This window comes from Proteus sp. fly-1089 (assembly GCF_040138965.1).
GTDB classification, from domain to species: Bacteria; Pseudomonadota; Gammaproteobacteria; order Enterobacterales; family Enterobacteriaceae; genus Proteus; species Proteus vulgaris_B.
Genome location: NZ_JBEETS010000009.1, coordinates 57,672 through 115,342, shown reverse-complemented (window position 1 = coordinate 115,342; position 57,671 = coordinate 57,672). Strand labels below are relative to the sequence as shown.

At 38.2% G+C, this 57,671-nt stretch carries 44 protein-coding genes, 3 pseudogenes and 2 riboswitches (2 of these 49 cut by a window edge); of the genes and pseudogenes, 18 read left to right on the top strand and 29 right to left on the bottom strand.

Annotation, left to right across the window (positions count from 1 at the left end):
- The 11 genes from recB to rppH form a co-directional block, all read right to left on the bottom strand.
- Positions 1 to 1,178, bottom strand: the 5' portion of a protein-coding gene (gene recB, locus ABN080_RS16800; RefSeq protein WP_349441575.1) for an exodeoxyribonuclease V subunit beta. It extends 2,443 nt beyond the left edge of the window; the window shows 1,178 of its 3,621 coding nt (coding positions 1-1,178); it begins with the start codon at positions 1,176 to 1,178; the stop codon falls past the left edge of the window.
- Positions 1,175 to 4,063, bottom strand: coding sequence for a pitrilysin (gene ptrA, locus ABN080_RS16795; protein WP_349441574.1), 2,889 nt, complete (start codon positions 4,061 to 4,063; stop codon positions 1,175 to 1,177). The genes recB and ptrA overlap by 4 nt, the downstream gene beginning before the upstream one ends.
- A 15-nt stretch (positions 4,064 to 4,078) precedes the next feature.
- A complete protein-coding gene (gene recC / locus ABN080_RS16790) occupies positions 4,079 to 7,462 on the bottom strand; it encodes an exodeoxyribonuclease V subunit gamma (RefSeq protein WP_349441573.1) in 3,384 nt (1,127 codons plus the stop codon).
- A 12-nt stretch (positions 7,463 to 7,474) separates the two neighbouring features.
- Complete coding sequence (locus tag ABN080_RS16785) at positions 7,475 to 7,819, bottom strand: hypothetical protein (protein WP_241253984.1); 345 nt, start codon at positions 7,817 to 7,819, stop codon at positions 7,475 to 7,477.
- Positions 7,807 to 8,268 (bottom strand): DUF2509 family protein, encoded by a 462-nt coding sequence (locus tag ABN080_RS16780; RefSeq protein WP_349441572.1) that lies wholly within the window; start codon positions 8,266 to 8,268, stop codon positions 7,807 to 7,809. The genes ABN080_RS16785 and ABN080_RS16780 overlap by 13 nt, the downstream gene beginning before the upstream one ends.
- Entirely contained in the window at positions 8,265 to 8,909 is a 645-nt protein-coding gene (locus ABN080_RS16775) for a prepilin peptidase-dependent protein (RefSeq protein ID WP_349441571.1), read from the bottom strand. The genes ABN080_RS16780 and ABN080_RS16775 overlap by 4 nt, the downstream gene beginning before the upstream one ends.
- A complete protein-coding gene (locus tag ABN080_RS16770) occupies positions 8,903 to 9,412 on the bottom strand; it encodes a prepilin-type N-terminal cleavage/methylation domain-containing protein (protein WP_349441570.1) in 510 nt (169 codons plus the stop codon). Before ABN080_RS16770 ends, ABN080_RS16775 begins: the two co-directional genes overlap by 7 nt.
- A 228-nt stretch (positions 9,413 to 9,640) precedes the next feature.
- Positions 9,641 to 10,492, bottom strand: a complete 852-nt coding sequence (locus ABN080_RS16765) for a thymidylate synthase (protein ID WP_196554712.1) — start codon at positions 10,490 to 10,492, stop codon at positions 9,641 to 9,643.
- A 45-nt stretch (positions 10,493 to 10,537) separates the two neighbouring features.
- Positions 10,538 to 11,428 carry a prolipoprotein diacylglyceryl transferase gene (gene lgt / locus ABN080_RS16760; RefSeq protein WP_197269912.1) on the bottom strand — a complete coding sequence of 297 codons (891 nt, stop codon included), beginning with the start codon at positions 11,426 to 11,428 and terminating at the stop codon, positions 10,538 to 10,540.
- Positions 11,429 to 11,507: 79 nt separating this feature from the next.
- Positions 11,508 to 13,754 (bottom strand): phosphoenolpyruvate--protein phosphotransferase, encoded by a 2,247-nt coding sequence (ptsP, locus tag ABN080_RS16755; RefSeq protein WP_349441569.1) that lies wholly within the window; start codon positions 13,752 to 13,754, stop codon positions 11,508 to 11,510.
- 8 nt (positions 13,755 to 13,762) lie between these two features.
- Positions 13,763 to 14,293, bottom strand: coding sequence for an RNA pyrophosphohydrolase (gene rppH / locus ABN080_RS16750; protein ID WP_036934096.1), 531 nt, complete (start codon positions 14,291 to 14,293; stop codon positions 13,763 to 13,765).
- A 112-nt stretch (positions 14,294 to 14,405) separates the two neighbouring features.
- A riboswitch (TPP riboswitch) is annotated at positions 14,406 to 14,497 on the top strand.
- 65 nt (positions 14,498 to 14,562) lie between these two features.
- Here rppH and thiB point away from each other — a divergent pair.
- The 6 genes from thiB to rluA all read left to right on the top strand — a co-directional run bounded on the left by thiB (position 14,563) and on the right by rluA (position 24,089).
- Positions 14,563 to 15,576, top strand: a complete 1,014-nt coding sequence (thiB, locus tag ABN080_RS16745; RefSeq protein WP_349441568.1) for a thiamine ABC transporter substrate binding subunit — start codon at positions 14,563 to 14,565, stop codon at positions 15,574 to 15,576.
- Positions 15,576 to 17,156, top strand: coding sequence for a thiamine/thiamine pyrophosphate ABC transporter permease ThiP (gene thiP, locus ABN080_RS16740; protein ID WP_349441567.1), 1,581 nt, complete (start codon positions 15,576 to 15,578; stop codon positions 17,154 to 17,156). The genes thiB and thiP overlap by 1 nt, the downstream gene beginning before the upstream one ends.
- Positions 17,149 to 17,850 carry a thiamine ABC transporter ATP-binding protein ThiQ gene (gene thiQ, locus ABN080_RS16735; RefSeq protein WP_349441566.1) on the top strand — a complete coding sequence of 234 codons (702 nt, stop codon included), beginning with the start codon at positions 17,149 to 17,151 and terminating at the stop codon, positions 17,848 to 17,850. The genes thiP and thiQ overlap by 8 nt, the downstream gene beginning before the upstream one ends.
- An 88-nt stretch (positions 17,851 to 17,938) precedes the next feature.
- Complete coding sequence (locus ABN080_RS16730) at positions 17,939 to 20,293, top strand: DNA polymerase II (RefSeq protein WP_349441565.1); 2,355 nt, start codon at positions 17,939 to 17,941, stop codon at positions 20,291 to 20,293.
- 183 nt (positions 20,294 to 20,476) lie between these two features.
- Positions 20,477 to 23,380, top strand: coding sequence for an RNA polymerase-associated protein RapA (gene rapA / locus ABN080_RS16725; protein ID WP_196554718.1), 2,904 nt, complete (start codon positions 20,477 to 20,479; stop codon positions 23,378 to 23,380).
- A gap of 55 nt (positions 23,381 to 23,435) precedes the next feature.
- Entirely contained in the window at positions 23,436 to 24,089 is a 654-nt protein-coding gene (gene rluA, locus ABN080_RS16720; RefSeq protein ID WP_164526714.1) for a bifunctional tRNA pseudouridine(32) synthase/23S rRNA pseudouridine(746) synthase RluA, read from the top strand.
- 243 nt (positions 24,090 to 24,332) lie between these two features.
- On the opposite strand, the gene djlA is transcribed toward rluA, so the two are convergent.
- Complete coding sequence (djlA, locus tag ABN080_RS16715; RefSeq protein WP_196554719.1) at positions 24,333 to 25,133, bottom strand: co-chaperone DjlA; 801 nt, start codon at positions 25,131 to 25,133, stop codon at positions 24,333 to 24,335.
- A gap of 272 nt (positions 25,134 to 25,405) precedes the next feature.
- Positions 25,406 to 25,555, bottom strand: coding sequence for a hypothetical protein (locus ABN080_RS16710; protein ID WP_176694725.1), 150 nt, complete (start codon positions 25,553 to 25,555; stop codon positions 25,406 to 25,408).
- Positions 25,556 to 25,563: 8 nt separating this feature from the next.
- Here ABN080_RS16710 and lptD point away from each other — a divergent pair, with 8 nt between their 5' ends.
- Genes lptD through apaH form a run of 6 tightly spaced genes read left to right on the top strand, consistent with a single transcriptional unit; the run spans position 25,564 to position 32,350 of the window.
- The gene (gene lptD, locus ABN080_RS16705) at positions 25,564 to 27,936 is read left to right on the top strand and encodes an LPS assembly protein LptD (RefSeq protein WP_349441564.1); all 2,373 of its coding nucleotides are present in this window, start codon (positions 25,564 to 25,566) and stop codon (positions 27,934 to 27,936) included.
- 50 nt (positions 27,937 to 27,986) lie between these two features.
- On the top strand, positions 27,987 to 29,324 hold the full coding sequence (surA, locus tag ABN080_RS16700) for a peptidylprolyl isomerase SurA (protein ID WP_072070045.1): 1,338 nt from the start codon (positions 27,987 to 27,989) through the stop codon (positions 29,322 to 29,324).
- On the top strand, positions 29,314 to 30,312 hold the full coding sequence (gene pdxA / locus ABN080_RS16695) for a 4-hydroxythreonine-4-phosphate dehydrogenase PdxA (protein ID WP_349441563.1): 999 nt from the start codon (positions 29,314 to 29,316) through the stop codon (positions 30,310 to 30,312). The genes surA and pdxA overlap by 11 nt, the downstream gene beginning before the upstream one ends.
- Positions 30,305 to 31,123 (top strand): 16S rRNA (adenine(1518)-N(6)/adenine(1519)-N(6))-dimethyltransferase RsmA, encoded by an 819-nt coding sequence (rsmA, locus tag ABN080_RS16690; RefSeq protein WP_115350151.1) that lies wholly within the window; start codon positions 30,305 to 30,307, stop codon positions 31,121 to 31,123. Before pdxA ends, rsmA begins: the two co-directional genes overlap by 8 nt.
- Before the next feature lie 25 nt (positions 31,124 to 31,148).
- Complete coding sequence (gene apaG / locus ABN080_RS16685; protein WP_109409103.1) at positions 31,149 to 31,526, top strand: Co2+/Mg2+ efflux facilitator ApaG/CorD; 378 nt, start codon at positions 31,149 to 31,151, stop codon at positions 31,524 to 31,526.
- A gap of 2 nt (positions 31,527 to 31,528) precedes the next feature.
- A complete protein-coding gene (apaH, locus tag ABN080_RS16680; protein WP_349441562.1) occupies positions 31,529 to 32,350 on the top strand; it encodes a bis(5'-nucleosyl)-tetraphosphatase (symmetrical) ApaH in 822 nt (273 codons plus the stop codon).
- A gap of 434 nt (positions 32,351 to 32,784) precedes the next feature.
- Here apaH and folA read toward each other — a convergent pair whose 3' ends face one another.
- The gene (gene folA, locus ABN080_RS16675) at positions 32,785 to 33,270 is read right to left on the bottom strand and encodes a type 3 dihydrofolate reductase (RefSeq protein ID WP_006535980.1); all 486 of its coding nucleotides are present in this window, start codon (positions 33,268 to 33,270) and stop codon (positions 32,785 to 32,787) included.
- A gap of 175 nt (positions 33,271 to 33,445) precedes the next feature.
- Here folA and ABN080_RS16670 point away from each other — a divergent pair, with 175 nt between their 5' ends.
- Positions 33,446 to 34,060 carry a LysE family translocator gene (locus ABN080_RS16670; protein ID WP_349441561.1) on the top strand — a complete coding sequence of 205 codons (615 nt, stop codon included), beginning with the start codon at positions 33,446 to 33,448 and terminating at the stop codon, positions 34,058 to 34,060.
- A gap of 40 nt (positions 34,061 to 34,100) precedes the next feature.
- Here the strand turns inward: ABN080_RS16670 and ABN080_RS16665 are convergent, their stop codons facing one another.
- Positions 34,101 to 35,219, bottom strand: coding sequence for a hypothetical protein (locus ABN080_RS16665; protein ID WP_349441560.1), 1,119 nt, complete (start codon positions 35,217 to 35,219; stop codon positions 34,101 to 34,103).
- A gap of 148 nt (positions 35,220 to 35,367) precedes the next feature.
- Here ABN080_RS16665 and ABN080_RS16660 point away from each other — a divergent pair.
- A pseudogene (locus ABN080_RS16660) lies at positions 35,368 to 35,838 on the top strand (IS3 family transposase); the annotation flags it as partial.
- Positions 35,839 to 35,925: 87 nt separating this feature from the next.
- Positions 35,926 to 36,180, top strand: a pseudogene (locus ABN080_RS16655) (LysE family transporter); the annotation flags it as partial.
- 62 nt (positions 36,181 to 36,242) lie between these two features.
- Here the strand turns inward: ABN080_RS16655 and ABN080_RS16650 are convergent.
- From ABN080_RS16650 to nudF, 10 genes and pseudogenes are all read right to left on the bottom strand, one after another.
- A complete protein-coding gene (locus ABN080_RS16650; protein ID WP_349441559.1) occupies positions 36,243 to 37,376 on the bottom strand; it encodes a hypothetical protein in 1,134 nt (377 codons plus the stop codon).
- A gap of 107 nt (positions 37,377 to 37,483) precedes the next feature.
- Positions 37,484 to 40,708, bottom strand: a complete 3,225-nt coding sequence (gene pta / locus ABN080_RS16645) for an autotransporter Pta (protein ID WP_349441558.1) — start codon at positions 40,706 to 40,708, stop codon at positions 37,484 to 37,486.
- A 456-nt stretch (positions 40,709 to 41,164) separates the two neighbouring features.
- Positions 41,165 to 42,586 carry a cell division protein FtsP gene (gene ftsP, locus ABN080_RS16640; protein WP_349441557.1) on the bottom strand — a complete coding sequence of 474 codons (1,422 nt, stop codon included), beginning with the start codon at positions 42,584 to 42,586 and terminating at the stop codon, positions 41,165 to 41,167.
- Positions 42,587 to 42,830: 244 nt separating this feature from the next.
- A complete protein-coding gene (locus ABN080_RS16635) occupies positions 42,831 to 43,580 on the bottom strand; it encodes a 1-acylglycerol-3-phosphate O-acyltransferase (protein ID WP_072070052.1) in 750 nt (249 codons plus the stop codon).
- A gap of 64 nt (positions 43,581 to 43,644) precedes the next feature.
- Entirely contained in the window at positions 43,645 to 44,094 is a 450-nt protein-coding gene (locus ABN080_RS18285; RefSeq protein ID WP_371032987.1) for a DNA gyrase C-terminal beta-propeller domain-containing protein, read from the bottom strand.
- A 381-nt stretch (positions 44,095 to 44,475) separates the two neighbouring features.
- Positions 44,476 to 46,602: pseudogene (parC, locus tag ABN080_RS16630) on the bottom strand (DNA topoisomerase IV subunit A); the annotation flags it as partial.
- A gap of 32 nt (positions 46,603 to 46,634) precedes the next feature.
- The gene (gene parE / locus ABN080_RS16625) at positions 46,635 to 48,530 is read right to left on the bottom strand and encodes a DNA topoisomerase IV subunit B (RefSeq protein WP_196554730.1); all 1,896 of its coding nucleotides are present in this window, start codon (positions 48,528 to 48,530) and stop codon (positions 46,635 to 46,637) included.
- A gap of 123 nt (positions 48,531 to 48,653) precedes the next feature.
- Positions 48,654 to 49,229 carry an esterase YqiA gene (yqiA, locus tag ABN080_RS16620; RefSeq protein ID WP_349441555.1) on the bottom strand — a complete coding sequence of 192 codons (576 nt, stop codon included), beginning with the start codon at positions 49,227 to 49,229 and terminating at the stop codon, positions 48,654 to 48,656.
- 3 nt (positions 49,230 to 49,232) lie between these two features.
- Entirely contained in the window at positions 49,233 to 50,072 is an 840-nt protein-coding gene (cpdA, locus tag ABN080_RS16615; protein ID WP_072070055.1) for a 3',5'-cyclic-AMP phosphodiesterase, read from the bottom strand.
- Positions 50,073 to 50,298: 226 nt separating this feature from the next.
- A complete protein-coding gene (gene nudF, locus ABN080_RS16610) occupies positions 50,299 to 50,934 on the bottom strand; it encodes an ADP-ribose diphosphatase (protein ID WP_349441554.1) in 636 nt (211 codons plus the stop codon).
- A gap of 213 nt (positions 50,935 to 51,147) precedes the next feature.
- Here nudF and tolC point away from each other — a divergent pair, with 213 nt between their 5' ends.
- The 3 genes from tolC to ABN080_RS16595 all read left to right on the top strand — a co-directional run bounded on the left by tolC (position 51,148) and on the right by ABN080_RS16595 (position 54,772).
- Entirely contained in the window at positions 51,148 to 52,542 is a 1,395-nt protein-coding gene (tolC, locus tag ABN080_RS16605; protein ID WP_349441553.1) for an outer membrane channel protein TolC, read from the top strand.
- Positions 52,543 to 52,871: 329 nt separating this feature from the next.
- A complete protein-coding gene (locus ABN080_RS16600) occupies positions 52,872 to 53,600 on the top strand; it encodes a DUF1190 family protein (protein WP_196554734.1) in 729 nt (242 codons plus the stop codon).
- An 8-nt stretch (positions 53,601 to 53,608) separates the two neighbouring features.
- Complete coding sequence (locus ABN080_RS16595; RefSeq protein ID WP_072070059.1) at positions 53,609 to 54,772, top strand: glutathionylspermidine synthase family protein; 1,164 nt, start codon at positions 53,609 to 53,611, stop codon at positions 54,770 to 54,772.
- Between the two features lie 99 nt (positions 54,773 to 54,871).
- Here ABN080_RS16595 and ABN080_RS16590 read toward each other — a convergent pair whose 3' ends face one another.
- The 4 genes from ABN080_RS16590 to ribB form a co-directional block, all read right to left on the bottom strand.
- Positions 54,872 to 55,177: a CcdB family protein gene (locus tag ABN080_RS16590; protein ID WP_349441592.1), complete on the bottom strand. Its 306-nt coding sequence runs from the start codon at positions 55,175 to 55,177 to the stop codon at positions 54,872 to 54,874.
- Positions 55,178 to 55,191: 14 nt separating this feature from the next.
- On the bottom strand, positions 55,192 to 55,443 hold the full coding sequence (locus tag ABN080_RS16585) for a type II toxin-antitoxin system CcdA family antitoxin (protein WP_349441552.1): 252 nt from the start codon (positions 55,441 to 55,443) through the stop codon (positions 55,192 to 55,194).
- A gap of 343 nt (positions 55,444 to 55,786) precedes the next feature.
- Positions 55,787 to 56,572: a 4,5-DOPA-extradiol-dioxygenase gene (gene ygiD, locus ABN080_RS16580; RefSeq protein WP_349441551.1), complete on the bottom strand. Its 786-nt coding sequence runs from the start codon at positions 56,570 to 56,572 to the stop codon at positions 55,787 to 55,789.
- A gap of 174 nt (positions 56,573 to 56,746) precedes the next feature.
- A complete protein-coding gene (ribB, locus tag ABN080_RS16575) occupies positions 56,747 to 57,400 on the bottom strand; it encodes a 3,4-dihydroxy-2-butanone-4-phosphate synthase (protein ID WP_072070063.1) in 654 nt (217 codons plus the stop codon).
- Positions 57,401 to 57,526: 126 nt separating this feature from the next.
- A riboswitch (FMN riboswitch) is annotated at positions 57,527 to 57,671 on the bottom strand; it runs 15 nt beyond the window's last position.

Below are 57,671 nucleotides of genomic sequence, written 5' to 3'. Positions count from 1 at the left end.
TGAAATTCATCAATCATTGCAACGGGATAACGCTCACGAATAGCTTGTGCTAATGCTTCTCCCCCTTCACGTTTTAATGCTCTGTCTAAACGTGTTAAGAGATCATCAAACCCCATTTCCCCTCGACGCATTTTTTCATTTTCAATACCTTGGCGTATTTCAGGAATAGCATTCACTAAGATAACATCACGCAGTGTTAAGCTTTGTTTTGTTAGACGCTCAATTTCAACAAAAAGAATATGCTCTGGAGCAGGGCCCTTGGTCGCTTTCTCATTTAAAGTTTCTTGAGAAAAACGAACCAAGCAATCAGGTAACTGATAACTTTTTGTTTCAAGCGTTGCGGCCCATAACGTGATTTCTTCAATCCATTTAGGTAAAAAACGGCTACTATAACTTCGTTTATCTACTCCTGAGGCCGTTATCCACGCTTCAACTTCATGATGATGTTCATTCCAACGCGCTTTCACCTTGTTAATAGCTTCAATAACAGCTTGATGACGCTCTTTTACTGATTCATTTTCATTGTCTAATGCCACGCCTTCAATTTCTGGCATTTCACCTTGTAAATAAGGCTGTATTTCATAAAGTAGTTGCTCAGGACCAGACCAAATTTGGCTAACCGCATTAGCAACATCATAAGAAAGGGGATAACAGTGGCGACGCCAAAAATCAGCACAAACACGTTTTTTCAACTCATATTCATCTTGGATCAAGACTTGTTCAAACAACACACCTGACTCAAATGCATTGTTTGCCAGCATACGCTGGCAAAATCCATGAATAGTGTAAATAGCCGCTTCATCCATTTGACGCTCAGCTTCTAATAACCACTGCGCAGCTAACTCTTTATTAGGAATTTGTTTGAGTAATTCTTGGTATGTTTTGTCAACATTATCAACACCATGACGGATACAGGCAAGCCTTAGTTCATGGATGTTTTTACGAATACGTGCACGTAATTCATCAGTTGCAGCATCTGTAAATGTCACAACCAAGATCTCTTCAACACTTAGAGGTCGATAAAACGCAGAATCCCCCCCTAAACCAAGAAGTAATCGCAAATACAGTAATCCAATGGTATAGGTTTTACCTGTACCCGCAGACGCCTCAATAAGGCGTCTTTGGTACAAAGGAAGTGTATAAGGATTTAATGGCTGCGCCTGTATCACTTCACTCACTCTTTAATTTCCTCAACTGGTAACGTTCTTTGTAATTCGCTAACTGTTGTATAACGTTTCCATTGTTTATTTTGCGCGTAATCAGCTTCTTTACCATCTTTGCCAATTATTTGAGAAACAAACACAAAACCGTTTGGTTTTATTACTGCTTTTTCATAAAACTCAATAGCTTGCTTTAACGTCACTTTATTAAGCTCAGCTAAGAATTTCTCTCGTCCATCATATTTTAAATTATTACGATGGAAATCATTTCGATAAAGAGAAACTTCTTCATAGAAAGTTTGAGGTGGTTGTTTAACTTCAGTAATAATTGCTTTCTTATACTGATTAAAATCAGCCTCATTCATTTTTTTCAAGCGTTCATAGGCTTGCTGATAAAATGCGTTATAACGCTCATTTAAGTAAACTGGCGGTTTAGCATTACTTTGTAATAAGAAACCTAGACCAGACTGTTCACCCATAGTGCCTTGATAAGCAAATACAGCATAACCAAGTTGCTCTTCTGTTCTTAATTGATCATAAAACCAAGGTTTAATAACCGAAGCTAACACAGAAGAAATAGCCTGACCTTCAAGGCGGCTATACCCAGTAGGAATATAAAGTTCGCCTAAGGCATTATCGGTACTGTTTGATTTATTTTGAAATTCAACAGCATCTAATTTATTGAATACTAATGTTTCACCAATCCAGTATTCTGTTCCTTGATTACCTAATAACTCATGTGCAGACTTCGCTATATCACGGCTTTGCTCTGGCGTTAAGTTACCAATAATCAGTGCTTGAAGAGCTGCGTTTTTAATCACTTCACGACGGTTATCAACAATATCTTGCAGTGTAATTGACTCTAATGCTTTGAGTTTGTCAGCTTCTTCATAATACGGAATAGTATTTAATCGGCGAGCTGGCAACATCGCTGCTTCAAACGCTTTTAGGTTATGAGTTACTTCAAGTTGTTCGCGATACCAAGATTTAGCCTGTTCAAGCTCTTCTTGTGTTGATTCAAAACTCATATAACTTTTTAGTGTGGCATTAACTAATTCTGGTAAATGTTGTGTGTAACCATTCATTGAAAAATCGATACCTTGTCCTGATGAGGATGAGATATTCATGCCTGCAACAGATGCTTGGTAAGATAATTCACTGAGTGCTAAACCAGCAAGATAATCAGTTAAAGTTTGCGTAACTTGCTGTTTAACAGTAATGTCTGATTTCTTGTTTACCAAACTTAATGTCACGCTGGCTTTTGGCTCATCAGAAAAATAGTGTGATGGCATATAGAACAAGCGAGCGCTTTTATCTTGCCACAATAATTGTGGCTTAGTGATTTTACTATCAGCATCAATCAACGACAGATTATTAGGAATGTATGGGTTAAGTGTCGGTAAGGATAATGAAATATCATCCGACAACATCTGCCATGTTTCTAATTGTTTAGTTGTAATTTTATCAACCTGATAAGGCGCATTAACAAAATAAGCTTGTTTGTTTGATGGCTCATTAGGGCTTATTACCCAAATTCGTGCTTTCTCTGGTGTGAGTGACTCAAGGCGAGCAAGAATTGCTGAAGGCTCATAATTATCGGCAATATAATCAGCATTCAGGATATTTTTGATTGGATAACGCAACATCATATCTGAAATGCCTTCTATGTAATTCATATCTCTTACAATAGAGCCATAACGAAATGAGAGATCTAAAACATTCGCAATTTCATTAAAATAGCGCTGGCTAATACCTTGTGACTCAATTAAGCGAAGATATGAAAAGATAGCTGAGATAACTTTATCTTTTTGCGCTAAACCTTTATCTGTTAATGCGACATAAATTGTAAAAGAGCCTTGGTTACGATCGATATACGGCTCTGAAAATGCACTAATACTTTCAGCTAAACCTTGATCTTGTAACCATGTTGCAAGTGTTCCAGAACTACGATTACCGATTAAATAACCGATATATGCATCAGATTTGCTACGAAAATCGGCAACATTATTATCAATACCAAATTCAATCTGTAAGGTTTTTTGCGGTAAAGCCGGTACTAGATGGATCATTAACCCTTTTTCTTTATCCGTCATCGCAGGCACTGTGGTTACTGGAATATCTGCTTTTTTATTTGGAATACGGGCAAAGGTTTCTGCGGCTAATTTAGATAATTCATCAAGTGATTTATTACTATAAATCACCCCATTCATTAAGTTGCCAGAATAGTGTGTTTGATAAAACTTAATGAGTTCATCTTGAAGTTTGCTATTTGGCTTATCACTTAGCGTTTCTAAATTTCCGCCCATAAAACGAGAGCTTGGATGTGCTGGGTTTAAGGTTTCTGCTCTAACCTGCCAAAAACGCATACCATCACGCGCACGCGCCATAGTTAATTCGGCATTAACGGCATTGCGCTCACGATCTGCATTTTTAGGATCAAGTAAAGGTTCAGCTAAAGCATCTGCAAGACGATCGACCGCTTCATTAATGGCGCTATTTTCTACTTCTAAGTAGAAAGCTGTACGATATGTAGTGGTGCTTGCATTATGAGATCCCCCGTTCTTTTGTAAGAACTCTGACATACTGCCAGATTGAGGATATTTAGCCGATCCCATTAGCACCATATGTTCTAAATAGTGTGCAAGCCCTTGCTGACTATCTGGATCTTCTAATGCGCCAACAGGTAACGCAACCGCCGTTAATGATTTAACCGCTTTTTCGTCAGAAACCAGTAATACAGTCATATCATTAGGCAATTTAATCGCTTGATATTGCCGTGGATCGCTTTCACTTTTTTCAATGCTATCTGGCAATACTCGCCAAAGTGGATCAGCAGCAAAGCTGTTGATACTCACTAGCATCAATAGCAACATGATCCATAGTTGCGATAAGTATTTTCTCATCTGATATGAGCTCCCTTATTTTTTTAAAAATGGAATTATTGGTTTAAATATCGTTAATGTCGTCTGTTTTACAGTTTGTAAAAAATGCTCGTCTAATTGAGAGAATGCACGCTGAACATACATATCACTCATTTCGCCATCTCGATTATAGCTATCCGTTAAATGTTGCAGCAGCACTAACTCTGCTTTTGCGAGTGTCTCTTCATCATCAAGTAAAAATTCTTGTGTTTTTTTATCATAGCAAGCTTGTAACCAAGCCCAGCCACTCTTCGAAAATAATGCTAATGGGCTATTTAACCCTTGTTTATAATCGTGAATTAAATTATCTAAAGTTGAATAAGCAAATTCAGGATCAACTGGCAATAAACACCATTGCGTTTCCTTTCTGCCGTAAAACCGACTTTCGCCAGTTCCCTCTTTCAAACAATAAACCAGATGTTCAATCCATAGTTGCAATAAGTCATTAGCCGTTAAACTTGCAGGTCGCCAACGTAATAAACCATCGGCTTGTACTTCATTTAAACGCCCAATTAATGGCATAGCACTAAAGCTTTGCTCTAATGTGACAGAATACGAAGCTAATCGTTCACTTCTCACTTTTTCAGCTAAAGGGAGTAACTCTTCTATTTGTTGTTCCCAATAAATTTGACCAAATGCACTTGCTGGAAGTTGCCCTGCTGCTTTAATACGTTCAAAGAGTGATCCTGTTGATGTTTCATCAATCAATGCTTTCAATAGCCATTGATTTAATAGATAGCGCTGAAGTGCATTTATCACAAAAGGCTCTTCTTCGGGCAATTCTGTCTCTTCAATAACAAAGTTTGTTTTTAATCTTTGTTGGAAAAATGCACGGACCGGATGACGATAAAAACGAGAAAGTGCATCAACGGAGACTTTATCTATTGATATATCATCATCTAATGACTCCGTAAAACCTTGATGAGCCTCCCCTTGCCCACTGGCAGCCGGTAACCATTCTGAGGCATAAGAACGAGTGAGTGCCTCAATGTGGAAGTTTTCTTGAGCAAAAGGAACACGACTATGCTGTGTTAATAAATGCTGATTAATGCGAGTCGCACTATCATCAACATTAAGTTTTCCGTCATCAGGTAAACGGAAGTTTTGACCAATATAGTCTTGTAACTCTTTGATTAATACTGATGGATTACATTCTCGATCATCACGTATCGATTTACCGATATAACTGATATAAAGGTATTTTTCGGCCGAACTCAGTGCCTCAAGGAATAAATAACGGTCATCATCTCGACGTTTTCTATCACCACGACGTCGCTTTTCAGCCATTAAATCAAAACCTAATGGCTGAATATTACGAGGATAAATGCCATCATTCATTCCTAATAAGCACACTGCTTTAAAAGGGATTGAGCGCATAGGCATCAGCGTACAAAAGTTCAGGCTTCCCGCCAAAAAGCGCTGACTGATTTTTTCATCATCAAATCGTACCGTTAATTCATCTCGAATAAGCACTAATGGGATTTCATTTTGATATTGTGCTTTCAATCCGTTTTCAATCACTTTTTGCCACTGTTGTGTGATCAACGCTAAAACTAACTCTGTCTCTTCATCAGCTTCAAAAAAGGCATCAACTAATTGCTGCCCAATCTCTAACCACGATTCTAAGGAGCGAGTTTCACTTAACCGTGTACGCCATTCACTTAATGTGTAAAGAAAATCAGCAAGATGCCCTGCAAGCTCTGCGACTAGCCCACTAGATTCATCATAAGGAAGTACTCCTTTCCAAGGGCCATTTTCGCTTTCCATCGCATAACCAAGTAGCATACGAAGTAAACCAAACTCCCATGTATTTTTACCGGTGATAGGGAGTAAAAATGAAGCTACGTTTTCATCATCCAATCCCCAACGTATGCCTGATTCATCCACCCATCGGCGTAGTAGTTTTAATTCACTTTCAAAAATAGAAAAATGCCCAGCTAACGCAGGCACTTCAAGTAAAGCTAAGACTTGTTCTGCTGTAAAACGACTTTGGGGAAGCTCTAATAGCGTAATAAAGGCTTGTAATACTGGGTGTGCTTGACGTGCTTTTCTATCAGAAATAGCAAAAGGGAGATAACGTTCAGCAGGTGCATTACCAAAAACAGCCTGAATATAAGGTGTATAATTATCAATATCAGCAACCATCACAATAATATCCCTTGGTAGCAATTCGGGATCTTGCTCAAGTAAATGCAGTAATTGATCTTGTAATACTTCTACTTCGCGTTGTGGGCTATGGCTTGCATGAAAGGTCAACGAGTGATCAGCTAGTGAGATAACACGTTTTTTTTCACTACATTCATAGGTTTTAAGTGTTGTGCCTAATTGTGAAAAATCTTCTAAATCAAGAATGTCTGCTTGTAATTGATGAAGTAAATTATCTCTTGGAATATCAACAAAAGCATCCAATACATCGGTATACTCAAGTTCAGAAAGAAAATAGAGATTATCTTTACCCAATTTTCCCCATGAAGCTAATAGCGGATTACCAATATTTTGCTCCCCCTCTTCATTAAATAACGATGAGGCATTTTTTTCATCTTTAAACCAAGGTGATTCATGCAATTGCTGATAATGGCGAGGTTTTCTACTATTAAGCCGAGCAAGAAATTTAGGATCTTGAATATCACCCCAATAGTAACGGCAAGGATTGGTAAAGAGTAAATAAATCTCTGTATGACGCCCAATAGCCTGTAACGCCTGCAAATAAACTTGCGGTAATGCCGAAATTCCACAAATAAAAATACGAGATGGAAAACAATGCTGAAGTTCTCCTTCTTTTGCACCATTTAATGTCGAAATAAATTGCTGGTAAAGATTAGAACGATGCCATTGAGGCTGATTGAGATCTTTTGTGTATTGCTGTAATGCTACCCACAATATTTTCTGCCAACGCTGATTCTCACTCAGCCCTTCTATCAATTCATCTTTTTCCCACGAAGCTAACCAATCTGAACGATACACCAAATATTGGTCAAATAAGTCAGCAACACGCCCCGCTAATTGGTGTAATTTACGTTTATCTTCATCATCATCAAGATAATGAAGTAGTGGTTTAAATTCTTCATGAGATAAATATTCAGGTAATAATGCCATTAATTTCCATGTCATAGCATCTTTAGAAAAAGCACTTTCTTTAGGTATACCTGATAGCACCCGCGTAAACATTTCCCAAATGAATGTTGCAGGCAATGGATAGCGAATATTTGCGGCAATTCCTAAACTTTCAGCAAGTTGAATTTGTAACCACTGAGACATTCCGGGGCTTTGTACTAAAATTACTTCTTGTTCAAAGGGAGAAGAGAGTGGTCTGGTCTGCATAAAGTGCACCATAAGTGACTTTAATAATGACAACTGATTTGAGTGATATATATGAAACATCAGATCCCCATCTTATGGATTGCATGACCAATAGTATAAATTTATCGTGGGTAAAATATTATTAGCAACATAACCTTCCATTTGCTGACAACCTTCAGAATGTGAAAGAGAATGCATCATTATTTTCTGGTTATAAGCAAAATAGTAAGGTGATTTATCAGGCAATTTTTCAAATAAAACAAAGATCCCCTGTCCTGTTTGCTGTATTTGAATTAACCGCTGAAAATCGACTTTTAATGATTGACTATACCCTATAATAGCGACAAAACTAATATTAAAAAATAGTAATACAAACATTGTATTAAGTAAGATAGAACCATTTTCTGATCTATTTTGAGCCTTTTTTATGATACACACTCCTTATGCACGAATGGGCAATAATCTAGCCATCCATTTGGATCAGGCACAATAGCTTTATCTTTCCCTTTTTTAAAACTAATCCATTGATAATGATATATTTTATAACCTAATAAGCTTTCTGCTTGTCCTTGAAGTAAGGCCTTATCTGCTGAGATTAAAAATAAGCAGCTCTTTATTTTGGGATCAGCATAAAAAGAACGGCATTGCCATTGATTTAATTGTATTGATGAAAGTTCCCAATCCTGTGTTATCCCCCATTGCAGAGCAGATTCAGCAAATAAAAAGGCCTGTCTTGCTTGTAACTCTTGCATCACTACTTGTTCAGATTGTCTGTAATAGTAAGAAAAATCTCCGAGCATAGATAAGCTAATGCCAATAAAACCTATCACTACAAATATACCCGCTAAGCCTTGTTCATTGCTCCTGTGAGTGAAATAAATATTCATAATGCAGTCACATTCCTTAAACGGATGATATTTTGATAATGTGATTTTATTTCAGGCTTTTGTTTTAAATGAAATTTTAAAGAAATAGAAAGATAAAAATACGGGTTTTCTTTCACAGAATACGTTTTAGCATAAGGCTGTAAAATAAACTCCGTTACCTCAATCTCGTTATTTTCGAAAAATTGTTGCCATCCTGAAGAGGCACAATCTTTTACACCTCTTAATTGCTCTAATTGTCCCTTTTTAAGGCGATATCCAAAATAATCACTCTCTTTTGACAAAGGAGGCTCCCATCGACCATTACTGTTTATGTCATAAGCAAAAATAACGCAGGAATTTTTTCCTTGGTTAGGATACTGCCCTATTTTTAAAGGTGACACTTGCAAGCCACCTACCTTCAACGCATTAACACAATCGCCATAACAATACCCTGTACGCCTTAATTGCGTTTCAAGTACCAATAATCGCTCTCTTAAAAAAATATCTAATTGATATTGTTGATAAGAATGGAGTAGCGTATTCATTATTTGGGGATAAGCTCTGCTGATACAAAGAAATAAAATCCCACTTATCGCAATAGCAAAAAGACATTCCATCAATACCATTCCTGATGAAAAAGAAAATACAGATCGTTTTAACATGATGAAAACACCTTTATTTTCTGACTACACGCTCTTATCCTACCTAAAGATGAAATAATAATTTTCACTTCATCCTCTTCATTTTGAAGCACAAAACTCATGGGTTTTAATGTTTGGCGAATTCTACCAAACGTAAAATTTGAGACTGTTGATTGCTTAAGTTGAATACCTTGGGCTAATTGATAAATCGTTTGTTTTTCAGGTAAGTATCGTAGAGAAAAAGGAATAGCGACTATTTTATTACTGGGCGATAAATGAAGTGATATTTTAATTTTGACATTAAACAACAACGCCTGCTGTTGCTGATAAGAAAGAAAAACAATGGTTTCTCGTACACTCTGTATTAAATGGCGTTGCTTAACAAAATGTTGATAAGAAGAAATTGATAGATAACTTAAAATAGAGACTATCAGCATCACGATAAGTATTTCGAGTAAACTGACACCTTGCTCACTTTTTTTCTGAAACTCCCTATTTAGGCTTAATTTTCTATTATTGTTCATTTGTTTCTCCTTTTTAGCCTGTGGTGAGCATGCAGACTACAGCCTTAAAGGTAAACAAAGATAAGCATTTTTCTCGAACAGTTACGCAATAACAATATTTTCAGAGCAAATACAAAATAAACGTATTTATGATTAATAAATACTGACAACGCTTTAAATTTTAAATAAAAAAATCAATAAAAAACCCCTGCTTATGACTAAACAGGGGCTTTAAAAGTAAAGGAGAAATTATACCGTAAATGGATATTTTATTGCTTCATGACATTGATAGCCTTCAACAGTAAAATCATCTGTTGTTACCCATGTTTCGATATCTTCCAATGTTTTGATTTTTGGATTGATATGCAACGTTGGTAACGGTAAAGGTTCTCTTTTTAACTGCACATCACGCATTAGAGGCAATTGATTTTCATAGATATGTGCATTGATTATCTTATGAAATGCTTTACCCGGTTTATGTCCTGTAATTTGAGCCACCAGCGCTAATAAGACAAAACACTGAATTTGGTTGAAATTTAAACCTAGTGGCACATCACAACTGCGCTGATAAGAGGTTAAATAAAGGGTATCACCAACAAGTGAAAAGGTATGCGTATGCATACAAGGGCGTAAGCAACCTAGTTCAGTTTCACCTGGATTGTAAAACGTGATGATTTCACCACGATCATCGATACCTTTAGTAAGGTTATCGACTACTTTACGCAGTTGATCAAAATGAGAACCATCAGGGCGTTGCCATTGGCGTCCTTGGACACCATAAACACGGCCCATATCGTCTTCACCTTTTCGATGAGGATTATTTAACCATGCATCATTTTCATTCGCATTGGCATTCCATGTATTACAACCAATTTCACGAAATTGTGCTGCATTATCATAGCCACGCAAATACCCTAATAGTTCTGCTATTGCGGCTTTATAAAAACTTTTTCGTGTCGTTATTAACGGAAATTGGTTATTCGCAACATCATATTCCAGATCAGCATTAATCACCGTTAAACAACGGGTTCCTGTCCGTTTATTATCAATCCATTGCCCTTCATCGATAATGCGTTGACACAATGCCAGATACTGCTTCATGTTGTCTCTCTTGTTAATTAGCTAATAATAAAAATTTATCTCACACTATTTGTGAGTTGGTGTTGGGTTTTGTGGTGTTTTTTTATCTTGGCGATAAGCCCATACCATAAAAATAATACCCAACAAAATCATTGGAATTGAGAGTAATTGTCCCATACTCACACCGCTAAATAGCCCTAATTGCGCATCAGGTTGACGGAAGAATTCAACAATAATACGGAATGCACCATAACCTATCAGGAATAGACCCGAAACACTGCCTACTGGACGATTTTTACGCACAAAAATATTAAGAATAATAAATAATACTATCCCTTCTAACAACATTTCATAGAGTTGTGAAGGGTGACGAGGTAAAACCCCATACTCTTGAATAATAGGTAGCAGCGTTGATGGATCTTGAGCAACAAGCTGAAGATCTTCAGAGCGTGAGTTTGGAAATAAGAAGGCCCAAGGCGTATCTAATGTGACGCGCCCCCATAATTCACCATTAATAAAGTTACCAATGCGACCTAAACCTAAGCCAAATGGGATTAAAGGTGCTACAAAATCAGCCACTTGGAAAAATCTACGTTTAGTGCGTTTTGCAAACCAGATCATGGCACAAATCACCCCAATTAAACCACCATGGAACGACATACCGCCATCCCAAACTTTAAAGAGGTAAAGAGGGTCATTTAAAAAGACTGGCAGATTATAGAATAAAACATAACCTAAGCGACCACCGATAAACACACCAACAAAACCGACATAAAGTAATGTTTCAACTTCATTTTTATTCCAACCACTATTCGGTTTTGCGGCTCGTCGATTTGCAAGCCATAAGGCAAAGACAAATCCAACTAAATACATCATACCGTACCAGTGTAATGACACAGGCCCGATAGAAAACATAACGGGATCAATCTCTGGAAATTTAAGGTAGTTTATACTCATTATTCCCTACTTCACTTAATTAATAATTTCTGTGTTTGCTCTTTATAGCCAACACAGAAAAGGCTTATACAAAGGCATGTCAAATACCTCCGCGAATTAATCCACCTAATCCTTGTTTTTCCATAAACTCAGAAGACAATTTTTTGATTTCTGTTGCTGTTTCAGCTTGCAACACTTGTTGCATAAAAGGCTGTAGCACCACAGGATCAAGATGGCGTAATAAGTATTTTACCCTAGGTAAACTACGTCCACTCATGCTTAACTGCCTAAAACCAAGCCCTATTAACAGCAATGCCCCGATAGGTGTTCCTGCCATTTCGCCACAAACACTGATTGGTAACTGGTAATATTGACATTGTGTCGCAATCAAATTCAGTGAACGCAATAATGCAGGATGCAAATTATCATAGAGTGATGCGACATGGGTATTATTACGATCGACTGCAAGCAAGTATTGAGTTAAATCGTTTGTTCCAACAGAAATAAAATCAACCCGATTAGCTAATTGTGACAACATAAATACCAACGAGGGAACTTCAAGCATAATACCTAACGGTGGTGGAGCACATTCACATTTTAACTCTCGACTCACTTCATCACATGCACGTAATAGCAATGTTCTCGCTTCGTCAATTTCATCAATACTTGTCACCATCGGCAACAATATTTTCAAATTTTTAAATTCGAGGTTTGCTTTTAGCATAGCACGAAGCTGAATAAGGAAAATTTCAGGTTGATCGAGTAATATTCTTACTCCTCGCCAACCCAAGCAAGGATTTTCCTCATTAATGGGCATATAAGGAAGTTGTTTATCGGCACCCACATCTAATGCACGTAACACAACGGGTTTATCGGGGAAAAAAGAGAGTATTTCACGGTAGCGGTTTTTTTGTTCATCTTCTGATGGGAAACCGCTTTGTAGCATAAAAGGAATTTCTGTCCGATATAAACCAACACCGTCTATTCCCATGCTAATACGTTGCTCGTATTTAATATTTAATCCTGCATTCAATTGAACGCTAACCGATTCACCATTTTTGAGAACAGCTTGCTGCTCTAGTTGTTCTTCTGCAATCTGACTTAATACGCTCTCTTCATCAATAATCTGTTTATATTCTTGGGCTATAAAAGGCTCTGGTTCAATAAATATCTCGCCACGATAACCATCAAGAATAAGCATGCGATTATGTAAAAGCTCAGGTTGAATATCCGCACCCATAATCGCAGGAATTCCCATTGCTCTAACAAGGATCGCAGAATGTGAGTGTGTTGCACCATCTCGCACAATCACACCTGCAAGTTGTTGTTCAGGTAATTCAGCCAATAAACTTGCGCTTAATTCATCTGCCACCAAAATAAAGCGCTCAGGCCAAATATTGGTTGAACTTACCTCATCATCTAAATGAAATAATAAACGCCGTCCTAATGCTTTTAGATCAGAGGCTCTTTCTCGCATGTAGCCATCTTTCAAGCTAGAAAATTGTGCCGAAACTTTCTCAACAACCACTTTTACAGCCCATTCTGCGACATATCCTTGAGTGATAATCGCTGTCATTTTGTGTTTAAGTTGGGGATCATTAAGTAAATGCGAGTAGAGATCAAAAATGGCAGCACTCTCTTTTTGTGCATTCGCCATAAAACGCTTACTAAAACGGCGACATTCTGCTGTAGCATCTTCTAAAGCCATGGTAAGTCGATTGAGTTCTGCTTTTATATCCAGAGCACTGGCTTTAAATACATTCTCAAGGATAGGTTGCGAGACTTCTTGCCAGCCATACGCCATAACCACGCCCGTAGAAATGGATAATGCTTTAATGCGACTTTGACGATATTGTCCAAAAAGTCCTTTCGTTTGTACTTGCGATAACGTTGCACCTAATTGTGTTGCTAGCGTCACCATAAAAGACTCCTCGCTCTCGTTAAATAAGCGACGCTCTTTTTGTTGAACAACTAAAACACCAAGAAGTTGACGACGATAAACAATAGGCACACCAAGGAAAGCGCGCAGATCGTCTTCTTTTACTTGAGGAAGGTATTTAAAACTAGGGTGCTCACGAATATCCGCAAGATTGATAAGCTCAGAAAGGCGTCCAACTTCACCAACAACGCCTTCATCAAAAGAGAGGCTAACAGCTCGTCCTCTGGGTTTTTTAAGCCCTTTTGTGGCCATTAGATAAAAACAACTACGTTGCTTATCAGCAAGATAAATAGAACACACATCCGTGTGCATTGCCTGACACGTTTCCTTGACTAAGAGTTCAAGCGCTTCTGGAAGTCCTGCTGCCATAGCCACTTTTTCTACAATTTCTCGCAAACGTGTCAGCATAGTGTTATCTAATACCTTTTACGCCGATATCCATACGATGGACGAGGTAAAGACACTTGTTCTTGCAATGGCATGACTACTGGTGCGAACTCTTTCATTACACGACGATAAACATCACGCTTAAAAGAGACGACTTGTCGAACAGGATACCAGTAACTCACCCAACGCCAGCCATCAAATTCTGGCGTTTTGCTTTGTTGAACGTTAATGTCCTTATCATTACTTGTTAACTGCAAAAGGAACCAACGCTGTTTTTGTCCAATACAAACAGGTTTTGTATCCCAACGCACCAAACGTTTCGGTAACTTGTAACGTAACCAGTTACGTGTGGAGGCAAGAATTTTAACATCCTTGCGACTTAACCCAACTTCTTCGAACAACTCTCGGTACATTGCCTGCTCTGGCGATTCTCCAGGATTAATTCCCCCTTGAGGAAACTGCCATGAATGTTGCCCATAGCGACGAGCCCAAAGCACTTGCCCTTGCCGATTACAAATTACAATCCCTACATTCGGGCGGTAGCCATCATCATCGATCACTAGACTACCTCAATAACCAAATTTGAAAGATAACTCATTGTTTCATACTACCCACAAACGGTAAACCTCTATCAACAGACTTTGCACAACGTGTGTATTTATCTACAATGGGAAAGTCTCAACGGGGTGCCTTGTTAGGCTGAGAAAAACCCGTGGAACCTGATCCAGCTAATACTGGCGTAGGGATTTGAGTCAGGATAATGCAATATTTCATGATTTGCGGTCCTCACTCCTCAGATCCTACCTGACTTTTTACTGAGGAACTAAACGTGTTAACTAAATCGCTTCGTTTTACTTTCCTACTGGGTGCACTGGGTGTAATAAGTGCTTTTTCAACACAAGCCCAAGCACAAAAACCGACACTAACTGTTTATACCTATGACTCATTTACCGCAGATTGGGGCCCAGGACCTGCCATTAAAAAAGCATTTGAGCAACAGTGTGATTGTGAATTAAAGCTTGTTGCCCTTTCTGATGGTGTTTCTTTGCTTAATCGATTACGTATGGAAGGTAGCAAAAGTAAAGCTGACATTATTTTAGGTTTAGATAACAATCTGATACACGCGGCTAAAGAAACCGGGCTTTTTGCGCCAAGTAATATCGATACATCAAAACTCGCCTTACCTGAAAAATGGACTGACGATACCTTTGTGCCTTATGATTACGGCTACTTTGCGTTTATTTATGATAAAAACCGTATTGCTAACCCGCCCAAAAGTATGGATGAGCTACTAAATAGCCAAGAAAAGTGGAAAATACTGTATCAAGACCCTCGTACCAGCACACCAGGCTTAGGCTTAATGCTATGGATGCAATCACTTTATCCTGAAAATACCGCCTCTCAATGGAAGAAGTTATCTGAGAAAACCCTTACTGTAACAAAAGGTTGGAGTGAGTCTTATGGCTTATTCTTAAAGGGTGAAGGTGATTTTGTGCTAAGTTATACTTCATCTCCGGGTTATCACATTTTAGCGGATAAAAAAGATAACTATGCGGCAGCTATTTTCTCTGACGGACACTATTTACAAGTCGAGGTTGCTGCAAAACTCAAATCGAGTAAACAACCTGAATTAGCTCAGCAATTTATGCAATTTATGCTAACCCCAGCTTTCCAAGAAACTATTCCCACCACCAATTGGATGTACCCCGTAATAGATATGCCGTTACCCGATGTCTATTCTGTGATGCCTAAACCAGAAAAATCATTGCAATTTGATGCAGATGTTGTCGCTAAAGAGCGTCAAACATGGACGCGTAATTGGCAATCTGCGGTTAGTCGCTAATGGGAAGATGGCTTATCCCGGGGCTATGTGCCTCGGGTTTACTGCTTATTGTGGCTTTATTGTCATTTGGTGCATTATGGTTTAATGCGCCAAGTGGTGAATTATCCTCTATTTTTGCTGATGACTATTTATGGCATGTCGTGCGCTTTGCTTTCTGGCAAGCCTTTTTATCTGCCTTATTTTCAATATTACCTGCCATTTGGCTCGCTAAAGCACTTTATCGACGCCAATTTAAAGGTAGAACACTTTTCTTACGTTTATGTGCCATGAGCCTTGTGTTACCCGTTTTAGTGGCACTTTTTGGTATTTTAACTGTTTATGGAAGAGTCGGTTGGATTGCTCAAATTTGTGAATGGCTGGGGATTAATTACCAATTTACCCCTTATGGTTTACAAGGCATTTTATTGGCACATGTTTTTTTCAATATGCCATTAGCAACCCGAATGCTATTACAAGCTCTCGAAAGTATCTCGCCAGAACAACGCCAATTAGCCTCACAATTAGGCATGAATGGCTGGCAACGTTTTCGCTTTCTAGAATTTCCCTATTTATGGCGACAAATACTTCCCACAGCGTCACTGATTTTTATGCTCTGCTTTGCAAGCTTCGCCACTGTACTAGCGTTAGGTGGAGGCCCAGCGGCAACAACCGTTGAGCTAGCAATTTATCAAGCATTAAGTTATGACTACGATTTGCATAGAGCGGCTCTTTTAGCCCTTATTCAGCTTTTTTGCTGTTTAGGTTTGGTGCTAATTAGTCAAAAACTTAAAGGAACACTCTTTGTCGGAGATAGTCAAAAACAGCATTGGCGTGATCCCAATGATCCCCTCTTTAGCAAAATAACTGATACTCTAATTATTACGCTCGCGATCCTTTTTTTAGTGCCCCCTATTTTAGCGGTGATAACAGATGGTCTTAACAGCGAATTAATACGAGTGATACAACAACCCATACTTTGGCAGGCTTTTACAACATCTCTCATTATAGCGGTTGGTGCGGGTATTGTTTGCGTTGTATTAACAATGATGTTGCTATGGAGTAGCCGAGAACTTCGCCTACGTCACTTTAAAAAAGCGGGGCAGGCTATGGAAATGAGTGGATTGATTATTCTGGCAATGCCGGGCATTGTATTGGCAACAGGCTTTTTCTTGTTATTAAACAATACAACTGGACTCCCTGAATCACCATATATATTAGTGATTTTAACCAACGCATTAATTGCCATTCCTTATGCTTTAAAAGTGCTCGAAAATCCAATGAATGATATTGCTTCACGTTATGGCCTTTTATGCCAATCGCTTAATATTCAGGGTATCAATAGACTTCGTTGGGTAGAGTTACAAGCATTAAGAAAGCCAATTTCACAAGCACTTGCTTTTGCTTGTGTTATTTCTATTGGTGATTTTGGTATTGTTGCTCTATTTGGTAATGAAACATTTAGAACACTTCCTTTCTATCTTTATCAGCAAATTGGGGCTTATCACACGCAAGATGGTGCTGTCACAGCCATGATCTTATTGCTACTTTGCTTCTCTCTTTTTAGCCTAATAGAACGATTGGCAGGAAAATCTCATGATTAAATTAGAGCACCTTGCTTATACCTATGAACACCAACACCTTGTGTTTAATTTAGCGGTAAACACCGGTGAGCGTATCGCCGTATTAGGCCCAAGTGGCGCGGGAAAAAGTACCTTACTCAGTTTAATTGCTGGATTTTTACCTTCAGAAAAAGGAACCCTTTTTCTTAATGGTTGTGATCACACTAAAACCGCACCCGCAAAACGTCCTATCTCTATGTTATTTCAAGATAATAATTTGTTTCCTCATTTAACAGTTAGGCAGAATATTGGCTTGGGATTAGATCCTGGTTTAAAACTCACAGATACACAAAAAGTACTGTTAGAAAACAGAGCCAAGCAAGTTTCTTTAAATGAATATCTTGATCGCTTACCTTCACAATTATCAGGGGGGCAACGCCAACGTGTTGCCATTGCTCGTTGCCTTGTGCGTGAACAACCTATCTTATTGCTCGACGAGCCTTTTTCTGCACTCGACCCCGCTTTACGCATTGAAATGTTGGCTTTGCTAGAACAACTTTGTGAAGAAAAAAAACTAACCTTACTGATGGTTTCACATAGCTTAGAAGATGCTATCAAGATTGCCTCAAGAGCAATTGTGATTGATAACGGAACAATTGTGTATGATGGTAATACACAATCGTTAATAAATGGTGAAGTGGATCAATCACTTATTTTAGGTATTCCCTCTAATTAAACACGACTTAAATTAACTGTATAAATAACCACTACTTTGGCTATAATAAACACATCTTTAGCGAATTTTTTGTGTGTTTTAGGTGCCTATGGTTGACCATACTGAACAAGGTTTTATTCTCACCCGCCACTGGAGCGACACCCCAAAAGGTATTGTCGTCTCCTATTGGTTAGCGACAGAAAATGGACCTCGTAAAGTCACGGTTCCTTTGCAACAAGCTATTGGCTTTGTTGCTCGTCAGCATGAAAATGTTTTACGTTCTCTTGTGAATAAAAACCCTGATATAGAAATTCGCCCTCTCGATTTAAAAGACTTTGAAAGGCAACCTGTTTTTGGCGTCTACTGCAAACAGTACCGACAACTCGTTCAACTAGAACTACAACTCAAAGAGCACCACATACGTCTTTATGAGGCCGATATACGCCCTCATGAACGTTATATGATGGAGCGTTTTATCACCGCACCAATTTGGTTTCGTTATCAACAAAATAATACCGTGACACTAAAACCTGCTCCTGATTATCGTCCTACATTGCGAACAGTATCTTTAGATATTGAAACCAGCGAATTCGGTGAACTTTACTCTATTGGACTTGCGGGTTGTGGCGATAATGTTGTGTTTATGCTGACAGATAATGCCCCAGCAGAAAGTGAACACCTACAGCCTGAAAGCTATCGTTTATGTTATGTCAGTAGCCGTTTACGTCTAATTGAAAAGCTCAATGAATGGATGCAGCATTACGATCCCGATGCCATTATTGGCTGGAATTTAATTCAATTCGATTTACGTATTTTACATACCCATGCTCAGCGTTATGGAGTGAGCTTGTTACTAGGTCGCCAAAACAATCCATTGGAGTGGCGAGAGCATAGCTTTAAAAAAGGACATTTCTTTGCCTCAGCACAAGGTCGCTTAATTATTGACGGTATTGAAGCTCTGAAAATGGCCACATGGAACTTCCCCTCATTTAGCCTAGAGTCAGTCGCGCAAAGTCTATTAGGGGAAGGTAAAGCCATTGATACACCTTATGCCAGAATGGATGAGATTAATCGGCGTTTTAACGAAGATAAGCCTGCGTTAGCCTACTATAACTGGCAAGACTGTGTTTTAGTAAACCGCATTTTTGATGCCACATCTCTTATGGCGTTTTTATTAGAAAGAGCATGTGTCACAGGACTTTCTGTTGATAGAAGTGGAGGCTCCGTAGCCGCGTTTACACACCTTTATCTCCCTTCTATGCATCGCATTGGATATGTTGCCCCTAATCAAGGCGAAAAGCCTGAAGAACATAGCCCCGGTGGCTTTGTTATGGACTCTACTCCCGGTTTATATGATTCAGTCGTTGTGCTTGATTACAAAAGCCTTTATCCCTCAATTATTCGTACTTTTTTAATCGACCCTGTTGGAATGATTGAAGGAACACATCAACCTAATGAAAAACTGTCTATTCCTGGTTTTCGCCAAGCGTGGTTTTCGCGGGAAAAGCACTGTTTACCCACTATTGTGTCGCAAATTTGGCACGAAAGAGATAATGCAAAATTACATAAAAATGCCCCGCTTTCTCAAGCCCTAAAAATTATTATGAATGCTTTTTATGGTGTTTTAGGCTCAGTGGGATGTCGTTTTTTTGATCCTCGTCTGGCGTCTTCAATTACCTTACGTGGCCATGAGATTATGAAAAGAACGCGAGCATTAATTGAAGCTAAAGGTTATCAAGTTATTTATGGTGATACTGACTCTACTTTTGTTTGGCTTAAATCGCCACATACTGAGCAACAAGCACAACAAATTGGGCATCATCTAGTACAAGAGGTTAACCAATGGTGGAAAACTCACCTTTTTGAAACCTATCAACTTGATTGCAAATTAGAGCTAGAGTATGAAACACACTATCGTCGTTTTTTAATGCCAACCGTTCGAGGTATGGAAACAGGCAGTAAAAAGCGTTATGCGGGATTAAGCAATGATAAGATGGTGTTTAAAGGATTAGAAACCGTCAGAACAGATTGGACACCTCTTGCTCAGAAATTTCAACAAGAGCTTTATACTCGTATTTTTCATCAACAACCTTACCAGCAGTTTATTCGTGATTATGTCGCAGATACGCTTGCGGGAAAATATGATGATAGATTAGTGTATCGTAAACGGTTACGTCGAAAATTATCAGAATATCAGCACCACGTTCCCCCTCATGTTAAAGCTGCACGTAAAGCTGACGAATATAATTTATCCCAAAATAGACCTCAACAATATCAGCAAGGCGGTTGGATTAGTTATATAATTACCCTCTTGGGACCTGAACCATTAGAGCACATTACCGCTGCACCTGATTACGAACACTATATCAATAAGCAGTTAATGCCGATTGCAGATGCTATCCTGCCTTTTATACAAGATGATTTTTCAACCTTGTTAAATGGACAATTGACGCTGACATTTTAAGATGTGTCATTTTGCAGGTGACGGTTTGCTTTGCATCTATTAACATAACGCCCCTTTGGTGATAATTAACTTTTCTTGTTTCAAGAACAGGCATTTTTATCCCACAAATTTTAATGACAACACCGCAATACTGCATTCATTAATAATTCCTAAATTATATATTTGAGAGCTGAGTTTATATATATGCCTTTTACTCTTGGTCAACGTTGGATTAGCGATACTGAAAGCGAGCTTGGACTGGGTACTGTTGTGGCAGTTGATGCCCGCATGGTGACCTTACTTTTTCCTGCCTGTGGCGAAAACCGCCTTTACTCCCGTCATGATGCTCCAATAACGCGGGTGATGTTTAATGCGGGAGATACTGTCACCAGTCACGAAGGCTGGAAACTCGCCATCGATAACGTTGTAGAAGATAATGGCCTTCTTATCTATCAAGGTGTACGTTTAGACACCGAAGAGCCTGCGCAATTACGTGAAGTGTTCTTAGATAACAAACTCACTTTTAATAAACCACAAGATCGCCTTTTTGCAGGCCAAATTGATCGTATGGATCGCTTTGCCTTACGCTATCGCGCACGTAAATTCTTAAGCGAACAATTTAAACAAGCACAAAGTGGCTTACGTGGCATTCGTGCAAGCCTGATCCCTCATCAGCTTTACATTGCCAATGAAGTGGGTAAACGTCATAACCCTCGCGTTTTATTAGCGGATGAAGTGGGTCTGGGTAAAACCATTGAAGCGGGTATGATTATCCACCAACAGTTAATGGATGGTCGGGCTGAGCGTGTGTTAATTATCGTGCCTGAAAGCTTACAACATCAGTGGTTAGTTGAAATGTTACGCCGTTTCAATCTGCGTTTTTCACTGTTTGATGATAGCCGTTATAGCGAATCCTTGTTAGATAGCGATAACCCATTTGAAACAGAACAAATGATCATCTGCTCTTTAGATTTTGTGCGTAAAAATAAGCAACGTTTTGAACATCTCGTTGAAGCAACATGGGATATGCTGGTTGTCGATGAAGCTCATCACCTTGTGTGGAGTGAAGACGCACCAAGCCGTGAATATCAAGTAATTGAAGAGTTGGCTGAATCTATTCCTTCAGTGTTGCTATTAACCGCAACACCTGAGCAATTAGGTCAAGAAAGCCACTTCGCTCGTTTACGTCTGCTTGATCCAAGTCGTTTCCATGACTATAACGAATTTATCAATGAGCAACAAAAATACCGTCCTGTTGCCGATGCTGTCACTATTTTGCTATCAGAAGATGATTTAAATACCGAACAACAAAATATCATCAGTGAAATGATTAGTGAGCAAGATGTTGAACCATTGCTGAAAGCGGCAAATACCAAAGGCGAAGAACGCACTAAGTCTCGCCAAGAACTTGTTCATATGTTAATGGACAGACACGGAACGGGGCGCCTGTTATTCCGTAATACACGCTCTGGTGTGAAAGGTTTCCCTAATCGCTTACTTCGTGCGATTAAAATGCCACTGCCAACACAATATCAAACAGCGATTAAAGTTGCCGAAATTATGGCAGCGAAAAAGAGCCTCGAAGTTCGTGCAAAAGAGATGCTCTACCCTGAACGAATTTACCAAGAATTCGAAGGTGAAAACGCAACATGGTGGAACTTTGATCCTCGTGTTGAATGGTTACTTGGTTTCTTAACTGCAAATCGCAATGAAAAAGTTCTGGTTATTTGTGCGCAAGCGGCAACTGCATTGCAACTAGAGCAAGTTTTACGCGAACGCGAAGCTATTCGTGCGGCAGTCTTCCATGAAGGAATGTCTTTACTTGAACGCGATCGCGCTGCAGCTTATTTTGCGTCTGAAGAAGAAGGCGCACAGGTTCTATTATGTTCTGAAATCGGCTCAGAAGGACGTAACTTCCAGTTTGCAAATCAACTGGTCATGTTTGATCTGCCATTTAATCCTGATTTATTAGAACAACGTATTGGTCGTCTTGATCGTATTGGCCAAAATCGTGATATTGATATCAGCATTCCTTATCTGGAAGGTACAGCTCAATCTGTATTGTTACGTTGGTACCATGAGGGATTAGATGCATTTGAACATACTTGCCCAACTGGCCGTACTATTTACGACAGTAAATATGATGCGTTAGTTAATTATCTTGCTCAACCCAATGAGTTAGCTGACTTTGATGAGTTTATTGCGGCTTGTCGTAAACAGCATGATGAAATGAAACTTAAACTTGAGCAAGGCCGTGACCGCCTATTAGAAATGCACTCTAATGGTGGTGAAGTGGGCGTTGAATTGGCGGGTGAAATTGCGGCTCAAGATAATGATCCTGAATTAGTTAACTTTGCGTTGAATTTATTTGATATCGTTGGTATTAACCAAGAAGATCGTAGTGACAGCTTAATTATTTTAACGCCGTCTGATCATATGCTAGTGCCTGATTTCCCGGGCTTACCACAAGATGGTTGCACTATCACATTTGATAGAGAGCAAGCGCTATCTCGTGAAGATACCCAATTTATCAGTTGGGAACACCCCATTATCCGTAATGGCTTAGATTTGATCCTATCAGGCGATACTGGTAGCTGTGCAGTGTCTTTATTAAAAAATAAAGCATTACCAGTAGGAACGCTATTAGTTGAACTGATTTATGTCGTAGAAGCACAAGCGCCTAAACATCTTCACTTAAGTCGTTTCTTACCTGCAACACCAGTTCGCTTATTACTTGATCTAAAAGGTAATAACCTAGCCTCTCAAGTTGAGTTTGAAAGTTTTAACCGCCAATTAAATGCGGTTAACCGTCATACTTCTAGCAAACTAGTCAATGCGGTACAAAGCGAAGTACACCATGTACTCAAAGCCTCTGAACCATTAATGGAAGTCGAAGCGAAAGGGCTTATTCAAAAAGCGAAAGAAGAAGCTGATCGCGTATTAACACATGAATTATCACGCCTAGAGGCTTTACGCGCTGTAAATCCAAATATTCGTGATGATGAAGTTGAAGCGATTGAAAATGAGCGTACTCATATTCTTAATCATTTAGATGAAGCAAATTGGCGCTTAGATTCAATACGTTTAATTGTTGTTACCCACCAATAATTACCATTAAAGCGGGGAGTCTTTTGCTCCCCGTTGTTTTGATGAGATATCCACCATGATGGAAGTTTATAACCCGCCGACTGATCCTTGGTTACATATTTTATATCAAGATGAGCATATTATTGCCGTCAATAAACCCAGTGGATTACTATCTGTGCCGGGCAAAGCGCCAGAGCATAACGACAGTATTATGTCGCGCATTAAAGCTGATTTTCCTAATGCCGAATGTGTGCATCGTTTAGATATGGCAACCAGTGGCGTCATTGTTGTTGCACTAAATAAAGATGCTGAGCGTGAGCTAAAACGTCAATTTCGTGAACGTGAACCGAAAAAAACCTATATTGCTCGCGTATGGGGGCATATCGAAAAAGAAGAAGGATTGGTTGATTTACCATTAATTTGTGATTGGCCAAATCGACCAAAACAAAAAGTCTGTCATGAAACGGGAAAAGCAGCGCAAACTTTTTATGAGGTGCTGGAGTATGAAGAGAATGCGACAAGAGTCAAACTCTCGCCAATTACGGGGCGTTCACATCAATTGCGGGTACACATGTTAGCGTTGGGGCATCCTATTTTAGGGGATCGCTTTTATGCACATCCGCAGGCAAGAGCGATGGCTCCTCGCCTGCAGTTACATGCTCAGGAATTATTTATTACGCATCCTGCTTTTCGATCCCCGATACATTTTGAATGCCTTGCCGATTTTTAATGTCTTATGACACTAAAACAGTCACTGAACTCAATGAAGCAAGGAGCAGGCAAAGCGCTAATCCCATAACCCCAACAAGAACACGGACGTTTGACATGGATATAGTTCCTTTTTTAAGAGAAGAGAGAATGAAATAATTAAATTTCACTTATATTTTACCGTGATAAATAATAAACTCAACTCAACCTAAGTTATCTCTATCACGGAATAATTCTCTCTTTTCTCATCTTCTTTTACAAGATGTTAACGAAATCCTTTTTCTTTTTTAATCAAATCGTAAGCAACTTGTATGGACTGTGCTTTTTGTTTTGCAATTTCCATCATTTCTGGTGGCAAACCTTTTGCTACCAGTTTATCTGGATGATGTTCTCCCATTAATTTTCTATAAGCTCTTTTTATGGTTTTAACATCATCGCTCTCCTTAACACCAAGTACCTTACATGCGTCAGAGAGTGTTGGCCCTTGAGGTTGAGGCTGATATCCTTGCCTATTTTGATAATGGAAATTTTGGCCAGCCTGCATCATTGCTAATATATGTTCAAAATGCGCACGCGAAAAACCCAGCTCATCAATAATAATAAACAGCATTTTTCTTTCATTCGGATGCAATTGGCCATCGGCAAAAGCCGCTTGTAACTGAATTTCCAGAAACATCTGAAGTAGGTCACGACGGCCAGCACAAATTTGTCGAACACGTTGCAAGGTAGCTCTTAAGGGAAAATCTGGTGATTTGCCTTCTCTAAATGCTTGCTGAGCAGCTTGACGCCCTACTCCGTGTAAATTCATCCTATCCATCAATTCACTTGCAAGTGAGATATCCGTTTGAGTGACTCGCCCTTTTGATTTTGTTAGGTGTCCTAAAACTTGAAAAGTCGCAGCAAAGAAAAAAGCTTGTCTATCACGAGTATAGCGCCCACCACTTCCTAATTTACCTCGTTGCATGTCATAGAGGTGTCCAAGAAAAACACCAATAACAATACCCCAGAAGCCTACCCCCGCAAAACTACCGATGATAAGGCCTAATAATTTTCCCCAATAGCGCATAGACTCCTCAAATCTTCAATGCTCTGCCTGCAATTTTGCATTATCATACTATTCATTTGCTTGCACACCTAACACCAAGCGACGTCTAAATAGACTTTTTCTTAAAATGAAGAGATTTACTGTTTCTCTTTGGACAGAGGTAATGCTGTTTTCGTTTAAATTGTGTTAAAGTAAAATGAGTGACCAAACGAATAACTTTAGCGTTATTAGACCGCACGAAATACCGCATCAGCGCGGTGTTTTTTTGTTTCTAATAAGGCTATAACCCTATTTCAACACAGAAACATCGAAAAAATGAGGTTTACGCCTATTTTTCGGTTACCGTTAGAACAATGTTCAGAACGTTGGGCTGGTGTCGCATAACTCCCTGCGTTAGTTTCTGGCTGTTTATCAGCATGAAGCCACTGATGACGGAAGCACATAAATACTTATGAAAAAAAGTTATCCCACACTGCTGGCCACCTTAGTTTGGGCCACAATATACGGTCAGCCTGCTTATGCTGATCTTGCCTCCCAATGTTTACTGGGAGTCCCCGTTTATAACAAACCATTAGTACAGGGCGATCCTAATAACTTGCCTGTCACTATCACTGCAAATGATATGCAAGGTGAATATCCTCGCATGATCAAATATAAAGGTGATGTTGATATTAAACAGGGAAACCAAACCTTAAGTGCAGACAGTGTTGAACTGACACAAACTGAGGGAGAGACGCCATTAAGAATGGTGACCGCGACAGGAAATGTCTCTTATGATGATCCTCAAATTATCTTAAAAGGCCCTCGTGCTTGGTCTAATCTTAATAATAAAGATACGGATATTGAGCAAGGTGATTACCAGATGGTTGGCCGCCAAGGCCGTGGTTATGCCGACAAGATGCAAATGCGTGGCGAGAACCGCTATACCATTATGGATAAAGGGATGTTCACTTCTTGTTTACCTGGCGATGATAGCTGGAGCGTTGTCGGCTCTGAGGTTATTTTAGACCGTGAAGAACAAGTTGCTGAAATTTGGAATGCACGTTTTCGTGTTGCTAATGTCCCTATTTTTTACAGCCCTTATCTTCAATTACCTATCGGTGATAAACGTCGTTCTGGTTTCTTAATTCCAAACGGAAGCTATTCTCGTAGTTCCGGATTTGATTTCCAACTCCCTTACTATTGGAATATCGCCCCTAATTATGATGCCACTATTACAACTAATTATATTAGCCGTCGTGGTTTAAAATTAGATAACGAATTTCGTTATTTAACAACGCCGGGACGCGGTACCATCGCTGTAGATTGGATTAATCACGATAGCCAATACAATAAAGACAAAGAAGAAAATAAAGCAGGCTATCTTCCTCGTGATACCGCCACACGTTGGTTATTCTACTGGGGCCATAGTGGTGTCATGAATAATGTGTGGCGATTCAATGCCGACTACACAAAAGTGAGTGATAATAAATATTTTACCGACTTTACCTCACAATATGGTAATACCACCGATGGTTATGCCACTCAAAAATTTAGTACGGGTTATGCACAACAAAACTGGAATGCCACATTAACCACTAAACAGTTCCAAATTTTCTCTGATAATAAAGATGCAAGAGCTTATCGTGCCGAGCCACAACTTGATCTGAATTATTATAAGAATGATGTCGGGCCATTTGATTTCCGAACTTATGCTCAGTTTGTACGTTTTACCAGCGTGGGTGAGAATACACCTGAAGCAAATCGTTTCCATATTGAGCCAACGATTTCACTCCCTGCATCTACGGGTTGGGCAAGCTTTAATAATGAACTGAAAGTAATGGCAACTCATTACGATCAGGACATTCCAGATGCTTATAAGAAAAGATATCCTAACCAATTAGATGACAGTGTTAATCGGGTATTACCACAGTTTAAATCTGATATGAAAGTGGTTTTCGAGCGTCAATATCAGACTAATGACATTACACAAACCCTTGAGCCACGAGTACAATATCTTTATGTCCCTTATAAAGATCAGTCTAATATCAATAACTTTGACTCCGCGTTATTACAGTCAAACTATGGCGGGCTTTTCCGCGATAGAATGTATGGTGGTTTAGACCGCATTGCTTCTGCAAACCAATTAACAACCGGTGTAACTTCGCGTTTTTATGATAGCGAATTGGTTGAACGTTTTAACGTTTCTGTAGGTCAAATCTACTTCTTTGAGCGCCCAAGAACAGGACCTTCTTCTACTGGTAACGAAATCATTAATAGTAAAGATGAAACAGGTTCAATGGTCTGGGCGGGTGATGCCTACTGGCGGGTCACTGATACTGTGGGTATGCGTGGTGGTTTACAATATGACCGTCGTTTAGGTAGCGTATCAATGGGTGATGCGATTATGGAATATCGCGCCGATAGCGATCATCTTCTACAGTTGAGTTATCGCTATGTTGATCGTGATTATATTCAAGCAACGCGTGTTCGCCCTTACGATGGTGGTATTAATAAACTTCCTGAATACCAAAAAGGTATTTCTCAAGTCGGTGTTGTAGGAAGTTGGCCATTAGCAGAACGCTGGGGTCTTGTGGGTGCTTATTACTTTGATACTAAAGAATCTGAACCTGTTAGCCAGATGGTTGGTGTGCAATATAATACCTGTTGCTGGGCTGTGAACGTCGGTTATGAACGAAAAATTGTTGGCTGGAAAGTTGACCACAGTGATATTGACAATAAATGGTCAATCAACGTGGAACTCAGAGGCCTAAGTAACAATCATAGTTTGGGTAGCCAGAAAATGCTTGAACGCGGTATCTTACCTTATCAAAGAGCATTCTGATTTAATCAGACTACGGAATTGGCTGAATAAATATGTCATCCCGCAACAAGATGCGGAAAACACATAATGGGAAACTTATGAAAAATTGGAAAACGCTGTTTATCGGCTTAATGATCACGGTCGGTGCAGCTACCAGCTCAACAACGTTTGCTGCACAAGAATTAAACCGTGTATCGGCTATCGTCAATAACGGTGTCGTTCTAGAAAGTGACGTCAATAGAATGCTACAGACTGTCAAAATGAACGCAAAAAGTGCGGGTCAGGAAATGCCTGATGAGCAAGTTCTTCGCCAACAAATCCTAGAGCGTTTGGTGATGGATAACATCATTTTGCAAATGGCACAGCAAATGCAAATTGATATTCCTGATGCAGCAGTAGAATCTACCATTCAAGGTATTGCCGCTGAAAATAAAATTTCACTTGATCAAATGAAAAAACGCCTCTTAGCTGATGGCATTTCTTACAACGAATATCGCCAAGATATTCGCAAAGAAATGATGCTGGCAGAAGTACGTAACAATGAAGTTCGTCGCCGTATTACAATTTTGCCTCAAGAAGTTGATTCTCTTGCTAAGCAAATTGAAAGCCAAGCAAGCCAAAGTGTTGATCTGAATTTAAGCCATATTTTAATTCCATTATCAGAAAACCCAGCTCCAGCAGAAATGGAAAAAGCAAAACAAGTCATTACTCGCATAATGAATCAACTTAAAAATGGTGCTGATTTTGGTAAATTAGCAGCAACTTATTCGGCTGATCCACAAGCTTTAAATGGCGGTAATATGGGTTGGGCATCTATTGATGAACTACCAACACTGTTTGCAAAAGAATTAGCTAATGCACAGAAAGGGCAAATTGTAGGGCCTCTTCACTCTGGTGTCGGCTTACACATCATTAAAGTAAACGATATTCGTGGTGGCTCAAATACACTCTCTGTCACCGAAGTTAAAAGTCGTCATATTCTGCTGAAAAGCTCTCCAATCATGAATGATGAGCAAGCCTATGCCAAATTACAGCAAATTTCTGCCGATATTCGCAGTGGCAAAATAAGCTTTGCTGATGCAGCAAAAGAATACTCTGAAGATCCAGGTTCAGCATTACGTGGTGGTGAGTTAGGATGGTCAATGCCTGACGTTTACGATCCAGCATTCCGCGATGCGTTAATGCGCTTAAATAAAAATGAATTAAGCCAACCTGTTCGTTCAAATTTTGGCTGGCATTTAATTGAATTAGAAGACACACGTAGTGTTGATAAAACAGATGCAGCTAATAAAGAACAAGCATACCGTTTACTCTTTAATCGTAAGTTTAATGAAGAAGTACAAAACTGGATGCAAGAGCTACGAGTAGGGGCTTATGTGAAAATAATGAACGAGAATAATGCAAACTAAGCAAATAAAACCACTTGTTATCACCCCCGGCGAACCAGCCGGGGTTGGTCCTGACCTGATTATCTCATTAGCACAAATGAATTGGGATTTACCTTGGGTTGTTTGTGCTGATCCTCAGTTACTTAAAACAAGAGCAGAATTACTAAACCTGCCTGTTTCATTAGTTGAATACGATCCTGCCACACCACCTCAAGCACACACTCCAAGCCAAATTTGTGTACTCCCTATTGCACTTCATACCAATGTTATTCCAAGTACATTAGATGCACGCAATGGGTTATACGTTGTAGAAACATTAGCTCGTGCTTGTGATGGCTGTCTTAATGGCGAATTCTCTGCATTAGTAACTGGCCCCGTTCATAAAGGAATTATTAATGATGCGGGTGTACATTTCACAGGACACACCGAGTTTTTTGCCGATCGTAGTCACTGTGAACGTGTGGTCATGATGTTAGCAACAGACACATTAAGAGTCGCGCTAGCAACCACACATTTGCCTCTACGAGATGTCGCCGATGCAATTACAGGTGAACTACTGCATGAAATTATCACCATTTTAAATCATGATTTAAAAACTAAATTTGGCATAGCAGAACCTCAAATTTATGTTTGTGGCCTTAATCCTCATGCCGGGGAAAGTGGCCATATGGGGCGTGAAGAAATTGATATTATTGAGCCTGCATTAACACAATTACGTCAGCAAGGCATTAGCCTCCATGGGCCTTATCCTGCTGATACCCTTTTTCAGCCTAAATATTTAACGCATGCTGATGCTGTACTAGCGATGTATCACGATCAGGGATTACCTGTGCTAAAATATGAAGGTTTCGGTCGTGCAGTGAATATAACACTCGGTCTTCCCTTTATTCGTACCTCTGTTGATCATGGCACAGCCCTTGAGCTAGCAGGTACAAAAAGCGCAGATGCTGGCAGTTTTTGCACCGCATTAAATTTAGCCATTAATATGATACAAAATTGTAATGAATAATAGAGTCCATCAGGGGCACTTTGCCCGCAAACGCTTCGGGCAGAACTTTTTAACAGACAGCTATATTATTGAAAGTATTGTTGAATCTATTTATCCACAACCCGGTGAGGCCATTGTTGAAATTGGTCCCGGTTTAGGCGCTATCACAGAACCCGTTGGCGCGAGAATGGATAAAATGACAGTAGTTGAAATCGACCGTGATTTAGCTGCTCGTTTAGAAGTTCATCCTACATTAAAAGACAAGCTGACCATTATTCAGCAAGATGCAATGACAATTGATTTTGCACAATTAGCAAAAGAACGTCAGCAGCCTCTGCGTGTCTTTGGTAACTTGCCTTATAATATTTCCACTCCACTTATGTTCCACCTTTTCAGTTTTGCTGATGCTATTTCTGATATGACCTTTATGTTGCAAAAAGAAGTGGTTAATCGCCTTGTTGCTGGTCACGGTAGCAAAACTTATGGACGCTTAAGTGTGATGGCGCAATATTATTGCCAAATCATTCCTGTACTTGAAGTTCCACCTACTTCATTTAAACCAGCACCAAAAGTGGATTCAGCCGTTGTTCGCTTGATCCCTTACAAAGAAAAGCCATATCCAGTTACGGATATTGCAATGCTAAGCCGTATTACCGCTCAAGCATTTAACCAACGACGCAAAACATTGCGTAACAGTTTAGGTGGATTGCTAACAGCAGAAGATATGGTTGCTCTGGGGATCGACCCGACTGCTCGCGCAGAAAATATTTCTGTTGAGCAATACTGTAAAGTGGCAAACTGGTTATCACAAAAGCAAGATACTCAAGCATAAGATAAAGCCAGAGACAGGAGGCATTATGTTCACCTCATCAAAAGTGGCGATACAAGTACAAAGTGTTTACATCGAAAGCCAATCATCTCCTGAAGATGAACGCTATGTATTCGCTTATACGGTATCAATTCATAATTTGAATAAATGTGCAATTCGCCTCCTGCGCCGTTACTGGTTAATTACCAATGCACAAGGTAATACGACAGAAGTTCGAGGTGAAGGTGTTGTCGGTGAACAACCACTGATTGAACCCGGTACGCATTACAGCTATACCAGTGGTGCCGTTCTTGAAACACCGATGGGAACAATGGAAGGCCATTATGAAATGATTGATACTGACGGTCGATTATTTCAAATAGAGATCCCTGTTTTCCGCCTTGCACTTCCAACATTGATAAATTAATTATGGCAACTTATTTAATTGGTGATATTCATGGCTGTTACCATGAACTGCGCCACCTTCTTGATAAAGTGAGTTTTGATCCTACACAGGACACATTATGGTTAACGGGTGATCTTGTTGCACGGGGACCAGACTCACTTGAAGTGCTACGTTTTGTAAAAAGCTTAGGCTCTTCTCTAAAACTTGTTTTGGGTAATCATGACCTTCATCTATTAGGTGTATTTGCAAAAATTAGCCGAAATAAACCAAGAGATAAACTTAATGAATTACTCAATGCCCCAGATGTCGATGAATTAATTAATTGGTTAAGACGCCAACCTGTGCTTCAAGTTGATGAAGAAAAGAAAATTATTATGGCGCATGCAGGGATCACACCACAGTGGGATTTAGAAACTGCAAAAATGTGTGCCCGTGAAGTCGAAGCCATTTTAAGTAGTGATAGCTATCCTTTATTTATTAATTCAATGTATGGCGATCTACCCAATAATTGGTCACCAGAACTTACTGGTTTAGCACGATTACGCTTTAGTACCAATGCATTCACTCGAATGCGCTACTGTTTTCCTAATGGTCAATTGGATATGATTTGTAAAGACAAGCCATTAGAAGCCCCTGCACCATTAAAACCTTGGTTTGATTTACCAAGTCAACTTCCGGAAGATTATAGCATTATTTTTGGCCATTGGGCCTCTCTTGAAGGAAAAGGCACTCCTGATAATGTATATGCTCTTGATACTGGGTGTTGCTGGGGAGGAAACCTCACTTGCTTGCGCTGGGAAGATAAACAATATTTCACTCAGGCTAGCCTATCTGCACCAAAGTAACTCTCGTCATTATCTTCATTTCAAGCGCAAAAAGTAAAAAGCTCAATTTTGCGCTTTACTCATTCCACCCTACTTATTTTTACCTAATTTGTTTTTTTGATACTAAAAAGAACATTTCTTATATAAAAACGAACACCAAAAAAAACAATAAAAATTACCACCTATAAATCAATACCTTATTTTTTTTCGATACGAAATAAGCAGAAAAAACCACAATATTGAGAATAAAAAATCTATATATTGATTAATATCTCATATATTATTCTTATAAAATGAGTTTATTAAAATATAAATAATGAACATGTTTAAATAATAAGTTTTATAAATAAAATTCTTAGTTGGTATAATAAATCTTATTTTTTATTATTCTTATATTAATAATATAGGAATAATAAAAAGGGAGATATTTAATCTCCCTTTTTATTTAATTCTTGTTATTTTCTTCTTTTTAATATTTCGAAGCAGTAGTTATGAGAGTTGTTTTCATCAGCTTCATGATATTCCATAAAGGTAGAGTCCCATTCATCAGGCTCATAATCAGGGAATGTGGTATCACCAATTACTTCAGCATCGATGTGTGTTAGATAGAGTGTATTAGCCATAGGTAAAAATTGCTCATACACTTTACCACCACCGATAACCATAATTTCATCATGATTTTCAGCAGCTTGCAAAGCTTCTTCTACAGACTTCACCCAAACAACTTCACTATCTGTTCCTGGTTGGCTACTTAACACAATATTGAGGCGATTCGGTAGAGGGCGTCCAATAGATTCATAAGTCACCCGGCCCATAATAACGGGTTTATTTAGCGTATTCTTTTTGAACCATGCGAGGTCACCTGGTAATGTCCAAGGCATTGCCTTTTCCATACCAATAATGCGATCCATCGCTAATGCTGCGATTAAACTAATATTCATTTACACACCTACGGGTAAAGATGGGAAAAAAACTGCTCACACTATACGTAAAGCTAAAACCTGAGTCGATACAAATTATGCTTCCTAGATAATAAATAATTGCTTTATACTCGAAGTGTTAACTTAATCATATAAGATTCAATCATTATAATATTGTTATATACAAGGCGCTATTATGCTTGAAACTTCTTTAGCCGTTTTTACAATTGCTTTACTTGGTATGATCTCACCAGGCCCTGACTTTTTTCTCGTTGTAAAAAATGCGGCACGTTATCAACGCTCTGCTGCAATGATGACCGCAATGGGTATTGTAGCTGCATTGCTTGTGCATATGTCGTATTGTGTTGCCGGTATTGCTGTACTTATCACCACTACGCCTTGGCTTTTTTCCATTTTAAAATATGCTGGGGCCGTGTATTTATTCTGGATTGGTTTTCATAGCTTACTCTCAAAATCTAATCATACGATTGATGAGAAAGCGACACAGCATGCACAAATCAGCTTTAAAAAAGCCTTTATGCAAGGCTTTTTGTGTAACCTACTCAATCCGAAAGCAACCCTTTTCTTTCTTGCCGTTTTCACACAAGTGCTAAGTGTTGATTCCAGTATTGGTGAAAAACTGTGGTATGCCTTTATCATCTGGGGATTAGCTATCGTTTACTGGCCTTTGCTTGTTTTATTAATTCAAAGTACTCCAGTAAGAAAAGTGCTCAATAAAATCCAAAAAAGTATTGATAAAGTGCTAGGTGTTGTATTGATTGGTTTGGGGATTAAAGTGGTATTGAGTTAAAAAATAAAATATCATATAGCCATAAGCTATATGATATATTTTATTTCAAATAATGTAATAAATCATTTAATAAATTTTTATTAAACTGTAGATAGTTATTAATATTAACATCATTAAGCTCTAACTCATCGATAATATTTTTAATGTATGATGTTTTTTGTCTATTCTTCACTTTGTACTCATCAAAAATTAATTTTATTTTATCTTTATATATATCATTACTGTTATCAAAATTTTCATACACCTCAAAATCAAAATTAATTGATTTATTATTATTCATCATTACTTCTTGCATATAGGATGGCAATAATTCTTTCAAATTATCACCAATAATCTGTATCCTTTTATTATCTTCAAAAGAATTAAGAGTCATTTTTATATTTTTCAATGTGTTTTCTAATTTTAATAGAAATATTTCACTCCTCATCTCTTTTTCTTTTAAATAATGAATAAATTTAATTAGATTGTTAATATGAACTTCTTTATTTGTTGTATTAATTCTTTTTAAATCATTTATATTTTTTATTTTTACAATTTCATTAGCTTCACTCTCTCCATCACCATAAATAGAGTCGAGCAACTTAAAAATACTCTCTTTATAAAAAAGATCATTTCTTGATATGAATTTAAAACATCCCTCACCATCAGTTTGTTTTAATCTTCTTTCATTCTTTTTATTTTCTATTGAACTCATCAATTTATTTAGAGTTGAATATAACAACAAGAAGTCACCCTTCGTTTTTACATTATTTTTCAAAAAGATATTAATAAATTCACTTTCATCCACACCATTTTTCATCTTTCGTTGTAAAAACGAGGAAATTTCATTATTAAGATTATAATAGTCTATTGTAATTCTATTAGAATTAATAACCTCCTTATTTTTCAATGATTTTAAAAAGTAGAAGTTATTTATTTCCTCATACTTATCATAATTCAAAATAAAATCACAACTTATTTTAACATTCATTATTTCTTTTATAAAATCAAAGACTCTTTGAAAAAAACCACTCTTGTTATATGAGAAAATAAAACTCCTATTTACATTATCGATTTTATCAATTAAATCCTTTATACCATAATTACCATTACTCATTCCTCCTTTATAATGAATAATATATTTTATATCTTTTAAAGTAGCATCATTAATAGTAGTCATATCCCTCCCCTCTCTTGTCATTTTAAAATAAAATACTAATATTAACTTTAATACAAAAAAAAGCCCTTATTACTAAGGGCTTTAAATATCAAAAATGACCCGTCCTGAATAAGGTTGACACTTTTCCAATCTGAAATTGGAGAGTGTAATGAAACCAATCACTAAACGAACTCAACGCGATTATTCTCTCGCTTTTAAATTACAGCTTGTTGACCAAGTTGAAAAAGGCGAAATGATATATAAACAAGCTCAAGATCACTATGGTATACAAGGATACTCTACTGTTTTGGTTTGGCTTCGTAAGCATGGTAGATTAGATTGGTCGAACGGTACCCCTGATACTTTTTGTCGAGGCTCAGCTATGACCCAATCTTCTGCACAACAAACACCCGAACAACGCATTAAAGCCCTTGAAAAGGAACTTGAAGAAGCTCGGCTTAAATCTGATTTCTTCGAAGCCGTTGTCAAAGTCATGGATAGAGACTTCGGGGGTTCGTTTATCAAAAAAGCGCAAAGCCGAGTTATTAAAGAAAAAACGGTCAAAAACCTTACCGTAACAATGGCTTGTCGTTTTATACAGATCAGTCGGCAAGCTTATTACAAAAGAAATGAAAAACGACCGCATTTATCATTAAACTATAAAACGCCCGATGAAGTTCATCGAGCGTTTTATGCCTGAAAAGTTGTCAATCTATATCAGGACTAGTCATTACTCAATCCGAAAGCAACCCTTTTCTTTCTTGCCATTTTCACACAAGTACTAAGTGTTGATTCCAGTATTGGTGAAAAATTGTGGTATGCCTTTATCATCTGGGGATTAGCTATCGTTTACTGGCCCTCACTCGTTTTATTAATCCAAAGTTCACCAGTCAGAAAGGTACTTAATAAAGTCCAAAAAAGTATTGATAAAGTACTCGGTGTAGTATTGATTGGTTTGGAGATTAAAGTGGTATTGAGTTAAATAAAAAACTCTTTAATAAGATTTATTAGAGAGCTATAACTCATTTATAATAAATTTAAACGTCAATCATTATCACTCTTTAAACAATCAATAATATTCAGTAAAACCCTTTCGTTCTCAAGATAATTAGACTTATTTTTCATTTGGCTTAAAATAAACTTATAATTATCTCTGATAAGCTTCGCTACATTGTTTTTCATTTCATCACTATTTATATTTTCACTAAAAACATTCTTTATTTTTTTATTGTAATCAGATATATAGCATTCATCCTCTGCTGTTTTTTCTTTTTCTTTAATGATATCATCATAGTCTAACAATCCAGAACCAAGCATATTATCGACAAACTCCTTAACACCTTCATTATTTTTCAATTTATTTATCAAGAGGTTTATTATCATTCTTCTAAAACTATCATTATTATAATTTCCAACATTATACTTCACCGCTTCACCAATAAAACATTTAGCTATATTTATAATAAACCTCTTCTCCATTTCCATAGAATAAATATTATGCATTGTATTAACCAAATACATTATTGGATTATACATTTCAGTCGATATTTTTCCATTAATCTCTTTACAAACATAATTTAATGCCATATCAATATGCTTTTTATAGCTAGGTTTAATATAATCTAACATACTAGAACATTCTGAACCATGCCTATTCAATTGTTCAAATTTTTCTTTTTGATAATGATTAATCAAATCTAAAGAGATGCTGAGTATAACAATGAAATCTCCTTTTGTTTTAGATTTTTCATAGAGATATTTTTTTATTAAATTTTCAACATTATCATGACAATTATTTTCCATTGCTGTATTTAAACTTAAAAATAAAGAATCTAATACTTCTCTTTTAATACTAATAAAGTCAGAATTTATTAAATTACAATTCTTAAACTCTATTTTTTTACCACCACAAAAAATAGTGAATAAATTATTCAACTTAGCATGCTGACTTTTATCTAACAAAAAAACCAAACTCGTCTTTAAGTTAAATATTTTCTTTATAAAAAAAGATAATTTAGATGAAAATTTTTTATTTCTCTCAACCACATAAAAACGACTAAAAACGTTTAATATACTATTAATTTCATTTTTTATTTTGTATTTTTCTTTTTTAATTATATCGAGATCGTTTATTGGATTAATTGAATTATTTGGAAAAATACTATTTTTTATATTCATAATAGCTCCTTATTTCATAGTAAAACAATCCTTTATTTATCTGCATCTTTATACAAAAAAAAAGCCCTAATTTCTAAGGGCTTTTAATAGAAAAAAACCAAATAAGATTAGAAATTAATTTTCAATGTTGCATTAATACCACTTGAGCTTACATCACTATTATATTGGCCTTGGTAAGAAAGCCCGAAAGTTGTTGATTTGCTTAATTGCGCATCAACACCTAAACCAACACCAAACAGATTATCCAGTTTGCCACCGCGTAATGTTGCATCACCAGAATTTGATAAGAATAGACGTGATTCAGGACGGTTATCGCCAAATAAATGACTTGCAGAAATATCGCCTTTTAATGCCATATCAATGCTGCCAGCCATAAATGGATATCCACCACGTAAACCGATAGTACCGACTTGAATATCTTGTGAATCAGTCTTGGTGGTAAATTTCATATTACCGACATTTTCATTGATATCATCGGTTGATACACGCAACCAGCTAAATCCTGCATATGGCTCAATAGAGTACTGATTAGTATTAAATTGAGTATAAGCACCTTCTAAGAAAATTTGAGTAATTTTCGCATCATAACTGGTTGAGTTATAACCTGTATTTTGTCCTACCCAAAGTGTTCTTTTGGCATCTCTATCTTGGTTAGTATGTGTGAAACCATAGTTTAATGAAGCCACATCATATAAATTAGACACACCATAAGCACCAATATGGATATCGTTACTGTCTATTTTACCGTGCTCATTACCTTTATATTTGGTTGAACCAGCACCAAAAAAGAGACCTGCTTTGGTATTTTCAGTCACATCAATTTCTGCGCCTAATAAGCCGACATAGAAATCAACATCCATATTGCTGTGACCATAATCAGCATTACCCCATTGGCCAATACCTGTCATCCAAATACGTGCGTTACTGTTATCCAATGTAGCATAACGACCTTGACCAATACCCATGGCTTGATCTTTCACTGTACGAGTTAACCCTAACACATTTACCACACTCGCACTGTTGGCATTTAAATACATATCACTACCTAATGAGCCATAGGTCTTATTCAGATCTCTTTCATTCATTGGTAATACTGCATTAAATAGATCACCACTACCTGTATTATCTAAAACATTGGCAATAGAACGACCATTTTCATTATTAGCAAAAGTCGCTAAAGACGTATTTTCCTTTTTACTTAATGTACCTGTAATGGTGTTGCCTTTTACAGAAACATTTTTATCAAATAATGCATAATCACTATCTGGATTGTTATTCGCTAACATTTTAGTTTTAGTACGATTATCAACTAAATTGTCTGCATTAACAGTACCTGTTGCAACAGTATTATTAAGGTAGATATCTTTTAATTGACCTTCACTATCAGCACCGATATCTAAACTTGCTCCTTTATTTAAGGACATATCTCCGACATTAACATCATGCCCGATAGTCACTAAATACGTGCCTTTATCGTTGATATTAATATTGACTTTGTGGCTTTCGTTTGATGCTAATTGGCCCTGTTGAGTGAAAGTGTCATTATAGCGATCGATAACACCTAATTTGCCACCATTAACATTAACTGCTTCTGTACCAAATGATTCAGTAAAGCCATATAAAGTACCTTGCTCGACTGTTGTACCACCACGATAAGTATTATCGCCCGTCATCACTAAGGTACCTTCACCTTTCTTAACTAAAGCGCCATCATATAAACCAGCGTCAATTTTAGCTTGAATTGCATCAGCTCGTTTTTGGTAATACTCTTTACGCCATTTTTCAGCATCTTCTTTACTAACAATATGAGAAGTTGGATCTGGATTGCCATCGTTGATAACAAAATCAGTCCCTAGATTGTAATCACCACCAGCTGCAATTCCTTTATCTGTATATTCTTTCAACCATGCGAGATCTTCTTGTTCACGTAAATCTAACGCAGTTTGTGAAATATCATTTGTCCAAACATCAAGTGGTGTCATGCTTAAGTTATATTCAAATTTACCTAAGAATTGACCTGGGCCATACATTCCCTTATCTAAATCTGGTGTTCCCCAGCCGTAACGCACATCAGGTGTACCTTCAGCCGCTGTCCAACTATCATATAAAGAACCATCTGGATTATGGTGGTTAGCCGTTGTAAACATCACATCACGTATTTGCATCGCATTCATTGACTCGTAACGTGACATCAATACACCCATGGCACCCGTAACGTGAGGAGCTGCCATTGATGTACCACTAAAAGTATCCCAACCTGCATTTCCTTCTTCATCAACAACTGACGAATAAATGTAACGACCTGGTGCAACAACTGTCCACCACTTTGCATTGCCTGCTTCATTGAAGATTTTTTCTAATTCATAACCCGACTTGTCCGCATTCTGTTTCAGGCCCGCAACCGCAATCCAATGTTTTTCTGCTTCAGGATTAAAGTAAGGATAAAGAGGGCGATAATAAGGCTGAGCAAAGTCACGGTTACCGGTTGTAAATACTTGTACAACGCTAGTGCCTTTTACTGCGTCATAAGCCGCATCAACAAAGGAAGGTTTATCACCATAGACTTTTTTAAAGTAGAAATATTCATATTCAGTTTGCGCTGTGGTATCTACAGGCATGTGTACGGTTGTATTACCACCATCAGGACCTTTAGTTGGAACCGTGTTAACAATTCGAGGGTTTGTACCCCAACTGTTATTAATAACTTGAGCTCCAGCATCGACCATGGCTTTCCAGCCAGTGTAGAAATAAGTGTAATCTTGATAAGGACCGTAGTTATTGCTATCTGTCGCGCCAGTATTTCCTAAATAAACATCAGCTCCCCACGCCACACCATGCATACCATTGCCATCACGGCTTGCGCCTACGGTGCCTGTAACATGTGTTCCGTGTGTATCATTCACGCCTTTGATCCAACCGCCATCAACATCAAAGGCCTGGCCTTTTTCATAATGTCCTCCCATTTCCTGAGGGTAACGCATGCCAGTTGAACCATATTGACCTTTGGCTTTCACAGCATGAAATCGTGCATCATTCAATTCTGGATGTGATAATAATGCACCAGAGTCCATTACACCGATTTTGGCACCTTGCCCATGGAAACCAAGTGCATAAGCACTAGAGGCATTCATGGCCGCCAAGCCCCAATCTTTTTGATATTCTTGGCTTTCCCAACTTTTTGTATCACCTAATTGTCCAGCTTCTGAATATGCAACGGAATATCCAGAAAAAAGTAACGCGGATGCAACAAGGGAGAGTTGAAATATATTTTTATTTATTCTATTTTTTTTATTCATTTTGTGATGGTGACTTAAAGCTATTTCTTTGTTCATTCTGTACCTTCAGTTATATTTAAATTAATAACATTTATTAAGGATCAAAAATAAAAGACGCAAAGATTCTCTTGTTTCTAGAAAAATAATTACTTGAAGAGCATCTCAAAAATATGATTTCATGCCATAAAAATAGATAGATTGACTAGGCAATCACAAATTAACAGATAGATTAAACAGATTTAGATCGCAATACATTATATTACAAAAAGTTAAAACTAACTTTAATCAACATTGATTCCATTAATATCAATATTTAAATCAATTTAATAAAGAGAGTGTAGATAAAAAAACAATCACACTAAATTAATTAACAAATTAAACATAAGAATATTATTCTTTATTTAACTTTAGTCGAAAAAATATAATCTGCATTATTTAGATATAAAAAAACAGTATTTTTGTTTTAAAAATACTGTTTTTCTTTTAATTTAATTTAGTGCTATTGCTAAACTATTATTCTGCAGGCGTGATTTCCATTTGTCCTACCATACCTTTATCCGCATTTTCTAGTAACTGGCTGTAATACAGGAAAGGAAAGTGAGTATAAGAAGGCTGCTTTAACTCTACTAGTAACTCACTCTGGCTTTCGATCCAAACCGTATCTTTCCAACCAAAATCTGCAGGTGAAGGTTTTTGCCCATTATGATTAATTACTTTAAAACGAGCACCTTCAATATGGAATGATTGAGGTGTTGGTACAGTGACAAGCCAACGTTCCCAGCCATTTTGTTTACCCACCAAATCAATTCTTGAAAGCTCCCAACGTGCATTATTAATCCCCGGAGGACTATTATGTAGTTGGATAGTTCTAGGCTGAATCGAGGTCGTAATTTGCGTGTCATCTAGTGCTAATTGTTGAGGCGCTTTATCAGTAACTAATGACATTAATCCTGTCGGTTTAATCGTCAATATATTGGCATTACGTAATAAGTCGGAAGGCTCAAAAATACCACGAAGTCTGTCCATAAATCCGGCACTTTGCCCCGCTGTAATGATGACATCTCCGCCTTCAGACATATCAACGAGTATTTCACGTCTTTCGCCTGGTGCCATTGGCACTGATTTCAATTCAACGGGAGAAGTTAATAAGCCTTGATCTGAGGCGATAAGGTAAAGCGATCGACCATCATTTGCAGTTAATTCATAGCGGCGAGCATTAGATGCGTTAACTAAACGTAAACGGACCCAACCTCTAGAAACTTCGATATAAGGATCTTCACGCCCATTCACGAGTAACGTATCACCATAAAAACCGTCACTTGCAGCTTCTTTATCGTATTGCGGTGTACCAAAATTATCAATTCGTTTATCTTGAATTATTAGCGGAAAATCATTTACACCATACTCTTTGGGTAAAGGTAGGGATTTGCTCTCTTCATCTTCCACAATCCACATTCCCACCAGCCCGTTATAAACATGAGGCGCCATTTTGAAAGGAGTATTGGCGTGATACCAACACGTTGCCGCTTTTTGGCGAATGGGTAATACTGGCGACCAATAAGCGCCTGGCGACATTAATCTGGCGGCACCCCCGACTTGTGTGCCCGGAACTAATAGACCACTTACCGTCATGGATACAGCTTCACTAAGACGGTTACTATAAATAAGTTTTATATCATCGCCACTTCTAACTTTAATTGTTGGTCCTGGAGTTGAGCCATTGATGCCCCAAACCTGCGCTTTTTGCGCACCATTAAATGCCCAATGCACGTTTTGCAACGTCAAAAAGAGAGGCTGACCATGGCGAGATTCGAGCAATGGCGGTATTGGTAATTGTTTATCATTGACTGATTCAGCACGAACAGAAGAAGATATTGAGCCCAGACATACCGCTAAGCCTGAAGCCTGAATAAACTGGCGACGACTAAATGACATACTTTCTCCGCAACAAAATACAAATATTCCTACCGCATAATCAAAAATATTGGACAGGAAAAAAGCTGCTGTGATTTAAAGACAAAAGGACTTAAATGAAATTACGGGAGCATAATAGCGCGGATGTGACATAAATCCTAAAAATAGTTGATAATCTAGTATGTTTTCATAAATTAAAAATGATATAAGCCTGAAAATCAGGCTTATATCTGCTATCTGCACAATCAAAGGAATTAAATAAGTATTAATTTAATTTACCGGGAAAATCACGATTATTCATCTCTTCAACTTCTTTATCTAACTCTTCAATTTTCGCTTTCATAATTTGGCGACAATCTTCAGCTAATTCCCGAACTTGATCTTTGGTGTATTTTGAAACATCAATCGGAGGCAACATTTCAACAATCACGTAACCATTATTCCAGCGATTGAGTTTAATTTTACCTTGGGTTGTCGACACACAAACAGGAATAATAGGTACACCAGCTTGAATTGCAGCATGAAACGCCCCTGTTTTAAATGGTAATAGCCCACGTCCACGACTACGCGTTCCTTCAGGAAACATCCACACTGAAATTTTCTTCGATTTAATTTGATCGGCAACTTGTGAAATTGTGCCATGAGCTTTAGAGCGATTCGCTCTATCAATCAAAATATTACCCGTGATCCAATATAATTGGCCAAAAAAAGGAATAAAAATTAAGCTTTTTTTGCCCACAGTCACTGTATTAGGTTGTACTGCATTCGACATTGTTACCATATCAAAATTATTTTGATGGTTTCCAATATAAATACTTGGGCCATAGCTTTTTGCATCTTTTGGAAAACGTTCAACAAGCTTAATCCCAAAAATACGAGATAACTTGCCAAATGCTCGTCCATAAGTCATTACATGTTTGGGATTTCTTGGTGAAAACATGCAATAAATTATTCCAAACGTCACCACAATAATGGTGTAAAGAATGACAATAATGCCTCGAATAATGGCTAACATAAGTTTTAGCGTCCTAAATAGAAGTGGGTCAATAGACCCACTAAATATCAATTAAGTATTAAATTTAATTTGTTTCAATATCAATATGATCGATAACTTGAGCACCGCGAGGTAATGAGGTTCCTCGGCGTCCACGTTTTGCTTTAAAGCTAGCTAACTCATTCATCGACATTGTCAGTTTACGCTTGCCAAAATGCAGTGTTACTGAAGCATTTTCTGGTAGTACACGTAACCAAGCGACATTATCCTCACCACTCGCAGCTTGTGAAGCAGGAATAGAAACCATCTGGTTTCCTTTTCCTTTTACCATCGTTGGCAATTCTGCTGCTTCAAAGATCAGCATTCTACCGCCTTTAGTAATGATCATGATGAGATCAGTCAGCTCATTATTCAAACGTTGCGGCGGTAAAGGTAATGCATTTTCAGGTAATGTTAGTAATGATTTTCCTGCTTTATTTTTAGAAGTTAAATCATCGACTTGGCAGATGAAACCATAACCAGCATCAGATGCCATTAAGATCTTATCGGTGCTTTCGCCCATAACAATATGGCGTAACTGCGCACCTTTCTGAATTTTTAATCGTTCAGTCAGCGCGTCGCCTTTACTACGGCCTGAAGGCAAGGCATCAACATCAACAGTATAGCTTTGACCTGTGGTATCTATTAAGTGTACAGGCTGATTGCTCATTCCTTCAATAGCAGAGAAATAATCATCACCTGCTTTAAAGCCAACAGATTGAGCATCAATATTATGACCTTTCTGGCAACGAATGAGTCCTTTTTCGGACATAATGACCGTAACAGCTTCAGGATGTAGATGTTTTAATGGAATAGGTTCATCACCTGCATTGCCACTAAAATAGCTAATCTCTTCGGCTTTCAGTACTTCATGTTGACCATCTACAGTAAAGATTAATGCTTCATTTTTAGGTGCGAATAGCATTTGTTCAATTACATCACCTTGCTCTTTGCCTAACACAACTAAGCGCGTTCCACGCCCTTTTTTATTCATTTCATTCAGTTGTTCTGCTGAAATGGCTAAAATACGTGTTTTATCCGTGATGATAATAAACCAATATTGATCATTCTTTTTCTGTGGATCAACTAAGAAAGGCTCAAGTAACTCGGTTCCTTCTGAAACTGTCAGTAACCCTTTACCCGTTTTATTTTTTGTTTCCATCTCATCATAAGAGAGAACAGAACCATAGCCTTCTTTTGTTGCCAGCAAATATTCTTGCCCTGTACTACCAGCTAACATGTATTTCACACTAGCCTCAGGTGGGAAAGTTAATTTTCCTGTTAATGGTTCACCCTGGCTTCGCCCAGAAGGCATATCATTCGGACTTAGAGTGTAGCTTCGGCCTGTAGAATCAAGGAACAGAACAGGCTGATTGCTCATCCCACGGACCGCACTGTGATAACTATCCCCAGCACGATAACTCATACCGCTAGGATCAATATCATGTCCTTTTGCATTACGTACCCAGCCCATTTCAGACAGCACAATGGTCACAGGCTCTGATGGCAACATATCTTGTTCATTAACCACTTTCGCTTCTTCTTGAGGGCGAATAGGAGAACGCCTGTCATCACCAAATTCTTTTGCGTCTGCTTCAATCTCTTTTTTCAATAACGTATTTAAACGACGTGGTGAACTTAATAATTTCTCAATACTGTCACGTTCTTTTTCAAGCTCATCACTTTCACCTTTTAGTTTCATCTCTTCAAGTTTGGCTAAATGACGTAAACGTAACTCTAAAATAGCTTCAGCTTGAATATCAGATAACTCAAAGCGACGCATTAATTCTGCTTTTGGCTCATCTTCATGACGAATGATCTCAATCACTTCATCAATATTAAGATAAGCAATTAATAAACCTTTGAGAATTTCTAAGCGACGTAACACTTTTTCTAAGCGATGATTTAGACGATTTGTGACTGTTTGACGACGATATACCAGCCATTCATTTAAAATCGTCAGTAATCCTTTTACTGCTGGGCGGTTATCTAACCCAATCATATTCAGGTTAACGCGATAACTTTTCTCTAAATCAGTATTCACAAACAAGTAGTACATCACTTGCTCTAAATCAACACGATTACTACGAGGAACAATCACAAGTCTAGTTGGATTTTCGTGATCAGATTCATCACGCAAATCTTCAACTAAAGGCAGTTTTTTGGCTCGCATCAAGGCTGCAATTTGCTCAAGTACCTTGGCGCCAGAAACTTGATGAGGTAACGCTGTGATAACCGCGCATCCCTCTTCTTTATGCCAAACAGCTCGCATTCTGACCGAACCACGACCCGTTTTATAGATTTTTTTAATATCGTCTTGAGCCGTAATAATTTCAGCTTCAGTCGGATAATCAGGACCTTGAACATATTGCATTACGTCAGATAATCCCGCATCAGGATTATCTAAAAGCATCACTAAGGCTTGTCCAATTTCACGTGCATTATGCGGTGGAATATCCGTTGCCATCCCAACAGCAATACCTGTTGTGCCATTAAGCACGATATTAGGTAAGCGTGCAGGCAACATTTTCGGCTCTTGCATTGTGCCGTCAAAATTAGGGATCCAATCTACCGTACCATGCCCTAATTCACTCAATAAAGTTTGTGAATATTTTGAAAGGCGTGATTCGGTATAACGCATTGCAGCGAAAGATTTCGGATCATCCGGTGCCCCCCAGTTACCTTGTCCGTCAATTAACGGATAACGATAAGAGAAAGGCTGAGCCATTAGTACCATTGCTTCATAACATGCACTATCACCATGAGGGTGATATTTACCTAACACGTCACCAACAGTACGAGCTGATTTTTTAAATTTAGCGCTATTGCTTAAGCCTAGCTCTGACATCGCATAAACAATACGACGTTGCACAGGTTTTAGCCCATCTCCAATAAAAGGTAATGCACGATCCATAATGACGTACATGGAATAGTTGAGATAGGCATTCTCTGTAAATAAGTGGAGCGGTTGACGCTCTACACCATCATGAGTCAATTCACTCATTCGATATTTTCCTCAGACTCTTGTGGTATCCATTACACTTCGATGTCAACTTCATCGCCTTTTTCTTGTAACCAATTTCGGCGATCTTCAGAGCGTTTTTTCGCTAACAACATATCCATCATGCCTAGGGTTTCTTGATAATTTTCTTCATCAATCACCAATTGCACTAAACGGCGCGTATTAGGATCAAGCGTGGTCTCACGCAATTGAAGCGGGTTCATCTCCCCCAACCCTTTAAAGCGCTGTACGTTAGGCTTTCCTTTTTTACGACTTAAACGTTGTAAAATGGCATTTTTTTCTGATTCATCAAGGGCATAATGGACTTCTTTACCTAAATCAATACGGTAAAGCGGTGGCATTGCCATATAAACGTGCCCTTGCTTAACAAGAGCAGGGAAATGACGCACAAATAACGCGCATAATAAAGTTGCAATATGTAAGCCATCAGAGTCCGCATCCGCAAGTATACAAACTTTACCGTAACGTAATTGGCTTAAATCATCACTATCAGGGTCCATTCCAATTGCCACAGAGATATCATGTACCTCTTGTGAAGCAAGCACTTCATCAGAAGAGACTTCCCATGTATTTAGAATTTTACCGCGCAGTGGCATAATCGCTTGATATTCACGATCACGCGCTTGTTTCGCCGAGCCTCCCGCAGAGTCCCCTTCAACTAAAAACAGTTCGGTATATCGTAAATCTTGAGAAGTACAATCAGCTAATTTTCCAGGTAGTGCAGGCCCAGAAGTGAGTTTTTTTCTCACTACTTTTTTTGCGGCTCGCATACGACGCTGAGCACTACTAATAGCCATCTCAGCGAGTAATTCACCAACTTGAACATTCTGATTTAACCATAAGCTAAAGGCATTTTTTACAGCACTTGCAACAAACGCACTGGTTTGTCTTGAAGAGAGTCGCTCTTTGGTTTGCCCTGCAAATTGAGGATCTTGCATTTTGACTGATAATACATAAGCGCAACGCTCCCATGTATCGTCAGCAGTTAATTTAATTCCTCGTGGGAGTAAATTACGGAATTCACAAAATTCACGCATTGCATCTAACACACCTTGGCGTAAACCATTAACGTGTGTCCCCCCCTGAACAGTCGGGATTAAGTTAACATAACTTTCAGTGAGTAAATCGCCACCTTCGGGTAGCCATAACATAGACCATTCAACGGCCTCATTATCCCCTTCAAATTTTCCAGTAAAAGGCTCTTCAGGAAGGCGAATAAATTCAGCAACAGCTTCACTTAAATAATCGGTTAAACCATCAGCATAGCACCAGTTTTCTTGTGTTTTATTCACTTTATCAACAAAAGAGACATTAACACCAGGACACAATACGGCTTTGGCTTTTAATACGTGAGATAAGCTTTTGGAGGAAAAGCGAGGAACATCAAAATAAGAACCATCAGGCCAAAAATGCACACTTGTTCCAGTATCTCGCTTTGCACAAGTTCCAATTTCGTGCAACTCTTCGACTTTATCACCATTTTCAAAGGCAATTTGATAAATCTTACCATCACGACGAACTGTCACTTCAATACGCTTAGAAAGTGCATTAACAACCGAGATCCCTACACCATGTAACCCACCGGAAAATTGATAGTTTTTATTAGAGAATTTTCCTCCGGCGTGAAGGTGAGCAAGAATTAACTCGATAGCAGAGACTTTAAGTTCAGGATGAATATCGACAGGCATTCCTCGCCCATTGTCGATAACTTCGATAGATTGGTCTTCATATAAAATGACATCGACCTTCGATGCGTGTCCCGCAAGCGCCTCGTCCACGCTATTATCTATCACTTCCTGTGCCAAATGGTTCGGTCTAGTCGTATCAGTGTACATGCCAGGACGACGACGTACTGGTTCTAGACCATTAAGAACCTCAATATCCTTTGCGTTATAACTTGATTGAGTCATTGTTTTAATCTGCGGTTCGCTGTTAGAAAATACTGTTTATAATAACAGGTGTTTGCGGCAATATGATATTAATTTTCGGGTAGATGCATCAACCTACGTTTTACAGGTTAATTAACCGAAAGGCTAAATTATCTTTAAAAATTGAATAATTTTTGGAAAAAAACGTTCAAAACCCACAAATGCGTGATTTCCATCCGATTCTACGGTTTGCCTACACGCGCCAAGATATGAGACAGCTTGACGATAATCAAGTATTTCATCTCCAGTTTGTTGAAGCAACCAAATAAGTTCGGGTGATGTAATTACAGGAATACGCAAGGCAAGTAACTCATCCATATGGTGAGGTTCTAATCTATATTTTTGATGTGTATAGGGATTTTCGTTTTCTCCCAAGAAATTCTGCAAAAGATCAAAAGGACGAATAGCGGGATTAACAACAACAGCAGATAAATTAAAACGCTGAGATAACCAGATCGATAAATAGCCACCTAATGATGAACCGATCAACCCTAACTTGTCCTGTGCATTTTCTTTCACTAATGTTTCAATTAGCTGAGCTGCTTCTTTTGGGTAAGGTGGCAATTGAGGCACTATTAATTCAATTTCAGGATACGTTGCTTCTAACCATTGACGAAAAGCTTGGGCTTTTGCTGATTTTGGTGAGCTATTAAAACCATGTAAATAGAGAATACGAGACATGGATTAATAGCCATCTGCATCAAGATCAGGACAGAATTCAGTGCCTGATAAACGATATACCTGTGTTTCAACTTTACCTTTTTCATCCGATGAAAGAGACATTTCTAAATAGCGCCAACCTGGAGAAACCGTATCTAAGGTAAAATTCGTGCAATGAGGGCGAAACTGAATACAAGTCGAAGGCGTTGCCAACATACGAATGCCATTCCACATTTCATCCATTTCTTGATGAATATGACCACAAAGCATCATTTTTACCTGAGTATGGCCTTTTAAGCGTTCAGCTAATTCTTGAGAATTTCTTAAACTATGTTGATCTAACCATGTGCATCCTGAAGGCATAGGATGATGATGTAACAAAATGATCGTATCTCTATGTTTTTGACTTTCAAGACAACGTGTTAGCCAATCTAGCTGACAATCTGATAACTCACCATGAGGAACACCTTGAATTTGGCTATCTAATAACAACATTTGCCAACTATCACCAATCAACACTTGTTTTGCCGACAAAATACCTGCCTGATTTAAAGCATCAATCATCGCAGGTTGATAGTCATGATTACCCGGCAACCAAACACAAGGGGGTGTTAGCGTTGCAATGCCATCAGCGAAATGCTGATAAGCTTCAAAGGTTTGATCTTGAACTAAGTCACCTGTCGCAACAATCAAGTCTACCTCAAGCCCCTGCTCTCTAATCGCATTTAATACCGCATGGTAGCTACGATAGGTATTAATACCCAGCAGAGTATCCTCCACATTAGCGAAGAGGTGGGTGTCTGTGATTTGTAATATTCTTACGGTGTTTTTGTGTTTCACCGATAATTCAAGCTGGCTTTCCAAAAGGTTTCCTTGTTTCACTCTCATTAGCCGTTATGTTAACGTATTTTCGTAGTAAAGATCTGCCAACTAATACACATTTCAAAAGATTAGTGAGAAATATTCTCGCTTTCAGTCACGTTTTTTTCACTTCATTTTACAATTTAATTCATTTGATATCGTATACTTAGAGATAGTTACTCTACTTGATAATATCGTTAAAAACACCCTTTAACCGTTTATTCATGTATTAAATTGCTGACCAGCGCTCTCTTAGTGCAATATGATGAAGTTGTAACCATTGCAGAGCAATAACAGAGGCCGCATTATCAATAATGCCTTCTTCAACCCAACGATAGGCTTGTTCTCGGCTCACTACATGAACACGAATATCTTCGTTCTCACACGCTAACCCATGAATACCTTTTGCCGTTGTTGCATCAACTTCGCCAACATAGACATGCATTCTTTCACTGGTGCCACCAGGACTAGAAAGGTAACTAATAATTGGCTCACATCGCCCAACAATAACGCCCGCTTCTTCTTGGGCTTCACGTCTAACAACGTCTTCTGGGCTTTCGCCTTGTTCAACCATGCCGGCAATCACTTCTAGTAACCAAGGTGTTTCACTAGTTTCATACGCGGGAATACGAATTTGCTCAATTAATACGACTTCATCACGTTTAGGATCATAAGCTAACAAAACACCCGCATTGCCTCGCTCAAATACTTCACGTTTGACTTCTTCACTCCATCCGCCTTCAAAAAGGCGATGTTTAAAGCGGTACTCGGTCATACGGAAAAAGCCTTTATATAAATCTCTTTGATTGAGCAATTTCACGTCTTCACGACCGTATAAAAATGGTATATTTTCCCTTTTTTTCATACAATGTTCCTTAAGTTACATTTAAGAGTCTTTTTATTGCTTACGTTTAATACAGATTTAAAGAAATTTGCCAACAATTCATGTAAAGTTAATCTAAAATAAAAGGATATGGCACAAATGGCTACCCCTACTTAGGGAAACAATCTGCTAGAATTATCCCCAATCAAGATTAACAGAGGCAACTCAGCGAAACTGTTGCAACAAGGAATTAAAATGAAAAAACTGCTCTCTCTTTTGGTCACGATGAGTTTGGCAGGATTCAGCACTGCAAGTCAGGCTGAGGATCTGCTTCAAGTTTATCAAAAAGCAAAGGACAGTAACCCTGAGTTACGCAAGTCATTAGCGGAACGAAACAGCGCTTTTGAAAAAATCAATGAAGTTCGTGGTTCATTATTACCACAATTAGGATTAGGCGCATCCGCAGATTATAAAAGCGGTTACCGTGACGCAAGAGATACCGAATCCAATTCTATTGGCGCAAGTTTAACGCTAACTCAAAGTGTGTTTAACATGTCATTATGGCGCCAGTTAAACCTGCAAGAAAAAACAGCAGGCATGAGTGATGTCACTTACCAAACAAGTCAGCAAAAGCTGATTTTAGACACTGCTACCGCTTACTTTGATGTTTTACGTGCTATTGATTCATTATCATTTATTGAAGCGCAAAAAGAACAAGTTTACCGCCAGTTAGATCAAACAACTCAACGTTTTAATGTAGGTTTAGTTGCAATTACTGACGTACAAAATGCGCGTGCAAACTATGATAGCGTACTGGCACAAGAAGTGGCGGGTCGTAACCAGTTAGATAACTCATTAGAAAAACTGCGCCAAGTCAGTGGTATCTATTACATTAATCTGGCATCACTAAACATCAGCCGTTTTTCAACAACCTCACCAGATTCTATTGAGAAACTGTTAAAAGATGCCGAAGAGCGTAACTTAAGTTTATTGAGCGCACGTTTAGGCCAAGATTTAGCACGCGAAAATATTCGTTTAGCACAATCAGGTCACTTGCCTACTGTCGATTTAAATGCATCAACAAGCGTATCAAATAACCATAATCATGGTAGTGCATTACCACCAGCAGATGTTAGTAGCCGTAATAGTTACAATGGTCAAAATAGTATTGGCTTATCTGTTAAAATTCCATTATATACCGGTGGCAGAACAAGCTCACAAGTTGAACAAGCACAATATGACTTTACTAGTGCAAGCGAACAATTAGAGTCGGTTTATCGCTCTATTGTCCAAATCGCGCGTTCTTCTTATAACAATATTTCTGCATCAATCAGTAGCATCAAAGCATATCAACAAGTTGTTGTTTCTGCACAAAGTTCATTAGATGCAACTGAAGCTGGTTATCAAGTGGGTACTCGTACTATTGTTGATGTGTTAAATGCCACAACAACACTTTACGATGCCAAACAGAAATTATCTAACGCACGTTATGACTATTTAATCAACCAATTAAATATTGAATACGCACGTGGTACATTAAACGAAAATGACTTAATTCAGCTTAATAATGCACTAGGAGAAGAAGTTTCAACTTCACCAGATAACATTATTCGCCCGCTAACAAGTCCTGTGCTTAACGTTGCACCTTAATGGTGAATTAATAAGTTAGTTTCTTATAAGAAGCCGCTTTCAGCGATAAACTGATAAGCGGTTTTTTTTATGCTTTATCTTCACATAAGATATTGTGTTATGGATTAAATTAAGATCTCAACAATATCTATATTCTTGTATTAACAAATGCCTTAATCACAATTAGGTTGAAAAGAGAGGATTTACCTAATTTCATTACTCTTAACCTTATAAAGATCACAAATTTCTGGTTATCCTTGATGATTAGGTGTTTCTTATTTATTTTCTAAACTATTTAACCTATCCTAGCTTTTATTTTGAACGTTTTACCTTTTATGGATCTTACCAATATGTCAATGAAACGTACCAAATCGATTAATCGTGATGCTTTTCGTAAAGCATTTCGTCCTTATCGTCTGGCGCCTGTTGCAATCGCCATCACTGCTGTATTTGCGCTTTCAGGATGTGAAGAGAGCGACGAGACAGTTTCACTGTATATGAACGCACAAGAATGTGCTCAAGCGAACCCTTCACAAGCAGCACAGTGTGAAGACTCTTATCGCACTGCATTGCAAGAAGCGCAACGTACCGCACCTAAATACGCAACATTAGAAGACTGTGTAGCTGAATTTGGTGATGCACAATGTACACAAACAGCATCTATAGATGGACAGCCTGTTAGTACGGAAAATGCCAATAATTTAAGCCCAGACAGCTCGCAAATGGCTCAAGCTAACTCCGGTGGTAGCTTCTTTATGCCATTAATGGCGGGCTATATGATGGGTCGCCTAATGGGTGGTGGCGCACCAGCACAACCATTGTTTAGTTCGCGTAATCCAACCAGCCCTGCAAATGGTAAATTTGTGGATGCGACAGGCCGTAACTATGGTCCTGCGGTTGGTGGTCGTCAAATGAACGTACCAAAAACAGCAATGACTCCAAAACCATCAACAACCTCAACGGTAACTCGTGGTGGCTTTGGTAATACAGTATCAAGACAAGCTGCGGCTCAACGTACCAGTGCAACGAATAATAATCGTAGCTCAACGGGTTCATCTTCTTACCGTTCAGGTGGTTAATTAACACCATGAAACGCGAAAATATTATTGAACGCCCGGATTGGCGTGAAAAAGCGACTGAATTTGGCTTTAACTTTCATACCATGTATGGCGAGCCTTATTGGTCTGAAGATGCTTATTATCAATTCTCAATGGATGAGGTTGAAACCCTAGAAGAAACCACAGAAGAGCTTCATCAGATGTGCTTACAAGTCGCTGATAAAGTGGCGAACAGTGAAGAGTTGCTAACACGCTTTCAAATCCCGCGTCACTGCTGGGATTTTGTGCGTGATTCTTGGAAATCATCTCAACCTTCACTCTATTCACGTCTTGATTTAGCCTATGACGGTAAAAGTCCGGCAAAACTGTTAGAAAATAATGCTGATACGCCAACTTCACTGTATGAATCTGCTTTTTTTCAATGGATCTGGCTTGAAGATCAAGTTAATGCCGGTCGTTTACCGCAAAATGCCGATCAATTTAATAGTATTCAAGAAAAATTAATTGATCGCTTTGCTGAGCTTCGCGATCAATACGGAATGCGTTATCTGCATATGTCTTGTTGCCAAGACACTGAAGAAGATCGCGGTACAGTTCAATATTTACAAGATTGTGCTGAAGAAGCCGGCGTCACAACTGACTTTGTCTTTATTGAAGATCTGGGTTTAGGTGAGCGTGGTGAATTAACTGATCTGCAAGATCAGATAATCAGCAATATGTTTAAGCTTTACCCTTGGGAATTTATGTTCCGTGAAGACTTCTCAACTAAACTGGCTGATGCGGGTATTCGTTGGTTAGAACCATCTTGGAAGAGCATTATCTCAAATAAAGCATTATTACCAATGCTATGGGAAATGTTCCCTAATCACCCTAACCTGCTACCTGCTTATTTCTATGAGGGTAAAGCGCCTGATTCATTATCTCGTTATGTTATCAAGCCTCTATTTTCACGCGAAGGTGCGAATATTCGTATTGTTGAAAATGGTAAAGATATTGCTGTTGCAGATGGCCCTTACGGTGAAGAAGGCTTTATTGTTCAAGATTTCCATCCACTACCAAAATTTGGTGATAGCTATACATTAATTGGTAGCTGGCTGGTAAACGATCAATCTGCGGGTATATGCATCAGAGAAGATAGAGAGCTTATTACGCAAGATCTCTCACGATTCTATCCACATATTATTTTAGATTGATAGAAATCTTAAAATTATATTGAGCACCTTATTGCTTGTTAGCGGTAAGGTGTTTTTTTATTCAAAATAGCTTTCTATTTTGATGATTTCAATATAAGACTATATTCCAGAAATGATCATATCCATAGCAGGCACTATTGCTGTATGGATCTCAGGTCTAACACACACAATATCAACTGTTCTTAACTTACTCTTTGCTACGGCTGTTATAGATTTCGTCATAACAACATATTTCTGATTATCTATTTCAATAACGGGTGCCAATATCTCTATTTGAGAGTTCTTATGTGATAACTGAGTAATCGGCATAATGACCCGAGAATCAATATCACTTAGTAGTTCATTTTGAATATCAATAAAATAAGGGTACTGTTCTTTCGATTTAAGGGATTTATTACGATATATTGTGTATTAAGACATTAAATAACCCTATATTCATCATCATCAGTAAATAACCCCATTTCCTGTTCGAATTCATTAAGAGCTTGAATGCCATTTTTATTTTCAGTTTTCCACTGTTCCCGCTTTTTTTCACGAATGGCATCAGATAACATTTGATCGAGTGTTGCTGATAAATTAATTCCAAGCTCTCGCGCTTCATCCACCAATTTTACAGTTAGATACACATTAACTCCTCGTTTATCTTTTTTACTCATCGTCAATGTTTTCATTATAAGCTCCATTTATGTGCATCATTTATGTGCAAAAGTGTAGAGCAGATAATTATCAACATCAAACTGGGAGATATTCAAAAAACATAATTAATTTATTTAGAGAAATATAAAAAGCATTCATCTAATAGCTATGAAGTTTATCAAAATTTTCGCCAAATAAAAATAAAACCAATATAAACAAAAGGTTAAATATATTAATTATATCTATATAGAAAATTGGAAAGATCAACAACGAGGGAAATATAATGAGTCGATACATTATATTTAATATAAAAAAGGTCAAATTCCACAAAGGTGAATTTGACCTTTAGATTTTATAAATTGGGTTTATTGAACAATCTTACCCAATTTGAAATGTCATCATACTGAGCGATTTATTAACAATATCATTATTCAGTAATGTTACTTTTTCACCTTCTTGTTTTAAACCTAATAGGTATAACGCAGGTAAAAAATGTTCTGCTGTTGGGTGTGACAATTGCCCTTCTTCCGTTGATAAAATCGTAAAAAGATCAGTTGGCACTTTATCGCTTTGTAGACTATGTTCTACGGTTTCACTAAATAAAAGTGCCCAAGGATAAGGTGTCGCATCGCTATTTTGCCAGTCCATCATTCTTAAATTGTGAACGATATTACCGCTACCAATAATTAAAACACCTTCTTTACGTAATTCAACCAGCTTTTGCCCTAATTCATAGTGCCATTGCGCTGATTGGTTAGCATCAATGCTTAATTGAACAACAGGAATATTCGCATTGGGATACATTTTTTCGAGTATCCCCCAACTACCATGATCGAATCCCCATTGATCCATATCGAGTTTTAATTTAATCGGATCAATAAGATCTTCAATCAGCGCAGCTAAGCCTATTGAACCTCGCGCTGGGTATTTTATTGCATATAATTCTGCTGGGAAACCATAAAAATCATGAATTGTCTTTGGTTGAGACATTGCCGTTACATAAGTTCCATCGGTATACCAATGGGCCGAAATCACTAAAATCGCTTTAGGTTGAGGAAGCGTTTCCCCTAATTTTGACCAGAGGCGAGTATATGTATTGTCTTCTAATACATTCATTGGGCTACCATGTCCAATAAATAGCGCTGGCATCATTTTTGTGTCCATAATCACCTCTTATGGCTTGTGATCTTATGGCGTTAGCATAGCGCCTTCTTACTTGAAATATAGTCAAAGAAGTATGAAATAGTTATTCAAAAAATATGAAAAAAGCCACCTAAGTTTCCTTAAGCGGCTTGAATAAGTGTGTGTGTTTTCAGTGTCGGTTATAACATGTTAATTTCAGCCAGCTTTTTTCTCCTCACGAAGACGATAAGCCACTAAGTCTTCAATAGTTAACACAGGCATATTGTGCTTTTTAGCAAAAGTAATCACTTCTGGTGCTCTTGCCATTGTGCCATCGTCATTGGTTAATTCGCATAACACTGCAACAGGTTTAAAACCGGCTAATGTTGCTAAATCAATTGACGCTTCTGTGTGCCCACCACGAGTTAACACACCACCAGGTTGGCCACGTAATGGAAATACATGACCTGGGCGATTCAAATCACTTGGTTTTGCATTGTCAGCTGCTGCTGCACGTACTGTGGTTAAACGATCAGATGCTGAAACACCTGTTGTTACACCTTGTGCTGCTTCAATCGTTACTGTAAATGCTGTATGGAAATGGCTGGTGTTATTTTCCACCATCATAGGCAAATCAAGTTGCTGACGGCGTTCTTCTGTAATGCATAAACACACAATGCCACTACCATGACGAATAGACATCGCCATTTGTTCTGTGGTCATTGTTTCTGCTGCGAAAACCATATCGCCTTCATTTTCGCGGTTCTCGTCGTCGAGCACCATCACGCCTTTACCAGCACGAAGGGCTTCAAGAGCAAGTTCAACACGCTCAAATGGATTACCGAATTCGGAAAGTAGCGTCTGATTCATGGTAAAAAAAACCTCAATAATTAATGAAAGTTACCAGAACCAGGGCAGTCTTAGGAGTGGATCTCTGCTTAATAAAAAATATAAGCAGAAACAACAGGAATGGATACAATGATCCTACTGATGCTATTTTATTCTCTCCCATCCAGACTTTAACTGTCGGCTCCAGAATCACACTGGATCTGCTGACCTTTGCATTGCAATGGCAACACAAAGCGCTCGCGGGCTTTACTTGGATCTTCAAGTATCTACCGCCGGTGGGGACTTTCACCCC

Coding starts and splice junctions, on each gene's coding strand:
- ABN080_RS16670 (WP_349441561.1), top strand. CDS start 33,446: ATGCTTGAAACTTCTTTAGCCGTTTTTACAATTGCTTTACTTGGTATG.
- ftsP (WP_349441557.1), bottom strand. CDS start 42,586: ATGTCATTTAGTCGTCGCCAGTTTATTCAGGCTTCAGGCTTAGCGGTA.
- ABN080_RS18285 (WP_371032987.1), bottom strand. CDS start 44,094: ATGGCATCTGATGCTGGTTATGGTTTCATCTGCCAAGTCGATGATTTA.
- ygiD (WP_349441551.1), bottom strand. CDS start 56,572: ATGGACACAAAAATGATGCCAGCGCTATTTATTGGACATGGTAGCCCA.
- rapA (WP_196554718.1), top strand. CDS start 20,477: ATGCCTTTTACTCTTGGTCAACGTTGGATTAGCGATACTGAAAGCGAG.
- pdxA (WP_349441563.1), top strand. CDS start 29,314: ATGCAAACTAAGCAAATAAAACCACTTGTTATCACCCCCGGCGAACCA.
- pta (WP_349441558.1), bottom strand. CDS start 40,708: ATGAACAAAGAAATAGCTTTAAGTCACCATCACAAAATGAATAAAAAA.
- rsmA (WP_115350151.1), top strand. CDS start 30,305: ATGAATAATAGAGTCCATCAGGGGCACTTTGCCCGCAAACGCTTCGGG.
- ptrA (WP_349441574.1), bottom strand. CDS start 4,063: ATGAGAAAATACTTATCGCAACTATGGATCATGTTGCTATTGATGCTA.
- ABN080_RS16765 (WP_196554712.1), bottom strand. CDS start 10,492: ATGAAGCAGTATCTGGCATTGTGTCAACGCATTATCGATGAAGGGCAA.
- djlA (WP_196554719.1), bottom strand. CDS start 25,133: ATGCGCTATTGGGGAAAATTATTAGGCCTTATCATCGGTAGTTTTGCG.
- ABN080_RS16595 (WP_072070059.1), top strand. CDS start 53,609: ATGAAACGCGAAAATATTATTGAACGCCCGGATTGGCGTGAAAAAGCG.
- ABN080_RS16770 (WP_349441570.1), bottom strand. CDS start 9,412: ATGAACAATAATAGAAAATTAAGCCTAAATAGGGAGTTTCAGAAAAAA.
- thiP (WP_349441567.1), top strand. CDS start 15,576: ATGGGAAGATGGCTTATCCCGGGGCTATGTGCCTCGGGTTTACTGCTT.
- ABN080_RS16710 (WP_176694725.1), bottom strand. CDS start 25,555: ATGTGCTTCCGTCATCAGTGGCTTCATGCTGATAAACAGCCAGAAACT.
- ribB (WP_072070063.1), bottom strand. CDS start 57,400: ATGAATCAGACGCTACTTTCCGAATTCGGTAATCCATTTGAGCGTGTT.
- ABN080_RS16780 (WP_349441572.1), bottom strand. CDS start 8,268: ATGAATATTTATTTCACTCACAGGAGCAATGAACAAGGCTTAGCGGGT.
- ABN080_RS16650 (WP_349441559.1), bottom strand. CDS start 37,376: ATGAATATAAAAAATAGTATTTTTCCAAATAATTCAATTAATCCAATA.
- ABN080_RS16665 (WP_349441560.1), bottom strand. CDS start 35,219: ATGACTACTATTAATGATGCTACTTTAAAAGATATAAAATATATTATT.
- tolC (WP_349441553.1), top strand. CDS start 51,148: ATGAAAAAACTGCTCTCTCTTTTGGTCACGATGAGTTTGGCAGGATTC.
- apaH (WP_349441562.1), top strand. CDS start 31,529: ATGGCAACTTATTTAATTGGTGATATTCATGGCTGTTACCATGAACTG.
- ptsP (WP_349441569.1), bottom strand. CDS start 13,754: ATGCTGACACGTTTGCGAGAAATTGTAGAAAAAGTGGCTATGGCAGCA.
- surA (WP_072070045.1), top strand. CDS start 27,987: ATGCGGAAAACACATAATGGGAAACTTATGAAAAATTGGAAAACGCTG.
- folA (WP_006535980.1), bottom strand. CDS start 33,270: ATGAATATTAGTTTAATCGCAGCATTAGCGATGGATCGCATTATTGGT.
- ABN080_RS16635 (WP_072070052.1), bottom strand. CDS start 43,580: ATGTTAGCCATTATTCGAGGCATTATTGTCATTCTTTACACCATTATT.
- recC (WP_349441573.1), bottom strand. CDS start 7,462: ATGTTTCATATATATCACTCAAATCAGTTGTCATTATTAAAGTCACTT.
- lptD (WP_349441564.1), top strand. CDS start 25,564: ATGAAAAAAAGTTATCCCACACTGCTGGCCACCTTAGTTTGGGCCACA.
- ABN080_RS16585 (WP_349441552.1), bottom strand. CDS start 55,443: ATGAAAACATTGACGATGAGTAAAAAAGATAAACGAGGAGTTAATGTG.
- ABN080_RS16730 (WP_349441565.1), top strand. CDS start 17,939: ATGGTTGACCATACTGAACAAGGTTTTATTCTCACCCGCCACTGGAGC.
- yqiA (WP_349441555.1), bottom strand. CDS start 49,229: ATGTCTCGTATTCTCTATTTACATGGTTTTAATAGCTCACCAAAATCA.
- ABN080_RS16775 (WP_349441571.1), bottom strand. CDS start 8,909: ATGTTAAAACGATCTGTATTTTCTTTTTCATCAGGAATGGTATTGATG.
- parE (WP_196554730.1), bottom strand. CDS start 48,530: ATGACTCAATCAAGTTATAACGCAAAGGATATTGAGGTTCTTAATGGT.
- ABN080_RS16600 (WP_196554734.1), top strand. CDS start 52,872: ATGTCAATGAAACGTACCAAATCGATTAATCGTGATGCTTTTCGTAAA.
- lgt (WP_197269912.1), bottom strand. CDS start 11,428: ATGAGTATAAACTACCTTAAATTTCCAGAGATTGATCCCGTTATGTTT.
- nudF (WP_349441554.1), bottom strand. CDS start 50,934: ATGAAAAAAAGGGAAAATATACCATTTTTATACGGTCGTGAAGACGTG.
- thiQ (WP_349441566.1), top strand. CDS start 17,149: ATGATTAAATTAGAGCACCTTGCTTATACCTATGAACACCAACACCTT.
- apaG (WP_109409103.1), top strand. CDS start 31,149: ATGTTCACCTCATCAAAAGTGGCGATACAAGTACAAAGTGTTTACATC.
- rluA (WP_164526714.1), top strand. CDS start 23,436: ATGATGGAAGTTTATAACCCGCCGACTGATCCTTGGTTACATATTTTA.